The 56766-nt window shown below is 73.5% G+C and carries 48 protein-coding genes (1 of these 48 cut by a window edge); 21 read left to right on the top strand and 27 right to left on the bottom strand.

Annotated elements, in window-relative coordinates; translation table 11 throughout:
* Positions 1-573: 573 nt before the first annotated feature.
* Both ACQEVU_RS13300 and ACQEVU_RS13295 read right to left on the bottom strand, forming a co-directional pair.
* Positions 574-867, bottom strand: a complete 294-nt coding sequence (locus ACQEVU_RS13300; RefSeq protein ID WP_433323140.1) for a hypothetical protein — start codon at positions 865-867, stop codon at positions 574-576.
* 146 nt (positions 868-1013) lie between these two features.
* A complete protein-coding gene (locus ACQEVU_RS13295) occupies positions 1014-1169 on the bottom strand; it encodes a hypothetical protein (RefSeq protein ID WP_433323138.1) in 156 nt (51 codons plus the stop codon).
* Between the two features lie 161 nt (positions 1170-1330).
* Here ACQEVU_RS13295 and ACQEVU_RS13290 point away from each other — a divergent pair, with 161 nt between their 5' ends.
* The 3 genes from ACQEVU_RS13290 to ACQEVU_RS13280 all read left to right on the top strand — a co-directional run bounded on the left by ACQEVU_RS13290 (position 1331) and on the right by ACQEVU_RS13280 (position 3696).
* Positions 1331-1714, top strand: a complete 384-nt coding sequence (locus ACQEVU_RS13290) for a VOC family protein (RefSeq protein ID WP_433323136.1) — start codon at positions 1331-1333, stop codon at positions 1712-1714.
* Positions 1715-1964: 250 nt separating this feature from the next.
* On the top strand, positions 1965-3083 hold the full coding sequence (locus tag ACQEVU_RS13285; RefSeq protein WP_433323134.1) for a GDSL-type esterase/lipase family protein: 1119 nt from the start codon (positions 1965-1967) through the stop codon (positions 3081-3083).
* 37 nt (positions 3084-3120) lie between these two features.
* On the top strand, positions 3121-3696 hold the full coding sequence (locus ACQEVU_RS13280) for a DUF899 family protein (protein ID WP_433323132.1): 576 nt from the start codon (positions 3121-3123) through the stop codon (positions 3694-3696).
* A 15-nt stretch (positions 3697-3711) separates the two neighbouring features.
* Here the strand turns inward: ACQEVU_RS13280 and zwf are convergent, their stop codons facing one another.
* Positions 3712-5214, bottom strand: a complete 1503-nt coding sequence (gene zwf, locus ACQEVU_RS13275; RefSeq protein ID WP_433323130.1) for a glucose-6-phosphate dehydrogenase — start codon at positions 5212-5214, stop codon at positions 3712-3714.
* 128 nt (positions 5215-5342) lie between these two features.
* Between zwf and ACQEVU_RS13270 the strand changes: the two genes are divergently transcribed.
* From ACQEVU_RS13270 to ACQEVU_RS13245, 6 genes are all read left to right on the top strand, one after another.
* Positions 5343-5894, top strand: a complete 552-nt coding sequence (locus tag ACQEVU_RS13270; protein WP_433323128.1) for a TetR/AcrR family transcriptional regulator — start codon at positions 5343-5345, stop codon at positions 5892-5894.
* Complete coding sequence (locus ACQEVU_RS13265; RefSeq protein WP_433323126.1) at positions 5885-6403, top strand: hypothetical protein; 519 nt, start codon at positions 5885-5887, stop codon at positions 6401-6403. The genes ACQEVU_RS13270 and ACQEVU_RS13265 overlap by 10 nt, the downstream gene beginning before the upstream one ends.
* A gap of 139 nt (positions 6404-6542) precedes the next feature.
* Entirely contained in the window at positions 6543-7016 is a 474-nt protein-coding gene (locus tag ACQEVU_RS13260; protein WP_433323124.1) for a hypothetical protein, read from the top strand.
* Positions 7017-7084: 68 nt separating this feature from the next.
* Entirely contained in the window at positions 7085-11275 is a 4191-nt protein-coding gene (locus tag ACQEVU_RS13255) for a BTAD domain-containing putative transcriptional regulator (RefSeq protein ID WP_433323122.1), read from the top strand.
* A gap of 97 nt (positions 11276-11372) precedes the next feature.
* Entirely contained in the window at positions 11373-12719 is a 1347-nt protein-coding gene (locus ACQEVU_RS13250; RefSeq protein WP_433323120.1) for an FAD-binding oxidoreductase, read from the top strand.
* Positions 12720-12782: 63 nt separating this feature from the next.
* A complete protein-coding gene (locus ACQEVU_RS13245; RefSeq protein WP_433323118.1) occupies positions 12783-13703 on the top strand; it encodes an acyl-CoA desaturase in 921 nt (306 codons plus the stop codon).
* A gap of 109 nt (positions 13704-13812) precedes the next feature.
* Here the strand turns inward: ACQEVU_RS13245 and ACQEVU_RS13240 are convergent, their stop codons facing one another.
* A complete protein-coding gene (locus ACQEVU_RS13240) occupies positions 13813-14001 on the bottom strand; it encodes a DUF1918 domain-containing protein (RefSeq protein ID WP_433323116.1) in 189 nt (62 codons plus the stop codon).
* A gap of 53 nt (positions 14002-14054) precedes the next feature.
* Between ACQEVU_RS13240 and ACQEVU_RS13235 the strand changes: the two genes are divergently transcribed.
* Positions 14055-15434, top strand: coding sequence for a hypothetical protein (locus ACQEVU_RS13235; RefSeq protein WP_433323114.1), 1380 nt, complete (start codon positions 14055-14057; stop codon positions 15432-15434).
* 24 nt (positions 15435-15458) lie between these two features.
* Here ACQEVU_RS13235 and ACQEVU_RS13230 read toward each other — a convergent pair whose 3' ends face one another.
* Together ACQEVU_RS13230 and ACQEVU_RS13225 are read right to left on the bottom strand one after the other, a co-directional pair.
* On the bottom strand, positions 15459-15833 hold the full coding sequence (locus ACQEVU_RS13230; protein WP_433323112.1) for a hypothetical protein: 375 nt from the start codon (positions 15831-15833) through the stop codon (positions 15459-15461).
* On the bottom strand, positions 15830-16861 hold the full coding sequence (locus tag ACQEVU_RS13225) for a LacI family DNA-binding transcriptional regulator (protein ID WP_433323110.1): 1032 nt from the start codon (positions 16859-16861) through the stop codon (positions 15830-15832). The genes ACQEVU_RS13230 and ACQEVU_RS13225 overlap by 4 nt, the downstream gene beginning before the upstream one ends.
* 131 nt (positions 16862-16992) lie before the next feature.
* Here ACQEVU_RS13225 and ACQEVU_RS13220 point away from each other — a divergent pair, with 131 nt between their 5' ends.
* Entirely contained in the window at positions 16993-19239 is a 2247-nt protein-coding gene (locus tag ACQEVU_RS13220; RefSeq protein WP_433323108.1) for a glycoside hydrolase family 3 N-terminal domain-containing protein, read from the top strand.
* Positions 19240-19278: 39 nt separating this feature from the next.
* Here the strand turns inward: ACQEVU_RS13220 and ACQEVU_RS13215 are convergent, their stop codons facing one another.
* Genes ACQEVU_RS13215 through ACQEVU_RS13205 form a run of 3 tightly spaced genes read right to left on the bottom strand, consistent with a single transcriptional unit; the run spans position 19279 to position 22999 of the window.
* Positions 19279-20898, bottom strand: a complete 1620-nt coding sequence (locus tag ACQEVU_RS13215; protein ID WP_433323106.1) for a N,N-dimethylformamidase beta subunit family domain-containing protein — start codon at positions 20896-20898, stop codon at positions 19279-19281.
* A gap of 14 nt (positions 20899-20912) precedes the next feature.
* The gene (locus ACQEVU_RS13210) at positions 20913-21995 is read right to left on the bottom strand and encodes an ABC transporter ATP-binding protein (protein ID WP_433323104.1); all 1083 of its coding nucleotides are present in this window, start codon (positions 21993-21995) and stop codon (positions 20913-20915) included.
* Entirely contained in the window at positions 21992-22999 is a 1008-nt protein-coding gene (locus ACQEVU_RS13205; RefSeq protein ID WP_433323102.1) for an ABC transporter ATP-binding protein, read from the bottom strand. Before ACQEVU_RS13205 ends, ACQEVU_RS13210 begins: the two co-directional genes overlap by 4 nt.
* Before the next feature lie 155 nt (positions 23000-23154).
* Here ACQEVU_RS13205 and ACQEVU_RS13200 point away from each other — a divergent pair, with 155 nt between their 5' ends.
* Entirely contained in the window at positions 23155-24372 is a 1218-nt protein-coding gene (locus ACQEVU_RS13200; protein ID WP_433323100.1) for an RNA-guided endonuclease InsQ/TnpB family protein, read from the top strand.
* Positions 24373-24386: 14 nt separating this feature from the next.
* Here the strand turns inward: ACQEVU_RS13200 and ACQEVU_RS13195 are convergent, their stop codons facing one another.
* Genes ACQEVU_RS13195 through ACQEVU_RS13175 form a run of 5 tightly spaced genes read right to left on the bottom strand, consistent with a single transcriptional unit; the run spans position 24387 to position 30072 of the window.
* Entirely contained in the window at positions 24387-25298 is a 912-nt protein-coding gene (locus ACQEVU_RS13195) for an ABC transporter permease (RefSeq protein WP_433323098.1), read from the bottom strand.
* Positions 25291-26250: an ABC transporter permease gene (locus tag ACQEVU_RS13190; protein ID WP_433323096.1), complete on the bottom strand. Its 960-nt coding sequence runs from the start codon at positions 26248-26250 to the stop codon at positions 25291-25293. Before ACQEVU_RS13190 ends, ACQEVU_RS13195 begins: the two co-directional genes overlap by 8 nt.
* A 44-nt stretch (positions 26251-26294) precedes the next feature.
* A complete protein-coding gene (locus ACQEVU_RS13185; RefSeq protein WP_433323094.1) occupies positions 26295-27920 on the bottom strand; it encodes an ABC transporter substrate-binding protein in 1626 nt (541 codons plus the stop codon).
* A 47-nt stretch (positions 27921-27967) separates the two neighbouring features.
* Positions 27968-29149 carry a mandelate racemase/muconate lactonizing enzyme family protein gene (locus tag ACQEVU_RS13180; RefSeq protein ID WP_433323092.1) on the bottom strand — a complete coding sequence of 394 codons (1182 nt, stop codon included), beginning with the start codon at positions 29147-29149 and terminating at the stop codon, positions 27968-27970.
* Positions 29146-30072 (bottom strand): dihydrodipicolinate synthase family protein, encoded by a 927-nt coding sequence (locus ACQEVU_RS13175; RefSeq protein WP_433323090.1) that lies wholly within the window; start codon positions 30070-30072, stop codon positions 29146-29148. The genes ACQEVU_RS13180 and ACQEVU_RS13175 overlap by 4 nt, the downstream gene beginning before the upstream one ends.
* Positions 30073-30481: 409 nt before the next feature.
* Between ACQEVU_RS13175 and ACQEVU_RS13170 the strand changes: the two genes are divergently transcribed.
* Positions 30482-31402, top strand: a complete 921-nt coding sequence (locus tag ACQEVU_RS13170) for an IclR family transcriptional regulator (protein ID WP_433323088.1) — start codon at positions 30482-30484, stop codon at positions 31400-31402.
* Here the strand turns inward: ACQEVU_RS13170 and ACQEVU_RS13165 are convergent.
* Both ACQEVU_RS13165 and ACQEVU_RS13160 read right to left on the bottom strand, forming a co-directional pair.
* Positions 31365-31973 (bottom strand): bifunctional 4-hydroxy-2-oxoglutarate aldolase/2-dehydro-3-deoxy-phosphogluconate aldolase, encoded by a 609-nt coding sequence (locus ACQEVU_RS13165; RefSeq protein WP_433323086.1) that lies wholly within the window; start codon positions 31971-31973, stop codon positions 31365-31367. The two genes, ACQEVU_RS13170 and ACQEVU_RS13165, sit on opposite strands and share 38 nt — an antisense overlap.
* Before the next feature lie 25 nt (positions 31974-31998).
* Entirely contained in the window at positions 31999-32961 is a 963-nt protein-coding gene (locus tag ACQEVU_RS13160; protein WP_433323084.1) for a sugar kinase, read from the bottom strand.
* Between the two features lie 170 nt (positions 32962-33131).
* Between ACQEVU_RS13160 and ACQEVU_RS13155 the strand changes: the two genes are divergently transcribed.
* Together ACQEVU_RS13155 and ACQEVU_RS13150 are read left to right on the top strand one after the other, a co-directional pair.
* Entirely contained in the window at positions 33132-33911 is a 780-nt protein-coding gene (locus ACQEVU_RS13155) for a creatininase family protein (protein ID WP_433323082.1), read from the top strand.
* A 10-nt stretch (positions 33912-33921) separates the two neighbouring features.
* Complete coding sequence (locus ACQEVU_RS13150) at positions 33922-34794, top strand: amidohydrolase family protein (RefSeq protein ID WP_433323080.1); 873 nt, start codon at positions 33922-33924, stop codon at positions 34792-34794.
* A gap of 59 nt (positions 34795-34853) precedes the next feature.
* Here ACQEVU_RS13150 and ACQEVU_RS13145 read toward each other — a convergent pair whose 3' ends face one another.
* From ACQEVU_RS13145 to ACQEVU_RS13130, 4 genes are all read right to left on the bottom strand, one after another.
* Positions 34854-35330 (bottom strand): RidA family protein, encoded by a 477-nt coding sequence (locus ACQEVU_RS13145; protein ID WP_433323078.1) that lies wholly within the window; start codon positions 35328-35330, stop codon positions 34854-34856.
* A gap of 7 nt (positions 35331-35337) precedes the next feature.
* Positions 35338-36426 (bottom strand): LacI family DNA-binding transcriptional regulator, encoded by a 1089-nt coding sequence (locus ACQEVU_RS13140; protein WP_433323076.1) that lies wholly within the window; start codon positions 36424-36426, stop codon positions 35338-35340.
* 153 nt (positions 36427-36579) lie between these two features.
* Complete coding sequence (hisD, locus tag ACQEVU_RS13135; protein WP_433323074.1) at positions 36580-37896, bottom strand: histidinol dehydrogenase; 1317 nt, start codon at positions 37894-37896, stop codon at positions 36580-36582.
* Between the two features lie 216 nt (positions 37897-38112).
* Complete coding sequence (locus ACQEVU_RS13130; RefSeq protein WP_433323072.1) at positions 38113-41034, bottom strand: BTAD domain-containing putative transcriptional regulator; 2922 nt, start codon at positions 41032-41034, stop codon at positions 38113-38115.
* Between the two features lie 150 nt (positions 41035-41184).
* Here ACQEVU_RS13130 and ACQEVU_RS13125 point away from each other — a divergent pair, with 150 nt between their 5' ends.
* On the top strand, positions 41185-42186 hold the full coding sequence (locus ACQEVU_RS13125) for a hypothetical protein (protein WP_433323070.1): 1002 nt from the start codon (positions 41185-41187) through the stop codon (positions 42184-42186).
* Here ACQEVU_RS13125 and ACQEVU_RS13120 read toward each other — a convergent pair.
* Positions 42117-43364 (bottom strand): NYN domain-containing protein, encoded by a 1248-nt coding sequence (locus ACQEVU_RS13120; RefSeq protein WP_433323068.1) that lies wholly within the window; start codon positions 43362-43364, stop codon positions 42117-42119. The genes ACQEVU_RS13125 and ACQEVU_RS13120 overlap by 70 nt on opposite strands.
* Positions 43365-43554: 190 nt before the next feature.
* Here ACQEVU_RS13120 and ACQEVU_RS13115 point away from each other — a divergent pair, with 190 nt between their 5' ends.
* Positions 43555-43713 carry a hypothetical protein gene (locus tag ACQEVU_RS13115; protein WP_433323066.1) on the top strand — a complete coding sequence of 53 codons (159 nt, stop codon included), beginning with the start codon at positions 43555-43557 and terminating at the stop codon, positions 43711-43713.
* A 284-nt stretch (positions 43714-43997) separates the two neighbouring features.
* Here the strand turns inward: ACQEVU_RS13115 and ACQEVU_RS13110 are convergent, their stop codons facing one another.
* Positions 43998-45176, bottom strand: a complete 1179-nt coding sequence (locus tag ACQEVU_RS13110) for an FAD-dependent monooxygenase (RefSeq protein WP_433323064.1) — start codon at positions 45174-45176, stop codon at positions 43998-44000.
* Between the two features lie 66 nt (positions 45177-45242).
* Between ACQEVU_RS13110 and ACQEVU_RS13105 the strand changes: the two genes are divergently transcribed.
* Positions 45243-45992 (top strand): TetR/AcrR family transcriptional regulator, encoded by a 750-nt coding sequence (locus tag ACQEVU_RS13105; protein ID WP_433323062.1) that lies wholly within the window; start codon positions 45243-45245, stop codon positions 45990-45992.
* A 10-nt stretch (positions 45993-46002) separates the two neighbouring features.
* Positions 46003-47730 (top strand): glycoside hydrolase family 3 protein, encoded by a 1728-nt coding sequence (locus ACQEVU_RS13100; protein WP_433323060.1) that lies wholly within the window; start codon positions 46003-46005, stop codon positions 47728-47730.
* Here the strand turns inward: ACQEVU_RS13100 and ACQEVU_RS13095 are convergent.
* Both ACQEVU_RS13095 and ACQEVU_RS13090 read right to left on the bottom strand, forming a co-directional pair.
* The gene (locus tag ACQEVU_RS13095; RefSeq protein ID WP_433323058.1) at positions 47727-50477 is read right to left on the bottom strand and encodes a carbohydrate-binding protein; all 2751 of its coding nucleotides are present in this window, start codon (positions 50475-50477) and stop codon (positions 47727-47729) included. The genes ACQEVU_RS13100 and ACQEVU_RS13095 overlap by 4 nt on opposite strands.
* A 261-nt stretch (positions 50478-50738) precedes the next feature.
* Positions 50739-51227 carry a hypothetical protein gene (locus ACQEVU_RS13090; protein ID WP_433323056.1) on the bottom strand — a complete coding sequence of 163 codons (489 nt, stop codon included), beginning with the start codon at positions 51225-51227 and terminating at the stop codon, positions 50739-50741.
* Positions 51228-51313: 86 nt separating this feature from the next.
* On the opposite strand from ACQEVU_RS13090, the gene ACQEVU_RS13085 reads away from it, so the two are divergent.
* Both ACQEVU_RS13085 and ACQEVU_RS13080 read left to right on the top strand, forming a co-directional pair.
* Positions 51314-52885, top strand: a complete 1572-nt coding sequence (locus tag ACQEVU_RS13085; protein ID WP_433323054.1) for a HAMP domain-containing sensor histidine kinase — start codon at positions 51314-51316, stop codon at positions 52883-52885.
* A gap of 1 nt (position 52886) precedes the next feature.
* Complete coding sequence (locus tag ACQEVU_RS13080; RefSeq protein WP_433323051.1) at positions 52887-53549, top strand: response regulator; 663 nt, start codon at positions 52887-52889, stop codon at positions 53547-53549.
* A 115-nt stretch (positions 53550-53664) separates the two neighbouring features.
* Here the strand turns inward: ACQEVU_RS13080 and ACQEVU_RS13075 are convergent, their stop codons facing one another.
* The 3 genes in view from ACQEVU_RS13075 to ACQEVU_RS13065 are tightly spaced (at most 57 nt apart) and all read right to left on the bottom strand, a layout consistent with a single transcriptional unit that may run on beyond the window.
* Positions 53665-55521, bottom strand: coding sequence for a copper resistance protein CopC (locus ACQEVU_RS13075; RefSeq protein ID WP_433323049.1), 1857 nt, complete (start codon positions 55519-55521; stop codon positions 53665-53667).
* 2 nt (positions 55522-55523) lie between these two features.
* Positions 55524-55991, bottom strand: a complete 468-nt coding sequence (locus tag ACQEVU_RS13070; protein WP_433323047.1) for a hypothetical protein — start codon at positions 55989-55991, stop codon at positions 55524-55526.
* A 57-nt stretch (positions 55992-56048) separates the two neighbouring features.
* Positions 56049-56766, bottom strand: partial view of a multicopper oxidase domain-containing protein gene (locus ACQEVU_RS13065; protein WP_433323045.1) — the 3' portion only. It continues 2342 nt past the right edge of the window; 718 of the gene's 3060 nt are visible here — the last part of the coding sequence; its start codon lies beyond the right edge, outside the window; it ends in the stop codon at positions 56049-56051.

The raw sequence follows: 56766 nt of genomic DNA, 5'->3' as shown, positions 1-56766 counted from the left end.
GTTCGGGCAAGCCTGTTCGGGCAGCACAGCCGCTACTCCCCAGTAGCCGAGCGGCGCGACACAACGTCACCCAGGCGTCATCCAGGGCCCGGCCCCAGCAACGACGCCGGGCCCGATCGGACGCCTGAAGCGCAGGGCCGGCAACGACGCGCACGCTTCGGGGCAAGCGACGGCGTCGGAACCCAGGCCCGGAAACCGGTCCGGGCCCGAGCGTGCGCCCCGAAGCGCAGGGCCGGCAACGCGCGCACGCCTCGCGCGCAAGCGACACCCTGAAGCGCCCTGGCCAGCGACGGCGCGACGTCCGCGCAACGGCACTCACGCCTCACACGAGGGACGCCCCGCCGCCGCCGTTCCGGGCCGGGTCCAATCGGGGCCCAGCCGGCGCCGGATGTGCGGATCCCGCCGCGAGCACCCGAGGGCGCCGTCGGTCGGCATCTCGCTCGCGACGCCGCCGGAAGGGCACTCGCCAGCATTCCGACCACGACCATCGTGCCGGCGTGGTGCCCGGCAGGCGGGCGGGACGGGTCTGGGGTTGCCGTATGCGCGATGGCGCGCGACCCGAGCAAGCGGCGCTCAGGCGCCCCGCAGCGGACGCCCCTCCAGCGCCGGGTCCGCGTCCGCGCTCAGCCCCAGCAGAGGCGCCGTCGTCGGGCACGCCGTCGACGCGCACTCGCCCGCGTGCGCCCGACAGGCGGCCCGGCCGATCGGCACCACCGTGACCGCGAGCGGCCGCAACGGCCCCATGGCCCAGAACCGCCTGGTGCTGCCCGCCCGCCGCTCGGCCCGCCGCCGGCTGGTCGTGAACTGCGTGAACTCATGCCGCAGGCCCGGCCAGTCCAAGCGCACGGCGTAGCCCTCGATATCCATGCCCCTCACCCTCGGCCCAACGACTCGCGCACCGACCACGTTACTCGAACACCAGTTCGAACGCACGGGCCGTTTGGGTCAGAACGAGATGGTGCGGTCGGGCGCGCCGAGGGCGGCCGCGAACGTCGGCGATCGCGAAAAAAGGGCTACAGCGACACGTCCCGGGAAAGCTCGGAACCGGCCTCCTCGGCGAGGTCGTCCTCGAGCTCGTCGTCGAGGGCGTTGCCGAGTGCCTCCTCGATCGCTCCGAAGTCATTGCCGTCGGGGCCGACGGCGGGCGGGGTCGCCTCGTCGGTACTCATCCAACGATCCTCCGTGATCGATCCGTCACGCACAACCCAACAGCCGGTGAACCGACAGCTTGACGGGTGGAAAAGTTTCGATGATTTCACTCTCCAAAGAGCTGGGACCTGGGCGCGGCGCAGCGGGCCGGCAGCCGGGCGAATGCACCATACTGCTGGGCGTGGCTCACTTCAGCAGGCTCTTCGCGATCGTCATCGACGCCCCGCGCCCGGCCCACGAGGCCACGGTGGCCTTCTGGTCGGGCGCGGCCGGCGTCGAGCTCCCGGTGGTCGAGAAGTACCCGGAGTTCAACGGCGCCCGGCTGCCCAACCACGACATGCTGCTGCTGACCCAGCAGCTGGGCGACGGCCCGGCACGGATCCACCTGGACTTCCACACCGACGACCTGGAGGCCGAGGTCGCGCGGTTGGAGGCCCTCGGCGCAACGCGCGAGACCCGCGCCGAGAACTGGCAGGTCATGCGCGACCCGGCCGGCCTGATCTTCTGCGTGGTGCAGGACCGCCCCGGCACGTTGCACGAGTCCAACGCCACCCGCTGGGAGTAGGACCGCTCGGCGCACCGGTACGGGCTTTCGTCGCGTCCGGGCGGCCGCCGGGCTGGCGACCGGCCCCTCCATCGTCGACACTCGATGTCGCGTCATCGGACCCGCCCCGGGCGCACGCAAGCGACACGCTGCGTGCTCGGCACCCGGCCGGGATCTGTACCGGTGCGCGCATTACGCCGCCACGGCGGGCGGTGCTGTCGAGACGGATCGGGTGCCGCCCCGCCAGGCGGCGACAGGAGGAATCCCAACCATGCGACGCACCATGCGCCGGCTCGCTGCCGGCTGTCTCAGCCTCGCCCTGGCCGCGGGCGCGACGGTCGCGCTCACCGCCGGCGCCACACCCGCCATGGCCGAGTCCAACGGGGGCGTGCGGGTCATGCCGCTCGGCGACTCCATCACCGACGGGTTCAACGTGCCCGGCGGTTACCGCATCAACCTGTGGCAGCGCCTCGCGGCCGGCGGCTACACCGTCGACTTCGTCGGCTCGGGCTTCAACGGCCCGGCGAGCCTCGGCGATCACGACCACGAGGGCCACTCCGGCTGGCGCATCGACCAGATCGACGCGAACATCGTCGGCTGGCTACAGGCGTCGAGCCCGCGCACCATCCTGCTGCACATCGGCACGAACGACGTCAACCAGAACTTCGACGTGGCCAACGCGCCGGCCCGGCTCTCGGCGCTCATCGACAAGATCCGGGCGAACGCGCCCACCGTCGAACTGTTCGTCGCGCAGATCACCCCCGAGAGCGACCCGACGCTGGAGTCGCGCGTGCAGGCGTACAACGCGGCGCTCCCGGGAATCGTCGCGCAGAAGGGGACGCGGACCCACCTGGTGGACATGCACTCGGCGATCACCACGGCCGACCTGGCCGACGGCGTGCACCCCAACGCGGGCGGCTACGACAAGATGGGCGCCCGCTGGTACTCGGCGCTGCAGGCGGTGCCGGGCAGCCTCGCCGGCAACGGACCGCCGAGCGCCACGGTGATCAGCCTGCGGGCCAGGGTCAACGGCCGGTACGTCACCGCGGACAACGGCGGCGCCGCACCCCTCATCGCGAACCGGACCGCGATCGGCCCCTGGGAGCAGTTCGACCAGATCGACGCCGGCGGCGGCACCATCGCGCTGCGGGCCCACGCCAACGGCCGCTACGTGTGCGCCGAGAACGCCGGCGCGCAACCCCTGATCGCCAACCGGGACGCGGTCGGTTCGTGGGAGAAGTTCCAGCTGATCCGCAACACCGACGGCAGCGTGTCGTTGCGGGCCACCGTCAACGGCAAGTACGTCACCGCGGAGAACTCCGGGAACAGCCCGCTGATCGCCAACCGGGACGCGATCGGCTCGTGGGAACGGTTCGACCTCATCGGCTGAGCACCGCCACCGGGCCGCCGCGGCGGGCGGCCCGCGGATGCCGGACTACACGCTGACGGGGGCCGACGGGCCGGTCCGGCTGGTCGATGTCTTTGCCGGGAAGTCGCAGCTGATCGTGTACAACCACATGTGGAACCCCGACGCGGACGCCGAGTGGCAGTGCGGCGGCTGCACCAGCTTCACCTCGTCGTTCACCCGGCTGGACTTCCTCGACAACTACGACGCGCGGTTCGTGATCGTCACGCAGGGGCCGATCGACGCGGCGCTGGCCTACGCCGAGCGGGTCGGGAACACGATGACGTGGTACTCCACCGCGGACAGCCCGTTCGGCGCCGACGTCGACGCGCCGCCCGGCGGCGGGTTCGGCCTGAACGTCTTCCTGCGCGACGGCGACACCGTGTACCGGACCTGGCACACCAGCGGGCGCGGCGTCGAACAGCTGACGTTCACGTTCGCGCTCGCTGATGTGCTGCCGTACGGGCGTCAGGAGGAGTGGCAGGACTCGCCGGAGGGGTGGCCGCAGGCGCCGACGTACGCCAACTGGCTCGACTCGCCGGACATCGCGCGGCTGTACGGCCGGCCGGGGGCCGCCAGGGCAGCGGGCGCGCCCTGACGGCCGCAACGGTCGTCAGGCCACCGTGTTGCGCCAGGCGCGCCCGCTGCGCTCGATCAGGCGGTTGGCGTCGGTCGGGCCCCAGGACGCGGCCTCGTACGTCGGGATGGGGCTGGTGTCGCCGGCCCAGCGCTCGATGATCGGGTCGACGATCCGCCAGCACTGCTCCACCTCGTCGGAGCGGATGAACAGCGTGGTGTCGCCGATCAGCGCGTCGAGCAGCAGGCGCTCGTAGGCCTCCGGGGACTCCTCGCGGAAGGTCTTGTCGTAGGAGAAGTCCATGCTGGCCGAGCGGACCCGGAACGAGTGGCCGGGCACCTTCGCGCCGAAGCGCAGCGCGATGCCCTCGTCGGGCTGGATGCGCAGGATGAGGGCATCGGGCTGCAGCTCGGTGAGCTGCGAGTCGGGGATCGGCAGGTGCGGCGGGCGCTGGAACTGCAGCGCCACCTCGGTCACCCGGCTGGGCAGGCGCTTGCCGGTGCGCACGTAGAACGGCACGCCGGCCCAGCGCCAGTTGTCCACGTCGAGGCGCAGCGCGGCGTAGGTCTCGGTGCGCGAGAGCGGATCGACGCCGGGCTCCTCGCGGTAGCCGGGCATGAGCTCCTCGCGGGTGCCGCCGCGGGTGTACTGGCCGCGCACCGCGATGTCGTCGATGTCGCGGCCGCGCGGCAGGCGGATCGCCTGCAGCAGCTTCACCTTCTCGTTGCGCACCGCCTCGGCCGCGAATGACGCCGGGGGCTCCATGAGCGCCAGCGCGAGGACCTGCAGCACGTGGTTCTGCACGATGTCGCGCATCGCGCCGGCGTGCTCGTAGAAGCTGCCGCGGGTGCCCACGCCGAGCGTCTCGGCCACGGTGATCTGCACGTGGTCGACCCAGGTGCGGTTCCAGATCGGCTGGAAGATCGAGTTGGCGAAGCGCAGGGCCAGGACGTTCTGGACGGTGTCCTTGCCCAGGTAGTGGTCGATGCGGAAGACCTGCGTCTCGTCGAAGGAGGCGTGCACGGTCTGGTCCAGCTGCTTGGCGCTCTGCTCGTCGTGCCCGTACGGCTTCTCGATGACCAGGCGGGCGAAGGAGCCGTCCCGGGCCTGGTTCAGCCCGGCGCCGGCGAGGCCGTTGATCACCAGCGGGAACGCCTCGGCCGGGGTGGAGAGGTAGAAGACCCGGTTGCCGGCGGTGCCGCGCTGCTCGTCGAGCTCGTCGAGGACCTGGGCCAGGTTCTTGTACGTCTCGGGGTCGTCGTAGCCGCCGTGGATGTACCGCACCCCGCCGCCCAGCTGCGGCATGCGCGACAGCCCGCGCTCGCCCAGCACGTTGTGGATGAACTGCTCGTCGTCCATCGGCGTGCGGGCCACGCCCACGACGGCGAACCGCTCGGTCAGCCGGTTGTGACGGGCGAGGCTCTCGATCGCCGGGATCAGCTTGCGGCGGGTCAGGTCGCCGGAGGCGCCGAAGATGACCACCGTCGCCGGTGGGGCGTGCCGGTTGTCGGACTCCTGGATGACCGTGTCGCTGGACATTGGTGTGCCTCTCCGTCGGACTGCCGCCGTGACACTACGAGTCAACTGAAGCGGGCAGCAACGATTCCGGAACGTGACCGGCGTCTCTGCCAGGCCCGCGTCAAGCCTAGGCCGTAGGTTTGGCGGCTATGGGACGACCCGCGCGCCACGACACCGTCAGCCTGCTCGACGCCGCGGTCCGGCTGGTCGAGGCGGGCGGGCCGCGGGCGCTGAGCGTCGCGGCCGTCGCGCGGGAGGCCGGCGGGCCGAGCGGCTCGGTGTACCACCGCTTCTCCGGGCGGCCGGCGCTGGCCGCGGCGCTGTGGCTGCGCACGGTGGAACGCTTCCAGGCCGGGTTCCTCGACGCGCTGGCGCGCGGGGAGCCGGCGCGCGCCGCCCGCCACGTCGTCGCCTGGTGCCGGGCGCATCCCGGGGAGGCGCGGATCCTGTTGTACGGCGCCGCCGACTTCGACCACGACCGCTGGAGCGACGGCGACCGGGCCGCGCTCGACGGGCTGAACGCCCGCGTGATCGCCGCCGTGCGCGCGCTCGGCGGCGATGCCGACAAGGTGACGCTCGCCCTGGTCGACCTGCCGGCCGCGCTGGTGCGCCGGCACCTGCGCGCCGGCGGCCGCATCCCGGCCCGGGCCGAGGACCTCGCGGAGGAGACGGCGGTGCTAATTTTAGAGACATGTCTCTAAAAGTGTGGGGCACCCTGCCCGGCGAGGACGGCCTGGCGTTCGACGGCGACCGCATCGCGCCCGGGCGCGAGGGCTGGCTCCGGGCGGTCGACGTGCGCGCGGGCGCCGCGACCGCGTTCCGCTGGCTGTGCCAGCTGCGCATCGCGCCGTACAGCTACGACTGGATCGACAACGCCGGCCGCCGCAGCCCGCGCGCGCTGACCCCCGGCGTCGACGACCTCGCCGAGGGCCAGCGCTGGATGACGATCTTCGACCTGGTCGCGTTCGAGCCGGGCGAACAGCTCACCCTGCGGATGGCCACCCGCACCGGCCGGCGGCTCTTCGGCGACATCCTGGTGACGTACCTCGTTCGCGACCTCGGCCCGGGCCGCTCCCGCCTGGTGGCCAAGCTGCACGTGCCCGCGCCGCGCGGCCGGCTCGAGCGCCTCACCCGCCCCCTGCTGGCCGGCGGTGACCTGCTCATGATGCGCAAGCAGCTGCGCACCCTGGCCGGGCTGGCCGAGGGCTGAGCCCACCGCCCGGGGGATCGTCGCCTGGCCGACCAGGCGACCCCGGGCGGACCGCACGCGGTTGGCGACCTGACGCTCCGCCCCCTACCGTGGTAACGTTTCGTAGTCAGGTGCATACGAGGAGTAAGCGGGGTACGCGATGTCGATTACACCCATCGGGCCGGCCACGCAGACCACGGTGACATCGGCGACGAACACCAGCGCGGCGGCGGCCAACGCGGCCGGCACGCCGACCTCGCGGGACATGCAGCAGCGGACGGAGCAGGAGCGGCTCGACCAGCAGCGCCTCGACCAGCAACGGCTCGACCAGCAACGGCTCGACCGGCAGCGCACCGACGATCTGCAGCGCACCGACCAGCAGGCCTACGTCCAGCGCCAGGACCAGCAGCAGCGCGACGAGCAGCAGTACGTGCAGCAGCAGCGCCGGCTCGAGGACCAGCGGCTGCAGGACCAGCAGCGCCTCGCCGACCAGCAGCGCATCCAGCAGCAGCTCGACCTCGAAAACCAGCTCCGCCAGCGGGCCGAGGACGCCCGGGCGAACTTCGACGCCATTCAGCAGCAGCGACTGCAGACCTCGAGCCTCTTCACCGGCCGTTTGGACGTCTACTTGTAGGCCTTCTTCGCGGTACCTTGTCTGCTCAAGGCGGCGCGGGCCGCCGCGAGCAGGGAGGGTAAGCCCGGGTGGAGCTGTCGATCAGCGTGCTCGGCAACATGACCGCCACCCTGCGCGACGAGCCGGTCGACCTCGGCGGCCGCCGCCAGCGGGCGGTCCTTGCGGTGCTCGTGCTCAACCGCGGCGACATCGTCCCGACCGACCGCCTCATCGACTGCGTGTGGGCCGACCGACCGCCGGCCAACGCCGCCGGCGCCCTGCAGGCGTACGTCTCCCACCTGCGCCGCCGCCTCGAGCCCGGCGGCACCGCCCGCGCCCGCGGCAACGTCATCGCCAGCCGCCCGCCCGGCTACGCCGTGTCCCTGGACCCCGAGGCCGTCGACGCCTGGCGCTTCGACGCGATCGTGCAACGGGCGCTGCGGCAGGGGTACGCGGAACAACGCGACCTGCTCACCGGCGCCCTGCAGCTGTGGCAGGGCCCGGCGTACGCGGAGTACGCCGACGAGCCCTGGGCGCAGCCCGAGACCGCCCGCCTGAGCGAGCTGCGCGAGGTGGCCCGCGAGGAGGTGCTGGCCGCGCGCCTGGCCCTGGGCGAGAGCGCGGTGCTCGTGCCGGAGCTCGAGGCGCTGGTGGCCGACCAGCCGCTGCGCGAGAAGCGGTGGCGCCTGCTGGTGGTGGCGCTGTACCGGGCACACCGTCAGGGGGACGCCCTGGGCGCGCTGCGGCGGGCCCGCCAGACGTTGTCGGAGCAGCTGGGTGTGGACCCGGGACCGGCGTTGCGTGCCCTCGAGGCCGAGGTGCTGGCGCAGGCGCCGTCCCTGAACGCGCAGGTCGAATCGGACCAGGTCACGAAAAATCCGGCGCAAGCGCCAGATTTTTCGGACATATCATCATTTAGCCGGGCGCCGGGATCGTCCCGATTTGGGGCGAATCCAAGCCCCGCCGGGACCACGGATCGCGCCGCGCGGGAAGACGACCCTGCAAACACGGCGGGCGGCAAGGCAGGCGCGGCGCAAGGCGCGGTGGCCCAGGGCCCGGGCGCGGCGGGCGCGGGCACCCTCGGCGCGGCAGGCGTGGACGCGGCGGGCGTGGGCACGGCAGGCGCGGCGGGTGCGGGCGCGGGTGTGCCGGCCGCGGGCGCGGTGGGCCAAGGTGCGAGCACGGGCGTGCCGGGCGCGGGAGCGGGTGTGCCGGGCGCGGGCGCGGTGGGCCAGGGTGCGAGTGCGGGCGTGCCGGGCGCGGGCGTGCCGGGCGCGGGCGTGCCGGGCGCGGGCGTGCCGGGCGCGGGAGCGGGCGCAGCGGGCGCGATGGGCGCGGGCGCAGCGGGCGCGGATGTGCCGGCCGCGCGCGCGGTGGGCCAGGGTGCGAGTGCGGGCGCGACCGGCGCGGGCGCGACGCCCGCGGGCGCGAGTGCGGGTGTGCCCGGTGCGGGCCTACCGGGTGCGGGGCTACTGGGTGCGGGTGCGGCGCGTGTGGGCGACGGAGGTGCCGCCGCGCCCCGGGTTGAGCGTGGGTTGGCGAGCGGCGGGGAGTCTCGCGGTACCGAATCCGGATCCCGGGGGCGAGACCACCTCGTCGATCGTGAACGGGAGGTCGCCGCCCTTCGCGAAGCCGCCGCCGACGCGTTCGCGGGGCTGGCGCGGCTCGTGATGATCGAGGGGCCGGCGGGGATCGGGAAGAGCCGGCTGCTCACCGAGGCGCGGCGCATCGCCGACGGGCACGGGGCGCTCACGCTTACGGCGCGCGGCAGCCAGCTGGAGAAGGAGTTCGGGTTCGGCGCGGCGCGGCAGCTGTTCGAGGCGCTGCTGACCGATTCCGCGGCCCGCGACCGGCTGCTGTCCGGGGCGGCGGCGTCCGCGACCGCGGTGTTCGACCTGACGCACGACCCGCAGACCCGAGGCGATCATACGTTCGCGGCGCTGCACGGGCTGTACTGGCTCACGGCCAACGCCGCGGCCGCGCGGCCGCTCGCGATCGTCGTGGACGACCTGCAGTGGTGCGACACCGGGTCGCTGCGGTTCCTGGCGTATCTCGTGCGGCGGCTGGAAGGGCTGCCGGTGCTGGTGGTGGCGACGCTGCGGACCGGGGAGCAGTACGACGACGAGGCGCTGCTCGCCGAGCTCCAGCTCGACCCGGCGACCACGGCGGTGCGGCCGGGGCCGCTGAGCGCCGGCGGGGTGGCCGAGCTGGTCCGCGAGGGGCTCGGCGACGCGGCCGAGGACGTGTTCGTCGCCGCCTGCCACCGCACCACCTCCGGCAACCCGCTGCTGCTGCGGCAGCTGCTGCGGGCGCTCGAGGCGTCCGGCGTGCGGCCGACCGGGGCGCACGCGGGCACGGTGACGGCGATCGGGTCGCGGGCCGTGTCGAGCATGGTGCTGTTCCGGCTGCGGCGCATGCCGGCCGCGAGCACCGCCGTCGCGCGGGCCATCGCGGTGCTCGGCGACGGGGCGGGGCTGCCGACCGTGGCCGCCCTCGCCGGGGTCGACGAGCCGGCCGCCGCGCTGGCCGTGGCGGCGCTCGCGCGGGCCGAGGTGGTCCGCCACGAGTACCCGATCGGGTTCGTCCACCCGCTGGTGCGCGACGCGGTGTACCAGGACCTCCCGCCCGGCGAACGGCAGCTGCAGCACGAGCGGGCGGCCCGGGTGCTCGCGGGCGCCGCGCCCGAGCAGATCGCGGCGCACCTGCTGCAGATTCCCGAGCGCGGGGACCCGTGGGTGGTCGAGGTGCTGCGCGCGGCGGCGGACACGGCCATGCGCCGGGGCGCGCCCGAGGGCGCCGCCACGTACCTGCGCCGGGCCCTGGTCGAGCCGCCGGACCCGGCCGTGCGCCCGGCGGTGCTGCTGGCGCTCGGGCAGGTCGAGACGCTCAACGACGGGCCGGCCGCGATCGCCCACCTGCGCGCCGCCTACGACGACCCGCAGACCGACCCGGCGACGTTCGCGCTGGTCGCGCGGATGCTCATCCACACGCTGATCTTCGCCGGGCCGGAGGGCAACGCGCCCGCGGTCGCCCGGCAGGCCCTGGCCCGCCTCGCGCCCGAGTTCGCCGACGAGCGGCAGGCGATGATCGCGCTGGAGCGGATCGCGGCGTACATGCACAGCGGCGACGCGTTCATCGCCGGCGACTTCACCGCCGAGATCGCGGGCGAGCGCCTCGGCGCCCGGATGCTCGCCGCGCTGCGGGCCTGGGAGCTCGTCGCGCGGGGCGAGCAGCGCGAGGAGTCGGTCCGGCTGGCCCGGTTCGCGCTCGACGGCGGCCTGCTGCTCGACGGCGACCCGGGCCTGTTCTGGGTGATCTCCGGCGTCGTGCTGGAGAACGCCGACACCGACGCGGGCACGCTGTGGGAGGACTCGATCGCGCTGGGGCACACCCGCGGGTCGCTGTTCACCGTGCTGGCCGGGCAGCTGTGGTCGGGCTGGCGGGACTGGCAGCGCGGCGACCTGCCCGAGGCGGCGCACCGGCTCAGCTCGGCCAACGAGCAGAGCCTCGCCTGGGGCGGGGTGCCGGCGCTGGGCATCTCGTACGGCGAGGCCTGCCTCATCCGCGTCCTCGTCGACCAGGGCCTGCTCGCCGACGCGCGCGCGTTCCTCGACGAGCACCTGGACCGGCCCCGGGTCGGCGACGGGATCCGGCTGGTCACGCAGGCCCACGCGTACCTGCTCATCGCCGAGGGGCGGGCCGCCGAGGCGCTGGCGGTGCTGCCCGCCGAGGCGGTGCCGGGCAACCCGCAGTGGTACGAGGAGCGCTCGATGCGGGCCCAGGCGTACGCCGCGCTGGGCCGCACCGCGGAGGCGATCGAGCTCGCCGAGGCCGACCTGGCCGACATGCGCCGGTGGGGCAGCCCGCGGGGCGTCGGGCGCGCCCTGCGCCTGGCCGGGGAGATCGCCGGCGACGCGGACCGGCTGCGCGAGGCCGTCGACATGCTGAGCGGGACGCAGGCGCGGTTGGAGTACACCCGCGCGCTCTTCGCTCTTGGCCAGGTCGTCGAGGATCCCGTGGATCTGCTGCGGGAGGCGCTGAAGCTCGCCGAGGAGTGCGGGGCGCTCGCGCTGCGCTCCGGCATCGCCGCGGCCCTGACCGCCCGCGGCGAGGACGTGCCGGCCGAGCCGCCGGTGCAGCTGACCACCGGCGAGCGGCGGATGCTCGCCATGGCCGAGGGCGGGGCCGACGAGCGGGAGATCGCCCAGGCGCTGTTCCTCACCCCGCACACGGTCCGTGACACCCTGGCGGCCGTGCGCCGCAAACAGGCAAGCAGCTGACAGCCCGGCTCACGTTGCGCTCAGGTCGGGCGCAAGTCCGGCCCAACCGCCGCCCGGCACGGTGTTCCCCGAAGCGATCGAGACTTTGGAGAGCACCGTGACGACCATTGCCAACTCCCTGCGCGGCCTGTGCGGCGGCGCCGTCCACCTGCCCGGCGACCCCGGCTACGACACCGCGCGCATGCCCTGGAACGTGGCGTTCGACCAACGGCCCGCGGCCGTGGCGTACCCGGCCGACCCCGCCGAGGCCGCCGAGGTCATCCGCGCCGCGGCCGCCTCCGGTCTGCGGGTCGCCCCGCAGGGCACCGGCCACAACGCCGGCCCGCTCGGGCGGCTCGACGACGTGGTGCTGCTGCGCACCTCGGCCATGACCGCCGTGTCCATCGACCCGGCGCGGCGCACCGCCCGGGCCGAGGCCGGCGCGCTGTGGATCGACGTCGTCGAGGCGACCGCGCCGCACGGGCTCGCCGCCCTGCACGGCTCCTCGCCGGACGTCGGCGTCGTGGGCTACTCGCTCGGCGGGGGCATCGGGTGGTACGCCCGCCAGCACGGCCTGCAGACCAACAGCCTCACCGCGATCGAGCTGGTGACCGCCGGCGGCGAGCTGGTGCGGGCCGACGCCGAGCACAACGCCGAGCTGTTCTGGGCGCTGCGGGGCGGCGGCGGCAACTTCGGCGTCGTCACCGCGGTCGAGTTCGACCTCTTCCCCATCACGACCGCGCACGCCGGCTGGCTGGTCTGGGACTGGCGCGAGGCCGCCCGGGTGATCCCGGCGTGGGCCGAGTGGGCCGCGGACGCCCCCGACCACGTGACCACCGCCCTGCGGCTGCTGCAGCTGCCGCCGATGCCCCAGATCCCCGAGGCGTTCCGGGGCCGGCAGCTGCTGGTCATCGACGGCGCGACGCTCGGCGACCCGGGCGTGCTCGCGCCGCTGCGGGCGCTCAAGCCGGAGATGGACACGTTCGCCGACCTGCCCGCCGCGGCCCTGTCGCGCCTGCACATGGACCCCGAGGGCCCCACGCCCGGCATCAGCACCTCGGCGATGCTCGACCGCCTCGACGGCGCCGCGATCGACGCGATGCTCGAGGCGAGCGGCCCCGGCTCCGGCACGTCGCTGCTCGTCGCCGCGGAGCTGCGCCAGCTCGGCGGGGCGCTGGGCCGCCCGGCGCCGCGCCACGGCGCGCTGCCGCGCCTCGACGCGTCGTTCGTGTTCTTCGCGTGCGGCATCGCGGCCGGCCCGGAGCTCGCCGCGGCCGCGGAGGCCGACACCGCCCGCGCGGCCGCGGCCATGGCGCCGTTCGCCAACGGGCGGCAGTACCTCAACTTCGCCGAGAACCCGGTCGACACCTCGACCGCGTACGAGGCGGCCACCTGGCAGCGGCTGCGCCAGATCCGCGCCGCCGTCGACCCGGGCGGGCTGTTCGTCGCCAATCACGTCATCTGACGGCTATGGGCTGGCATCCTTCTCGCGGGGTGCCAGCCATGCCCGCCGTCTATGGTCCGGCCCATGACCACGGCGGTGAAGCCCCTCCTTGGCCGCAAGCGCCCCATACCGGCGCACGTCGCGGTCTACGCGTTCGTCATCATCCCGTTCCTGGCCCTGCTGGCCGCCGTGCCGCTCGCCTGGGGATGGGGGCTGGCCTGGCTGGACGTCATCCTGGCCGCGGCCTTCTACACCGTGACGTGCCTCGGTGCGACGGTGGGTTTCCATCGGTACTTCACCCACGGCGCCTTCAAGGCCAAGCGCTCGCTGCGCATCGCCCTGGCCGTCGTCGGCAGCATGGCGGTCCAGGGCCCGATCCTGCACTGGGTCGCCGACCACCGCCGCCACCACGCCTTCTCCGACAGGGAGGGCGACCCGCACTCCCCGTGGCTGTTCGGCACCAGCCCGGTCGCGCTGGCCCGCGGCTTCTGGCACGCCCACCTCGGCTGGGTCCTGGAGCGCGACCTGACCAACCAGGAGCGCTTCGCCCCCGACCTGCTCGAGGATCGCGACATGCGGATCATCCACCGGCTCTTCGGCCCGCTCACGATCGTCACGCTCGCGCTGCCCGCGGTCCTCGGCGGCCTCATCAGCTGGACCTGGGAGGGCGCGATCACGGCGTTCTTCTGGGCCGGCCTGGTCCGGGTCACCGCCCTGCACCACGTCACCTGGTCGGTGAACTCGGTCTGCCACATGATCGGTGAGCGCCCGTTCGCCGCCCGCGACCGCTCGGCGAACTTCTGGCCGCTGGCGATCCTGAGCATGGGCGAGTCGTGGCACAACCTGCACCACGCCGACCCCACGTCGGCCCGCCACGGCGTCCTGCGCGGCCAGATCGACATCTCGGCCCGGACCATCTGGATCTTCGAGAAGCTCGGCTGGGCGTGGGACGTGCGCTGGCCCACCCCGCAGCGCCTGGCCCGCATCGCGGCCACGCCGGCCTGAGGACGCGCGCTCTTCCCCGAACCGGCGTCCGCCTGTCGGCCGCCGGCCTCATGGAACGTCGTTCTGGCCCGCTGTGCCTGGTCAGGTCACACGCGCGGCAACGTCGTGGTCACCTTGCCGGCGGCACGATCCGCGCATCCGGCCCCGGGAAGATGAGTCCTTCGTGCCCGTCCTGCCACCGCACCGTGTACGGCGGCGTGCGGTCGTCCCGCTTCACCTGCGTGATGACGCCCTCGCGCCGTCCGTCGCCGACGTGCGCGCCCTCCACGATCAGCCGGTCTCCAACGTTCGCGTGCATGTGCGTTGCCTCCTCGCGGTTGCTTCGGTCCGATATGAGGTACACCTGAGTATGTGAGCGAAACATTCCGGATGGGTGTGGTTCGCGGAGTTAGTTATGGCCTCTTCGGCCCGCCGGGCGAGTTCGTCCCGCAGGCCCGCACGCTGGGCGCCGGCCTGGTGCGGGCCTATCTGTACTGGTCGCAGATCGAGCCGGCCCGCGGCGAGTTCACCTGGGACGCCGCGGACGCCCTGCTGGACCAGCTCGACGACGACGTCGAGGCCTGGCTGACGGTCTGCTCGAGCTCGCCGTGGGCCACGAGGCAGACCGCCACGTTCCTGCCGCCGTCGCCGGCGAAGGACCCGGAGGACTACGCGAGGTTCGTGCGGGCCCTGGTGGATCACTGCCAGGGCCGCATCCGGTACTTCCAGTGTGACAACGAGCCGAGCAACGCGGGCCTGTTATGGTCGGGAACGGCGGCGGAGTACGTCCGGCAGCTTCGCTCGCTGTATGCCGCCGTCGACGGCCGGTCCCTCGTGGTCCTGGGCGGCTGCGGCTACGACGTGCTGAGCAGCCCGCCCGGCTCGCCGCCCCGCCGCTTCTTCGCCGAGGTCCTGGCCGAGGCCCGCGACGCCTTCGACCTCTTCGACGTCCACCTGTACGGCCCGCCGTCGAAGGTCCCCGACTACGTGGGGCAGGCCCGCGCGATGATGCGCGAGCACGGCTACGAGCGCCCGGTGGTCGCGGGCGAGCACGCCGGCCCGGTCCTGTTCGAGTTCCCGGAGCTGGACCCGGTCGTGGCCGAGGCGTTCGCGTCCCTCCCGCCGGACGCCGCCGACCTGGTGGAGCTGGCCGGCCAGGACACCCCGGAGCGCCGCGCGATGGCCGGGCTGTACGCCCGCATCGAGGAGCTGCCGCCGCGGCTGCAGATGCTGATGCAGGGCTGCGCGGGCCACCTGTCGGCGAAGCGCGACCGGATCGCCTGCCGCCAGCTCGTGATGCGCACGGTGCAGGCGCTGGCGTGCGGCGTGACGAGGACGGCGTACTGGAGCCTGGCCCCGGAGGTCCCCGGGTACTCCGACCGCTACCAGATGATGGACCTGCTCTTCGGCCGCCTCCCGCTCCTGGACTACGACGCCGCCGGGACGCTGAGCCACCGCTACCCCGCGGCCGAGACCTTCGCCCTGCTGTCGAGCGAACTGCGCGGCGCCACGGCGGTCACCGCGCGCGACGGCGCCTACCTCGTGGAACGGGCGTCCCGCGGCCCGCTGTGGATCGCGTGGGGGGAGGGCGACACGTTCGAGGGCGAGGACGACGCCCCGACGCCGCTGGCCCTGCCGTGGAACTCGGGGACGGCCGCGGCCGTCGACGCGTTCGGCGCCCCCGTCCCGACGTCCGTCCACGACGGCGTGGTCCACGCGGACCTCACCGTGACACCGATCTTCATCAGCTGACGCGCGGCGCCGACCGGGCGCCGGTCAGCCCAGGCGGCTGCGGCGGTCGCGCTTGTCCAGCGGCCAGCGGGCGTCGACCACCTGGGCGAACGCCGCGCAGTCGGGGCAGGCCCGCGCGGCGGCGGGGCTCCACGAGTGGCCCGCCGGTTCCATGCCGTCCAGGGCGGCGCCGCACAGGCAGCGCGCGCCGGTGACGATGGCGTGTGCGCGGCCGGACGGGTCGGTGGCCAGGGCCCAGCGGCTGTCCGTCGGCTCGTACCGCGGCCGGCCCAGCGGCTCGTCCTCCCACTCGACGGCCGTGGCGAAGCACCACTCGCAGACCCACCAGACCATCCGCCACGCGGGCGACGGGCCCGGGTCGTCGGTGGCCATCCGGTGGCCGCAGATGTCGCAGGTCATCGCGGCGGCGGGGCGGTGGACTCGCGGACGACCAGGTGGGTGGCGAGCTGGATGTGCGGCGAGTCGGGGGTGCCGCCGCGGGCCAGGGTGTGCAGCGTGCGCAGCGCCACGCGGCCCATGTCGGCGATCGGCTGGTGGACGGTGGTCAGCGGCGGGGAGGACAGCTTGGCCGGCTCGATGTCGTCGAAGCCGACGATCGACAGGTCCTGCGGCACGCGGCGGCCGAGCTGGCGAGCGGCCTCGAACACGCCGAACGCGGCGCCGTCGCAGGCGGCGAAGATGGCCGTCGGCGGGTCGGGGCGGGCCAGCAGCTCCAGGGCCATCCGGCAGCCGGCGGCGGCCGTGAAGCCGCCGTGGACCACCAGCGAAGGGTCGGCGTCGATGCCCGCCAGTTCGAGGGCGTTGCGGTACCCGTGCAGGCGCTCCCGCGACGCGGCGATCTGGGCGGGCAGGCCCGCAAAGCCGATGCGGCGGTGACCCAGCGCCACGAGGTGCTCGGTGGCCTGTGTGCCGCCGGCGAAGTTGGTGGACGCGACGCTCGCCAGGCCGGCGCCCATCGGGCCGGTCAGGTCGACGGAGACCAGCGACAGGCCGAGGTCCTCCACCGTGCGGACCTGGCGGGCGGTCAGGGCCAGGGAGACGACGATCACGCCCAGCCGGCGGCGGGCCGCGGCCCGGGCCAGCCAGGCGTCGCTCAGCGGGGTCTCGGCGCCGCCCTCGCGGTCCAGGACGTCGACGACGACCTCCACGCCCAGCTCGCGGGCCGCGGTCAGGATGCCGCCGAGGACCTGCAGGGAGTACATGCTCACCATGGAGTCGAACACCACGTCGACCGCGGGCTCGGGGTGCGGCTCGCGCGGGCCGGTGGTGGGGACGTAGCCGAGGGCGTTGATCGTCTCCTCGACCCTGCGGCGGGTGCGGGGGTCCACGTTGGGGCGCTTGTTCAGCACCTTCGACGCCGTGGCCTTGGACACGCCGGCGGCGAGCGCGACGTCCTCAAGAGTCACACGCGCGTGCGGGTCGCCCATGCTTCCTCCCGAAACAGTTTCGCGCGTTGACAGCACAGTAGGATACCCATAACGTCGATATCAACAGGAAACACGCGGAAAAAGTTTCTGGTACGCCGCCATCAGAACAGGACTAACGGATCGTGACGACTATGACCGAGAGACTCCCGTATCAGGATTCGGCGCTGCCGATCGGGGAGCGGGTCGACGATCTCGTTGGCCGCATGACGCTGGCCGAGAAGGTCGGGCAGATGCTGCAGCTCGACGCCCGGCTCGACCTCGCCGACGCGGTGATCACCCGCACGGCCGGCTCGATGCTGCACGCCTCCCCCGCGCGCATCCGCGAGGCGATGGCGATGGTCGAGCAGACCCGGCTGCGCATCCCGCTGCTGATGGCCGACGACTGCATCCACGGGCACGCGTTCTGGCCCGGCGCCACGGTGTTCCCGACCCAGCTCGGCATGGCCTGCACGTGGGACCCGGAGCTGGTCGAGCGGGCCGCGCGGGTCGCCGCGACCGAGATCTCCACCACGGGGCTGCACTGGACGTTCTCGCCGGTGCTGTGCATCGCCCGCGACCTGCGGTGGGGGCGCGTCGACGAGACGTTCGGCGAGGACCCCTACCTGATCGGGGAGCTCGGGGCGGCCATGATCCGGGGGTACCAGGGCGGGGGCCTGAGCGACACCACCGCGGTGCTCGCCACCGCCAAGCACTTCGCCGGCTACTCCGAGACCCAGGGCGGCCGCGACGCCAGCGAGGCCGACCTCACCCCGCGCAAGCTGCGCGCGTGGTTCCTGCCGCCGTTCGAGCGGGCCGTGCAGGCCGGCTGCGCGACGTTCATGCTCGGGTATCAGGCGATCGACGGCGTGCCGGTCACCGCCAACCGCTGGATGCTCGACGGCGTGCTCAAGCAGGAGTGGGGCTTCCCGGGCACCCTCGTCACCGACTGGGACAACGTCGGGCGGATGGTGTGGGAGCAGCAGGTCGCGGCCGACTACGTGCAGGCCGCCGTCGTCGCGGTCGAGTCGGGCAACGACCTCATCATGACCACCCCGAAGTTCTTCGAGGCCGCCCAGCAGGCCGTCGCCGAGGGCCGGCTCGAAGAGGCGAAGATCGATGCTGCGGTACGCCGCATCCTCCGCCTGAAGTTCGAGCTCGGCCTGTTCGAAAACCCGCGCGCCGCCGACCCGCAGCGCCAGGCCGCGGTCATCGGCTGCGGCCCGCACGCCGCCCTCAACCTCGAGGTGACCCGCCGCTCGCTGGTCCTGCTGCGCAACGACGGCACGCTGCCGCTCACCGGCGCGGCCCGGCGCATCGCGGTCGTCGGCCCCAACGCCGACGACGTGCACGCGCAGCTCGGCGACTGGGCCGGCGCGTCCGGGCAGGTCGACTGGATGCCCGACGGGCACCCGCGCGACACGATCACGACCGTGCTCGACGGCCTGCGCGCCCTGGCCCCGCAGGGCTGGGAGGTCACCTACGCGCAGGGCGCCGAGATCGGCCGCCTCCAGCCCGACCCGGCCGGCACCCACTTCCCCGACGGCCAGCCCCGCCCGCCGCTGTTCCGCGCCGCGCCGGCCGACCCCGCCGCGATCGCCGAGGCCGTGGCGCTGGCCGAGGCAGCCGACGCCGTCGTATGCGTGCTCGGCGACAACGTCGCGCTGACCGGCGAGGGCAAGTCGACCGCCACGCTCGACCTGCAGGGCGGCCAGGCCGCGCTGCTCGACGCGCTGGTCGCCACCGGCCGCCCGGTGATCATCGTGCTGGTGCAGGGCAAGCCGTCGACGCTGCCGGCCTCGGCCGAGCGCGCCGCGGCGATCGTGGAGGCGTTCAACCCGGGCATGCAGGGCGGCCGCGCGGTCGCCGAGCTGCTCCTGGGCCTCATCGAGCCGGCCGGCCGCCTCCCGATCTCCTTCGCCCGCCACGCCGGGCAGCTTCCGGTGTACTACAACCAGCTCCGCGGCCAGCACGGCAACCGCTACGCCGACCTCACGCAGGACCCGCTGTTCGCGTTCGGCGAGGGCCTGTCCTACTCGACCGTCGAGTACTCGGACCTGCGCCTGGAGCGCGACCGCCTGACCGCCGACGGCGTCGTGCGGGCCCGCGTGGCGATCACCAACACCGGCGAGCGCCCTTCGATCGAGACCGTGCAGGTGTACGTCAGCGACGTCGTCACCAGCGTCACCTGGGCGGTGCGCGAGCTCAAGGCGTTCCACCAGGTCACGGTGGCGCCGGGCGAGCGGGTGGAGGTGGCGCTCGAGCTGCCGGCGTCGGCGTGCTCGATCGTGGCCGCCGACGCCCGGCGCGTGGTCGAGCCGGGCCGCTTCGAGCTGCTCGTCGGCCGCAGCTCAAGGGCCGCCGACCTGCTGAGCGCCCCCTTCGAGATCGTCGCCGCCTGACGCCCGCCGCGGGTGGTGGCCCGGCGCCGCCACCCGCACTCAGCCGGCCGCCCGGGGAGCCCGTCCGACGAAGCCGTTGAGCACGTTGCGCGTCAGCGCCGAGACGCCCTCGTCGACCAGGAGCGAGGCGATGTACGTCATGGAGCCGACGGAGTAGACCTCGCCGCCGCTGCCGGGCAGGTTCCGGTAGACCAGTTCGGCTCCGCCGTTGCCGGGATTGGTCCCCTGCGCCAGTACGACGAAGCCGGGCGGGGTGCTGGGCGTGCGCTTGTCGGTTTCGTGGCCCGAGGCGCCGCCCGGCACGCGCTCGTGCATGCTGTGCGTCCCGAACAGGTCGCCGTTGCGCAGACCCGTACCGGCGAACGCCCAGTGGTCGGCGTCGAGCACGCGGTACGGGGCGGCGGTGCCCTCGCCGGCGTGGGTGAACGTCACCCCCAGCAGCCGCGCCTGCGGTTCGTGGGTGCGGTGGAAGCGGCTCTCCAGGTGTGCCTCCTGCGGCCGGTCGCGATCGGGCTGGCGGGTCAGATAGCGGCCCCGGCCCGCGTCGACGTGTTCGACCTCGCAGTCGGCGCCGTTCCCGCCGAGGTACATCAACCGGCCGCCGCGCCGCTGCACCCAGTCGCGGACCGCGTCGTACTCCTCGGCGTACCAGTACTCGGGGTGCATCTCGGTCAGCAGCACCCGGTAGGCGTCCAGGTCGAGCTCTCCGTTACGCACTTGGGCATCGGAGTACAGGTCGTAGCCGAATCCCTCGCGTTCGAGCCAGGCCAGCAGCCGCCACAGCCCGGGGGCGAGGCTGGAGGCCAGCCGGCCGGTCATCGGGTCGGCCGCCTCGACGTCAAGGCCGACGAAGCAGTCAGGTTCGGGCCGTTCGAACGACAGCGGCGGGTAGACGTCGTTGTCGGCGGTCTGCGTGGCGCTGTTGCCGATGCGGTACCGGGCGAGGTCCTGTCGCGCGTTCACGGTCGGGGTGGGTGGCAGACCCGATTCGTTGATGTAGTTGCTGCGCCCGCCGAAACGGTTGTAGGCGTTCCAGTTGTTGGTGGCGGCGAGCACCGCGATCGGTTCCCGGGCGGCGGCGGGGGCGACCACCCACGGGAATGAGAAGAACTCGCCGCGCTCGTTGTGAATGTGCATGTAGTAGAGACCGGAGCGCTGCGGCCCGGCCAGCCGGCGGACGTGGCCCGGGCTGGTGAAGCCGACGGTGTTGAAGCGCACGCCGGTCTGCGAGAAGTCCTCGTCGGGAAGGATCTGCGCCATCGCCCGCGGGCCGTGCTCGTCGAACCATCCGAGCAGTTCGACCGGCTCCTTGCGCAGCCCGTAGCGGAACAGCTCGGCGCGGTACGGTGCGACGGAGTGCACGCGCAGTTCCGCCGTCTCGCCGGAGCGCACCCACTTGGGCCACATGAATCCGGTCAGGGCGTCCGACAGCAGCCGTACCTGCAGCGGTTCCTGGGCCGGCAACGTCGCGGTGAGATGCTTGGCGCCGAAGCCGGGCATGGCGAGCGTGAGCCGGTACTCCCCCGGTTGCAGGTCGGCGACGATGGCGCCGCTGGCGGTCGAGGCGGCCTGGGCGACGATGGCGCCGTCGCGGGCGAACTCGACCAGGACGCCGGCCAGCGCCAGATAGTTCTCGTCGCTGACATACCCGATCAACATAGCGCTGCTGTCTCCTATCGTGGCTGGTCTGCGGTCAGTGAGCCGGCCACGTCGGCGGCGGTCCGCCTCGCTCGGGGATCGTCGGCGAAATGGCAGGCGACTTGGTGCGTGGTGCGCTGCTGGCCGGGGGCCAGCGCCCGCAACGGGGGCCGCTGGGTGGAGCACACCTCAGGCGAGCCGAGCATGTCGCGCAGCGGGCAGCGGGTGTGGAACAGGCACCCGGCCGGCGGGTCTTCCGGGCTGGGGATGTCACCGCGCAGGATGGTGCGGCGCCGGGTCTTCTCGACCAGGGCGTCGGGCACGGGCACCGCGGACAGCAGCGCGGCGGTGTACGGGTGCCGAGGGTCGCCGTACACGGCCTCGGACGGACCGGTCTCGACGATGCTGCCCAGATACATCACCGCCACCCGGTGGGCCAGGTGGTGCACCACCGCCAGGTCGTGGGCGATGAACAGGTACGCGATGCCCAGTCGGCGCTGCAGGCCGGCCAGCAGGTTGACGACCTGGGCCTGGATCGACACGTCCAGGGCGCTGACGGGCTCGTCGCAGACGATGACGTCGGGCTCCACCGCCAGCGCCCGGGCGATGCCGATGCGCTGCCGCTGGCCGCCGGAGAACTGGTGCGGATAGCGGGCGGCGAAGGACGGGTCCAGGCCGACCAGCTCCAGCAGCTCGGACACCCGGGCCGCGCGGCGGCCGGCCGCCAGGCCGTGTACCCGCAGCGGTTCGGTCAGGGCGTCGCCGACCGACTGGCGCGGATCGAGGCTGGCGTACGGGTCCTGGAAGACCATCTGCACCCGCCGGCGGTACGGCCGCAGCCGCGTGCCGTGCAGCCCGAGCAGGTCCTGACCGTCGAGCCGGATCGTGCCCTTGCTGGGCTCGTTCACGCGCACGATGGCGCGGCCCACGGTCGACTTGCCCGAGCCGGACTCCCCCACCAGCCCGAGGGTCTCGCCCCGGTACAGGTCGAGGGAGACGTCGTTGACCGCATGCACCCAGGAGGCCGGGCGGCCCAGGAGACCGCGGCGCACCGGGAAGCGGACCTCGAGGTCGCGGACCTCCAGGACGGCGGCCTCGTCACGGTGCTGCGCGGTCATGGGTTCCCACCTGATGTCGTGTCCTGCAGGGGCGTGAGCCGGGGGCTCCAGCAGGCGACGCGGTGGCCCGGACGCAGCTCGCGCAGTGCCGGCTCCTGCGACTGCGCCTGTGGTGCCGGGTGCGGGCAACGCGGCCGGAACGCACAGCCGGGCAGTTCGGTCCCGAGATCCGGCGGGGCGCCGGGAATCGTGTGCAGCGCCGCGCCGCGGGGGGCGTCCAGCCGGGGTACCGATTCCACCAGCCCGGCGGTGTAGGGGTGCTCCGGCCGGGCGAGGACCTCGGCGGTGGCGCCGTCCTCGACGATCCGCCCGGCGTACATGACCGCCAGCCGGTCGGTGCTGCCGGCGACGACGCCGAGGTCGTGCGTGATCAGCAGCATGCTCATCTCGGTGGTGGCCCGCAGTTCGGCGAGCAGTTCGAGCACCTGTGCCTGGATGGTCACGTCCAGCGCGGTGGTGGGCTCGTCGGCGATGAGCAGGGACGGCCCGCAGGACAGCGCCATGGCCACCATGGCCCGCTGGCGCATGCCGCCGGAGAGCTGGTGCGGGTACTGCCCGATGCGCCGGGCGGCGTCCGCGATGCCTACCCGCTCGAGCAGTTCGACGGCCCGGTCGCGGGCGGCCCGGCCGGTGGCGATGTGGTGCGCCCGCAGCTGCTCGGTGATCTGCCGGCCGATGGTGAGCACCGGGTTGAGGCTCGACAACGGGTCCTGGAAGATCAGCGCCATGGAGCGGCCGCGGATCGCGCGCAGCTGCCGCTCGGGCAGCCCGACCAGGTCGCGACCCTGGAAGCGGATGCGTCCGGCGGTGACGCTCGCCGAGCGCGGCAGGAGTCCCAGCACGGCCAGGGCGCTGACGCTCTTGCCGGAGCCGGACTCGCCCACCAGGCCGAGGGATTCGCCCCGGTCGACCTGGTAGCTGAGTCCCCGCACCGCCCGGACTCGGCCCTGCCGGGTGCGGAACTCGACGTGGAGGTCCTCGACCTCCAGCAGCCGGGTGTTCATCGGAAGCCTCCGTGGTAACCCCCGGCTTTAACCGTGGGAAGGAAACAGAACCCCTGCGGAGCAGGGCAGGGAACGCCGATCCGCCGCCACGGCGGATCGGCGCCTACCCGCGCGTCACCGCAGGGTCCACTCGACAGACCACTATCGTGTGGGCCGTGACCAGGACGGTGAAGCGGGCGTTCAAGTACCGCTTCTACCCGAGCCCGGGGCAGGCTGCTGAGCTTGCCCGGACGTTCGGGTGTGTCCGGCTGGTCTACAACATGGCGTTGCGGGCCCGCACCGAGGCGTGGACCCTGCGCCAGGAGCGGGTCGGCTACAATTCCACCTCGGCCCTGTTGACCGGTTGGAAGAAGACCGAGGAGCTGGCGTTCCTCAACGAGGTGTCCTGCGTGTCGTTGCAGCAGGCGCTGCGCCACCTCCAGGTCGCGTTCACGAACTTCTTCGCCAAGCGGGCCAGGTACCCGACGTTCAAGAGCAAGAAACGGTCGCGGCGCTCGGCGGAGTACACCACCAGCGGATTCCGGTGGCGGGACGGCCGACTCACCCTGGCGAAGATGACCGAGCCCCTCGACATCGTGTGGTCCCGGCCGCTGCCAGACGGCGCGTCGCCGTCCACGGTGACCGTGTCTCAGGACAGCGCGGGCCGCTGGTTCGTGTCCCTGCTCTGCCACGACGTGATCGAGCAGGCCCCGGCTGCGGCCACCGGCGCGGGCGGGGTCGGTGTCGATGCCGGGCTGGACAGCCTGCTCACCCTGTCCACCGGGGAGAGGATCACCAACCCGAAGCATGAGCGCCGCGACCGGGCCGCGCTCGCCCGCGCCCAGAGGAACCTTGCCAGGAAAGAACAGGGCTCCGCGAACCGGGTCAAGGCCCGGCTCACGGTGGCCCGCATCCACGCCCGGATCACCGACCGCAGACGGGATCACCTGCACAAGCTGACCACTCGGCTCGTTCGTGAGAACCAAACGATCGTGATCGAGGACCTGACCGTGCGCAACATGGTCACCAACCACCACCTGGCCCGCGCCATCTCCGACGCGGCCTGGCGGCAGTTGCGCACCATGCTGGATTACAAGTCCGAATGGTATGGCCGGAATCTGGTCGTCGTGGACCGCTGGCTCCCGTCGTCGAAGCTGTGCTCGGTCTGTGGTGCGCTTGCTGAGCGGATGCCGCTGCGCGTGCGGTCGTGGACGTGCCGGTGCGGCACCGTCCACGACCGTGACGTGAACGCGGCCCGCAACATCCTCGCGGAGGGGCTCTCCGTGCTCGCCTGTGGAGGCGGTGTAAGACCTCAACGAGAGTCCTCTCGGACGGGGCGGTCGTCGGCGAAGCAGGAAACCCAGCGGGCGACCGCTGGAGTCCCCGGCTTTTAGGCCTGGGGAGGATGTCAACGGCTCCCCTTCGGGTCCATCGCGTCGCGCAGGCCGTCGCCGACGAAGTTCACCGCGAGGACGGTCAGCACGATCGCGACGCTCGCCGGTACCCAGATCCACGGCCGGTTCATGAGCACGACCGGCGACTGCGCGGCGTTGACCATCTGACCCCAGCTGCTGGTCGGCGGCCGCACGCCGAGGCCGAGAAAGCTCAGCCCGGCCTCGACCAGGATGGCGTTGGCGACGCCGAAGGTGCCGACCACTGACAGCGGGCCGAGCAGGTTGGGCAGCAGGTGACGCAGCACGATGCCCCGCCGCGGTACGCCGATGACTTCGGCGGCGGTGATGAACTCGCGTTCGCGCAGGGCCAGCACCTGTCCGCGGACCAGGCGGGCCGCCGCCGGCCAGGTCGTCAGCGCGATCACCACGGTGACCGAGGCGAGGCTCGGCCCGGCGATGGCGACGAAGACGATGACCATCACCAGCGGTGGGACGCTCATGACCGCGTCGGTGACGCGCATGAGCAGCGCGCCGGTCCACCGCCCGTAGAAGCCGGCCAGCATGCCGACGGTGATGCCGATCATCAGCGAGATGGCCACGGCACCAAAGCCGACGATCAGCGACGTACGGGCGCCGAAGACCAGCCGGGACCAGATGTCGCGGCCGACGTTGTCGGCCCCGAGCAGGTGACCGCCGCCCGGCTTGTGGTTGACCGCGCTGAGGTCCACGTCGTTCGGTGCGTGGGTGGCGACCAGCGGCGCCAGCAGGGCCAGCAGGATCACCACGGCGAGGATGCCGACGCCGAGCACGGCGAGGCGGTGGGCGGCGAAGCGGCGCAGCGCGGGACGGCGTCCGGCATCCGTTGCGGATCCGGGCTCGGCCGGGTCGCCGGGCACGGCGCGCGATGTGGGGTCGAGGTCAGACAAGGCGCACCCTCGGATCGGCCCGCACGTAGGCGAGATCGGCAAGGAGGTTGGTGACCACGACCGAGACGGCGATGACGACGACGATGCCCATCATCAGCGACACGTCCCGGTTGCCCGCGGCCCGCACGGCGAGCTGGCCCATGCCGGGCCAGCCGAAGACCTGCTCCACGATGACCGCGCCGGCCACCATCTCCGGCAGCGTCAGGCCGATGACGGTGATGATGGGCAGCAGCGCGTTGCGGAACGCGTGGGCCAGCAGCACCCGGCCGGGCCGCAGGCCCTTGGCCCGGGCGGTCACGATGTACTCCGAGCTGAGCACGTCGAGCATGCTCGCCCGGGTGTACCGGATCAGCGGCGCGGCCACCCCGATGGCCAGCACACTGCCCGGAAGGGCCATGTGGCGCAGCAGGTCGCCGAACGACTCGTCGCCCAGGGTGTGCATGCCGTTGGTGGGGAACAGGCCGAACTGCACGCTGAACAGGTAGATGGCGGCGAGGGCGAGGACGAAGCCGGGGATGCCCACCAGCAGGATGGGTACCGAGCCGAGCAGGTAGTCGGTCGCCGTGCCGCTGCGCAGAGCGGCCGCCACGCCGGCCGCCAGCGCCAGGACGGTACCGACGACGAGCGCGGCGCCGACCAGCATCGCGGTCGGCCCCAGGTGTGCCCGGATGTCCTCGGCGACCGGCAGCCCGTCGGAGGACGAGGTCCCGAGGTCGCCGCTCAGCGTGTTCTTCAGCCAGGTGACGTAGCGCAGCGGCAGCGGGCGGTCCAGGCCGAGGGCGTGGCGTTTCTCCGCGATCTGGTCGGGCGTCAGCTGCGCGACGACCTCGGGGCTGAGCCGGACGGTCAGCTCGTCGCCGGGTGCCAGGGAGAGACCGAGGTAGACGATCACGGAGACCATCCACAGCACGACCGTGCCGATGAGCAGTCTTCGTAGCGCGTAGTTCCACATGCGGTCTCTCCCTGGTTGGTGCCTGCCCTGCTGGGGGTGGTGCGTCAGCCGGCCAGTGTCCAGCCGTTGACATTGAACGCGCTGTCCCGGTCGTTGGCGAAGACCTGGAAGGAGCCGCCGAGCTTGCCGGTCCAGGCGTTGTAGGTGGTGGTCTGCCACAGGGCCACCATCGGCACGTCACGGTTGAGGATCTGGGCGACCTGCTTGTAGTTGTCCGCGCGGGTCGACGCATCCGTGGTACCGCGGGCTTTTGCGTACAGGTCGTCCATCTGGCAGTTGGCGTAGAAGCTGCTCAGCGGGGCCTTGCAGTTGAAGTACCCGGAGCTGCGGTCGGGCGACAGGCCCATCGAGCCGCCGGCGTTGACGGTCATCGGGTACTTGGCGTCCTTGGACGCGTTCGCCGCCGACCAGGCCGCGGAGTCCAGCGGCTCCAGCACCGCATTGAGCCCGACGTCCTTGAGGTACTTCTGGATGGCCGGCATCATCTGGTCCCAGGCCGGGTCGACGCCCTGGGCGTAGGAGATCTTGAAGGGCTGGCCGAGGTCGAGGCCGGATGCCGCGAGCAGCTGCTTGGCCTTGTCCGGGCTGTACTCGTAGCGGTCCAGCGCCGGGTCGTTCTGGTCGAAGCCGGGCAGCACCCAGCGGATCTCGCCGTTGTCGCCGAACAGGTTCTTGAGCATGGCGCGGCGGTCGATCGCGTAGTAGATCGCCTGGCGCAGCCGGACATCCTTGGCCTGCGGGTGGTCGGTGCGGAACTGCAGGAACTGCGCGGCCGGTGAGACGACGAACTTGGTGGTCAGTCCCTTGACGGCCGACAGGGCCGGCGCGTCGCTGGCCGCGGCGTTGAGCACCATGCCCAGTTCGCCGGACTGCAGCTGAGCGGCCACCGATTCGGGCTTGACGTTGAGCTTGAAGAACAGCGTGGCGATCTTGGGGGCGTCGCCGAAGTATTTCGGGTTCGCCTTGAACTGCAGGTACTGGTCGGGCACCGCCTTCTCCAGCACGTACGGGCCGGTGCCGACCGGCTTGCTCTTGCTGAACTCGACGGTGCGCACGTTCTCGGCGGTGGCATCCTGCAGCAGGTGCTTCGGCACGATCGAGTAGACGGCGTCGGTGAGGTTGCGGATGAACTCCGCGTTCGGCGCGGCCAGCGTCATCTTCACCGTGTGGTCGTCGATCGCGGTCACCCCCGAGACCGGGTTCTTGGTGCCCTTCGCCTCGGTCGCGCCGACCACCTGGCGCCACTGGGTGGGCTGGTAGCCGACGTAGGCGGTGGGGCCGAGCTGGGCGGCCTGGGTGACCGTGAAGACCACGTCGTCGGCGGTGAAGGGCTGGCCGTCGGACCAGGTGACGCCCTGGCGCAGGTGGAAGGTGAACTCCTTGGCGTCCGGTGACTGGTCCCAGGTCTGCGCGAGGTCCGGGATGATGCTCTTCTCGTCCGGGGCGACCTTGACCAGGTTGGAGAACAGCAGGGAGTTGACGACCGCGTCGTTTCCGGTGCTCTGGTTGCTCGGCCCGAAGCCGGCGGTGTTGATGCCCAGGCGGGTGAAGGTCAGGCTCGTGCTCGACTGGGATGATGTGGCGGACGAGTCTCCACAGGCGGCGACCAGCGTCGCCGTTGCCGCGAGGAGCGTTAGGCAGGCGCTCAGTCGAGCTCTCCGAAGGACCATGCTCTCTCCATTCCAGTGGCGCCAGGTCGCGGCCGCGGCCGCAACCGTCAGGGGTTGGTGGTGTCGGTGCGGCGACCCTGGTCGTCGGTCACGCTGACGAAGCGGGCCTCGATGTCCTCGCGCAGCGATACCGCCAGGCCGGGCCCGTCCGGGAGCCGGGCCGTGCGGCCGTCGGCGGTCAACGGCTCGGCGAGCACGTCTTGCTGGTAGTAATGCGCGCCGATGATGTCGGAGGGGATGTGGGTGGACAGCCCGGCCGCCGCGGCGCCGGCCTGCAACTGGGCCGCGGCCCCGACGCCCAGCTCGCCGTTGGAGCCGATGACGACGGTCAGGCCGAAGGCGTCCGCGAGACGGGCCATCGACACCAACCGGCCCGGGCCACCGCTCTTGCCGATGTAGAGGCTGACCACATCGGCCGCCTCGGCGCGCAGCACCGAGACCAGATCGTCCGTGCCGAAGACGCTTTCGTCGGCGACGATCGGCAGCCCGAGGTCGCGCAGCTGCCGCATGCCCGCAAGGTCGCCCGGCTCCACCGGCTGTTCGAGGAAGGCCGGGGCCGACGGGCGCATCAGCTCGGCCGCGCGGCGCGCCGCGTCCCGCCGGTACCCGCCGTTGGCGTCCAGGCCGATGAAGGCGTCCGGTCCGCACAGCTGCCGGGCCAGCGCCACCCGTTGCGCGTCGGCGGCCGGGTCCAGCCCGATCTTCACCTTGAAGGCTGCGAACCCGGCGGCGACGGCCGCCCGATGGGTGGCCCGCAGCCGGTCGCCGTCCCCGCTCAGCGAGCACTTCACCGGTATCTCGGTCTGCAACGGGCCGCCGAGCGCGACGGCGAGCGGGACGTCGAGGGTACGGGCGTAGGCGTCCCACAGCGCGGTGGACAGGCCGGCCTTGGTGAACGGCGAACCCGCCAGGGCGCGGTCCATGCGCCGCTCCAGGTCGGCCACCGGCGCGATCGGCCGCCCGATGACGGCGCCCGCCAGGACGGTGCGGATCAGGTACTCGCCCGTGGCGCCGTCCTCACCGCTCCAGGTCAGCGTGGCGCTGACCTCGCCGATGCCGGTCACCCCGGCCGACGTGACGACCCGCACCAGCAGGAAGTCGGAACGGTCGTGGACACCCCGGGCGCCGGCCACCACCAGCTCCGGCTTGACCGTCGGGCTGACCCGCACGGTCTGGACGTCGACGACGGTCGCGTCGATCGCGCGCTGGCCGGTCGACGGGCCGCTCATCTGGCGCCCGCCGGTTCGGTGCTGGCGGTACCGGAGGCGGTGCGCGCGGCGGTTCGGTCGCGGCACAGGCGGTAGGCCTCGGCCAGCAGCTCGCGCCGCCGCTGGTCCACCCCGACGAGCGGCAGCCGTACCTCGTCGGAGGTGAACACGCCGATCTCGTGCAGCACCGCCTTGCTCGTGGCGATCTCGTCGCCGATGCCGAAGACGTGCACGAACGGCAGGATCTCGGCGGAGAAGATGGCGAACGCCTCGGCCAGCTGCCCGGCCCGGGCCAGCTGCCAGGTCTCCCGGAAGGTGTCGGGGAAGATCGCCGGGGCGATGACCATGACACCGTCCACGCCGGCGGCGAGGTATCGGAACAGGATCGGGTCGTCGCCGCCGAGCACCGTCAGCCCGGCCCGTTGCCAGGCCGGCACCTTGTCCAGCCCATGGTCGGTCAGCTTCACCGTGTTGAGCCGGGCGATCCCCGCGGCGTACTCGAGGACCTGCTCGATGGTGACGGCGGTCGCGGTGGGCGTGGGGTTGTCGTAGAACACCACCTCGATGTCCACGGACGCGGAGAGCTCGGCGAGGTAGCCGCGCAGGCCGTCGCGGGTGTTCGGGAAGTAGTAGGGCGACGCGCACAGCACGCCGGCGGCGCCGTGCTGCGCGGCGTGCCGGGCCAGCCGCACGCTCTCGTGCAGCGAGGTGTGGGTCACGCCGACCACGACGGTCTTGTCCCGCGGGACCATGGCGAGCGCCGCCTCGGTGATGTCCATCCGCTCCCGCGTCGACATCGACGGCGCCTCTCCCGTGCTGCCCAGCACGGTGTAGCCGTCGACCGACGCGAGCGTGTGGTCGAGCAGGCGGCGGAAGCTGATCGCGTCGAACCGGCCCCGGTCGAACGGTGTCGGAATCACGGGCAGGACCCCTGTGATCGTCATGGCGTCGTCCTGGCTCCTTCTGCTGACGGAGCAACGCCTGCGCTGCGCCGCGCGCTACACCGTCGGCCATCGTGTTAGTCATGCGAACACTGTGACTGCGTAGCGAACAGGCTAGGATCACCGTTCGAGGAACACAAGAGGCTCCACGGGAGAATGACGCCCTCCCACAGCGGGCATTTGTCCGCAGCCTGGGCGGATCGGGCGGCGCATTGGCGCCCACGGATCAGCGCAGGTACCTCGACCGATAGCCGGTACGGGGGGTCGGCCGCGCGACGAACGCGGTGTTCACTTCGGACCGCCGGGCGACCGGCGAGCACCGGAATGGCTCCATGAGCCGACTGTTCACCAAGCAGGACCCCGTGTACGGTGAGCGGACAGCCTTGGTCGAGCGCAGAGCGGGGTTTCACTGGTGGCAGGTGGCGGCGATCTGAGCAGCCTGGAGAAGGGGCTCGTCATCCTGCGTGAGCTGGCGGGCTCGGAGAGCGGCATGACCGCCGGGCAGCTGGCTCAGGCTGCGGGCCTCAACCGGACCACCACCTACCGATTGTGCGACGCACTCGAGCGGGGCGGCTGGGTCCGCCGCAGCGCCACCGGCGACACCACGGAGTTCGAGCTCGGCGTCTCCGCACTCGGTCTGGCCGTGCTCATCGGCGACAAGTACGACACCGAGGCCCGGCTCCGGCCGGTGATTTCCGAGCTGGCCCGGGCGATCGGCGAGACCGTGCACGTCGGGGTGCTGGCCGGCGCCGAGGTCGTGCACGTGGCGCGCGCGCTGCCGGCGTCCGGGTTCAGCGTCGCGGCGCGCATCGGCACCCGCGAGTACGCGCACTGCGCGGGCCTCGGCAAGGCGCTGCTGGCCACCCTGGCCCGCGAGGAGTTCGAGGAGCTCTACCCCGACGAGCGCCTGCGTACGCAGACGATCAACTCGCTGGCCACCCGCAGCGCGCTGCGCCAGGACCTGGACAGGGTGCGATCCCGCGGATACGCGCTGGACGAGGAGGAGGGCACGCTGGGGATCAAATGCGTGGCCACGCCCATCTTCGCCGCCGGCGCACAGCCCTACTTCGCGCTGAGCGTGACGAGCGTCCCGGCCCGGATGACCGAGGACCGCCTGCCGGACATCGTCAGCGCGGTGCGGGGCGCCGCGGCCCTGCTGACCGCCGCCTTCGGCGGGACCGTGCCGCGCGACTGGGGCAACGGTTCGCCCGCGGCGCCCGCCCCCGCCGCGCCGCCGGCGACCGACGCCGACGCGGGCGCCGCGACCCGTGCCGCGCGCCGCGGCCGGACCCCGGTCAGCGTGCCTCAGCCAGCCGCGCCAGGAGTCGACTGACGGCATCGCCGCCGTGCGCGGACAGGGCCGAACCGATGCCGCAGGCCACGGCCCCGGCGGCGATCCACTGCGGCGCCGCCTCGAGGCTGACCCCGCCCGTGGCCACCACCGGCACCTGCGGGAGCGCGGCCAGGACGTCGCGCAGGACCGCCGGGGACTGGGCCGAGGCGGGGAACAGCTTGACGGCGTCCGCACCCCATTCCAGCGCCCGGGTCCACTCCGTCGGCGTCGCCGCCCCGGGAATGACGGCCACGCCGTACCGGTGCGCGGTGCGCACCACCGCGCGTTGCAGGTTGGGCGACACGACCAGCCGCGCGCCCGCGGCGATCGCGGCCCGCGCCGCGGCCTCGTCGAGGACGGTGCCCGCGCCCACCACGCAGCCGGTGTGCCGCGCGGCCAGCCGCTCGATCGCGGGCAACGCGCCGGGCGTGGTCAGCGACACCTCGATGACGCGCAGGCCGGCGTCGATCAGCGTCTCGCCGGCGCGCACCGCGGCGTCGGCTCCGTCAACGCGAATGATGCCGAGCACCCGCTGCGCGGCGAGGGTCTGCATGACGTCCCAGCGGTACATCGGTTCTCCTGACGCTCAGGTGCGGTCAACGATTGACGGACTCGGTGTTGTCGGTGAAGCGGGACAGCGCCCGCGACCGCTCGGCGGCGGTCGGCAGACCATCGATGTCGGAGGCCGACGCGACGACCAGCGCCGCCACCGCGGCGGCCTCCGCAAGCATCCGCTCGGGCGGCAGGCCGCGCAGGATCGCGGAGAGCAGGCCGGCGGCGAACGCGTCGCCGGCACCGACCGGATCGGTGACCCGCACGGCGAAGGCCGGTTGGGCCCAGCGGCCGCCCTCGGTGGTCAGCACCGCCGACTTGTCCGGGTGCTTCACGACGACGGTCCTCACCCCGGCCGCCCGCAGGCGGGTCACCGACCGTTCGCCGCCTTCGCCGGTCAGCATCTCCAACTCCTCCGAGCCGGCCACGACCAGATCCGCCCGCTCGAGCAACGGGGCGACGACCGCACGCCACCGGTCGCGGCCGCCGAGCTTGTGCCGCACGTTGGGATCGAAGGACAGCAGGGCGCCGGCCTCACGCGCCGCGTCGATGAGCCGCAGCGTCGTGGCATACGCCGAATCGGAGAGCATGGCGGTGATGCCGGTGACGTGGACGATGCGCGTCCCGGCCGGCACCGCCACCCGGTCCGGCGACATCAGCGACGCGGCGGAGCCGGCGCGGTAGTACTGCACGTCGATCCCCCGCTCGGCGTGGCAGTCGCGCAGCAGCAGGCCGGTCGGCGCGTCCGGATCGACCCGTACCGCGGCGACGTCCACGCCCTCACCGCGCAGCACCTGCAGCACAACGTCGCCGGCCGGGTCGTCGCCGACCGCCCCGATGAAGCGGACCGGATGCCCGAGGCGGGCCAGACCGATCGCCACGTTGCTCTCCGCGCCGGCGACCGAACGGCGAAACTGCCACGACCGTGCGAGCGGTACGCCCGGCTCGGCCAGCAGCAGCATCATCGCCTCGCCACAGGTCACCACGTCCGGTGCTCCGGCTGTCACGGCGGCCCCCTCTCCCTCGCATTCAGACTACGTAGTCACAACTCGACGTCAACAGCCGAGAACCCTTGCGTGGCACCGAGAAACGCGCCTATGGTCGGGAGGCCGAGATCGTTTCGAGGCACCACAGGGCGCATCGCCGCTGCGGTTGAGCCACAGGTTGGGTGTTGAGCGTGGCGCTAGTGCACTGGGCGGACTGCGATCGGGAAACCCTGCGGCAGCGCCTGCCGTCGGCACTGGTGGTGCTGCCCGTCGGCGCCGTCGAGCAGCACGGTCCGCACCTGCCGACCGGCACCGACGCGTTCATCGTGGAGGCGGCCGTCGAGGCGGCGGTGCGGCAGGCCGCACCGAGCGCGCCGCGGGATCTGGTGCTCGCGCCCACGCTGCGGTTCGGCGCATCGGACCACCACTTCCCCTTCGGCGCCACACTCTCGCTGACCGTCGAGACGCTCACCCAGGTGCTGATCGACCTGTCCCGGTCGGTGGCCGCGGCCGGCGGCCGGCGGCTGCTCATCGTCAACGGGCACGGTGGCAACCGGGGCGCGTGCCACGCCGCGAGCGCCGCGGCGGCCAGCCGGCACGGGTTGTCGGTGGGTCACCTGGACTACTGGCAGCTGCTCACCGGACCGGATGACCGCCGGGCGGGCGAGGACCCGCAGCCCGCCACCCCGATTCCGGGGCACGCCGGCGCCTTCGAGACCTCGATGATGGCGCACCTGCGTCCGGCACCGGCCGGCGCCGCCCCACACCGCCCGTCACCGCCGGCAGTGCCCGACGTCCCCGACGTGATGATGCACGACAACGAGATCTGGCGGCACCTCGACGGATACACCGATGACCCGTTCGGCGCCAGCGCCGAGGCCGGCGCATGGTGGTTCGCCCGATGCGTGGCGCGGCTGTCCGAGCGCATCATCGCCGTCGCGGCCGCCGAGGTCGCCGTCGTGAAGAATTGAGGACCGCAGCGTGATTGTCGACGTCCACGCGCACACGCCCACCCATCGCCACGCGGTGCCGGCCGAGGAGGTGCTCAGCTACGACGGCTGGCGCACGGACCGCACGGTGGTGACCACGAACTCGTGGGACGACTACGACCGCGCCATGGCCGGCTGTGACGTCTCGATCGTGTTCAACATCGCGGTCGACGACCCGTTGAGCGCGACCGGCATGAAGTACCGCCCCGAGGACACCAACGAAGCAACGGCCGCGTTCTGCGCGGACGCGCCGCACAAGCGGATCGGTTTCATGTCGGTCAGCCCGCTGTGGCCCGGCGTCATCGACGAGGTCGAGAAGTGGCGGGAACGGGGCCTGGTGGGCATCAAGCTCGGCCCCAACTACCAGAACTTCGACCCGCTGTGCGACGAGGCCGTCGCGTTGTACGCCCACGCCGAGCGCACCGGCCTGCCCATCCTGTTCCACCAGGGCGCGTCACCGATCCGCCAGGCCCCGCTCCGGTACACCTACCCGCTGGTCACCGACGAGGTGGCGCTGCGCTTCCCCGAACTGCGCATCGTCATGGCGCACATGGGCCACCCGTGGGGCCGCGAGACCGTGGCCACCATCCGCAAGCACCCCCACGTGTACGCCGACGTCTCCTCGATCTACCTGCGACCGTGGGTCTGCTACGAGTCGCTGCTGTACGCCACCGAGTGGGGCGCGGCCGGCAAGCTGCTCCTGGGATCCGACTACCCGATCGCCAACACCGACGAAGCGATCGCCGGCCTGCGCCGGGTCAACGACATCCTCGACGGCACCGCGCTGCCGCGCATCTCCACCGAGGTCATCGACCGCATCATCCACGCCGATGCGCTGGGCGCCCTGGGCCTGAGCCTGCCGTAGCGGCGCCCGGCGGGCCGGCCGGTCGGCCGGCCCGCCGGGTCCGGCCCGGCCGAGCCGGCCTACTCGGGCCGGACCCGGACGATCGCGTCCACCTCGGTGGGACTGCCGGTGGGCAGCGCCGCGACACCCAGCGCCGTCCGGGCGTGCGCACCCCGCTCTCCCAGCACCCGCAGGAAGGCCTCGGTCGCCGCGTCCGCGACCAGGTGCTGGTCGGTGAACCCGGGGACGCTGGCGACGTACACCGTGATGCGGTCGACCTGCTCGATCCGGTCCAGGCTGCCCAGCTCCCGTTGCAGCACGGCGAGCACGTTGAGCGCGCACTGCCACGCGCAGTCCCGGGCCTGCGCCAGGCTCAGTGCGCCGTCGCCCACGGCTCCGGTGTGGCGCAGCGACCCGTCGGAGCCGACCGCGGTCTGGCCGGAGACCGTCACCAGACCCGCGTCGTGCCGTAGTGGCAGGATGGCCGGGCGCGGCCCACCGACCGGCGGTGGCCCGTCGGTGACGAGCGTGGACAGAAGCGACGATGCTGTGTTCAAGGGTTCCTCATCGGGATCGGGCGAGCCGCGGCTCGCGGGTAGGGGTGGCCGGGCGCCTGGCCCGGGTGGCCGGCGGCTTGCCCGCCGATCGGGTCTCATCGCCACCGTGATGTGCGGTGGAGCCGCGCACGACGAGCTCGGCCGGCATCGTGACCCGGCGCGGCGCGGTGGCCGGCTCGGCCACCCGCGACAGCAGCAGCTGCACCGCGATGCGTGCCATCTCCCCGGTCGGCTGCCGAACCGTGGTCAGGTCGAAGGCGTCCCACGACGCCATCGCAATGTCGTCGTACCCGACGACCCACACGTCGTCGGGCACCGCCCGGCCGAGTGACCGGGCGCCGTCCAGCGCGCCGAGGGCGGTCAGGTCGTTGACGCAGAACACCGCCGTCGGCGGCCGGGTCAGGGACAGCAGTTCACGCATGGCTTCCCGCCCGCGCCGGTAGGTGAAGTCGCCGTCGCGGCGACAGGCCTCGGGCAGCGACAGCCCGACGGCCGCGAGGCCGCTGAGGAAGCCCTTCTCCCGGTCCGCGGACGTGCTCGGCGCCGCCGGCCCGCCGATGTAGCCCACCCGCCGATGCCCGGCGGCGGCAAAGTACCTCGCGATCCGCTGGCTGCCGGCCCGGTTGTCGCTCACCACCTGGTCGCACTGCCAGCCCGGGCTGGCCCGGTTGAGGGTGACGGCCGGGGCACCGGCCCGCATCGCCTCCCGCAGGGCCGCCGACTTCGCCGTCGCCGCCGTGAACAGCACACCGTCCAGCACACCCTGCCGGATCGCCTCCAGTGCCGCGTCCTGCCCCGGACCCGCGGACGTCCACAGCGCCATCCGGCATCCGGCCCGGCCCAGCTCCGCGCTCAGCTCCTCGATCAGTCCCGGGTAGAACGGGTTGGTCAGGTCCGAGACCACCACGCCGACCGTGCCGCTGCGCCGGGTCCGCATCGCCCGCGCCAGCGCATTGGGCTGGTACCCGATCTGCGCCGCGGCCGCCAGCACCCGGGTGCGTGTCTCGGCGTTGACGGGACCGGCGTCGCGCAGCACCCGCGAGACCGTCGACTGCGAAACACCCGCCAGTTGTGCCACGTCCCTGCTGGTGACCATCGAATCTCTGCTCCCACGTCTACCGGGCGGTCCACCCGCCGTCGACCACCAGCGTATGACCGGTGATCAGGCCGGCCGTCGGCGATGGACCGGCCGAGGCCGCCGTCCAGCCGGAAGTCCAACCCCGCCCCGGCCCGCGCGACTGCTCGCGGGTCACGACGCGGCGGCCCTGTGCAGGTCGTGCTCGATCCAGCTCAGCGGGTCGCCGGCGTACTTCGCCGCACGCACGTCACCGGACCGGGCGTGGCCCTCGAACAGCTCCACCCGGCTGGCCCGGCCACAGATCCGGCCCAGCTCGGCGCTCGCCTGCGGGTCGAGCACCTCCTGGTAGGTCACCGTCTTGAGGTACTTGCCGACCCACAGCCCGCCGGTGTACCTGGCCGCGCCCCGGGTGGGCAGCACGTGGTTCGTCCCGATCACCTTGTCCCCGTACGAGACGCAGGTGCCTTCGCCCAGGAACAGCGCGCCGTAGTTGCGCATCCGATCCAGCGCGTCGCGCGGCGAGGCGGTGAGCACCTCCACGTGCTCACTGGCGAACTCGTCCGCCAACGCGAACATCTCGTCCGGGCCGGGCACGACGTGCACCTGCCCGTGGTCGCGCCAGGCGGGCCCGGCCATGTCCCGCGTCGGCATGCCGGGCAGGATCTCGTCGATGTGCCGCAGCACCCGCTCGGCCAGCGGCCGCGACGTCGTGATCAGCACCGCCGGCGAATCGGGACCGTGCTCCGCCTGGCTCAGCAGATCCACCGCGACCACGAACGGATCCGCCGTGTCGTCGGCGAGCACCAGGATCTCCGTCGGCCCGGCGAACAGGTCGATGCCGACCTCGCCGAACAGCTGGCGCTTCGCCTCCGCCACGTAGGCGTTGCCCGGCCCGGCGAGCATGTCCACCCGGGGGATCGACTCGGTTCCGAGCGCGAGCGCGGCAATGGCCTGCACGCCGCCCAGAAGGTAGATCTCGTCGGCGCCGGCGAGGTGCAGGGCGGCGACGGTGGCGTCCGGCACCACGCCGCGAATCGGCGGGGTGCAGGCCGCCACCCGGGACACGCCGGCGACCTTCGCGGTGACCACGGTCATGTGCGCGGAGGCCACCAGCGGGTATCGGCCGCCGGGCACGTACGCCCCGGCCGCGGCGACCGGGATGTGCCGGTGCCCCAGCCGCACGCCCGGCAGCGTCTCCACCTCGATGTCGGTCATCGACGCCCGCTGACGCGCCGCGAACCCGCGCACCTGCGTCTGGACGAAACGGATGTCGTCGATCACGGTTGCCGGCACCCGCGCCACGATCCGCTCGATCTCATCGCCGCTCAACCGGAAGCTCGGCGGGCTCCAGCCGTCGAACTTCTCCGAACAGGCCCGCACCGCCTCGTCACCCCGCCGCCGGACATCGTCGATGATGCCCGCGACAACCTCGGCAACGGACTGCTGTTCCGGCCGGCCCGAACGCTGCGCCTGCTTCAGAACGGTCACCGGTCACCTCTGTGAAATCGTAGTCATGACTACGTAACCATAGCGACCGCCCAGTCGTCACGCCAGCGCCTGTTTCACCGGAGGACGTTGCCGCCGGCGGCCCGGCGGCACCCGCACGACGCGCCCGGCCCGCCGGGCGACCCGGCTCGCGATCGCCGATACGGAGCAGGGACATGCCGACCGGTGAACAGGAGGCGGGCGGTGACCTGCGCGGCGCTACGGGCACATCCGGCGGATCGCGGCCTCGTCCAGGCCCATCCCCGCGAACTCGGCGACCGCCAGCGCGCGGGCCAGACCGGCGCGCGCCGGGTCCGTGGTGCGCAGGGCGGCGGCCAGGCCCGCGTGGGCGCGGGCGCGCTCGTAGGGCATGCGCTGGCCGGCGTCGCGCAGGACGCGCTCGTGTTCCGTGACGGCCTCGGCGGTGCGGCCGAGCATCGTCAGGGTCTCGCCCAGGTGGTTGGCGACGATCGGGTCGAAGTAGCCGTCGCCGAAGCGGCGGGCCTCGTCGTAGGCCTGCCGCTGGTAGCGCAGTCCCGCCTCCGGGTCGCCCTGCAACGCCACCAACCGGCCGTACTCGGCCAGGGCCTCCGCGGCGCCGCCCAGGTTGCCGTGCAGGCGCTTCAGGCCGATCGTCCACATGAGCACGAGGCCCGCGGCGGCGGGGCGGTGCATCGCCACCAGGGCGCTGCCGAGCCAGCCGAGGGCGACCGCGTTGCTGGCCTGGACGCGGTCGCGGCGCACGGCCCAGGCGCGGGCGATCATCGAGGCGCCCTCCTCGGGGCGGCCCAGCAGGTGCAGGACGGTGCCGCCCTCGGCCAGGGCCGTGACCGCGGCCCGGGTGTCGCCGGTCGCCTCGGCCTCGGCGACGGTGCGCTGGGCCAGGTCCAGGGCGTCGCGCAGCAGGCCCTGGTGGCGCAGCACGATGACCTGCAGCGACTGCTGCATCAGCGCCTCGCGCGCAGCGCCGTGGCGGCGGAACACGCCCTGCGAGCGCTCCAGCAGGGCGTGGCAGTCGCCGTAGCGGCCGAGACGCAGGTAGATGCCGGCGACCGTGCGGCAGGTGCGGGCGGCCAGCAGGTCGTCGCCCAGCGCGTCGGCGGCCGCGACGGCGCGGTCGGCCAGGGCCAGCGCGGCGCCGCTGTAGCCCAGCGTCCGGGCCGGGTTGAAGGACAGGCGAGCCAGCAGCAGGGTGTACCGGTACTCGCCGCACCGGTGCGAAAGCTCGACGAGCGCCCGCAGGCACGGCCAGTGCTCGAGGATCCAGTCGGTGCCCTCGGCCGAGGTGGCGAAGACCCGCGTCCCGGCCGGCACCTCGGGCTCGGACTCGGGCTCCTCCAGGTACTCGCCGGCGGCGCCGAGCGCGCCCAGGTAGTACTCCAGCATGCGCACGATCGCGGGGTGGCGCTCCTCGTCGGCGACGAGCGTCTCGGCGTACGCGCGCAGGAGGTCGTGCAGGCGGTAGCGGCCGGGCACGTCGGCCTGCACCAGGTTGACCTCGACGAGGTCGTCGAGCAGGTAGCGGACCTCGGCGACGGGTACCTCGGCGAGCACCGCGGCCGCCTCGGCCTCCAGCGTGCCGGCCGGGTGCAGGCCGAGGCGGCGGAAGAGGCGCTGCTGGGGCTCGGGCAGCGCGCGGTACGACAGGTCGAACGCCGCCGCCGTGCTCCAGCCCTCGGCGGCGACCCGGATCGGCTCGTGGGAGGCGAAGCTGAGCTGCTCGGCGAGCATCCCGACCGTCCAGCGCGGACGGTGGCGGAGGCGGTGGCCGACGAGGCGCAGGGCGAGCGGGAGGCCGCCGCACAGGCCGGCGACGGCGGTGGCCGCGCCCGGGTCGTCGTCGACGCGCTCGTCGGCGGTGTCGCGCAGCAGCTCCACGGCGCCGTCGGGGCCTAGCGGCTCGAGCGACAGCGCGGCGGCGCCCTCGATGGGGCCCAGGCGGGTGCGGCTGGTCACCACGACGACGCTCGGGCCCTGGGGCGGCAGCAGCGGCTCGACCTGCGCGGCGCCGGCCGCGTTGTCGAGCACGACGACGCCGGCCAGCTCGCGCATGCGGCCGGCCCACAGCTCGGCCCGCTCGGCCCCGTCGGGCGGCGGGACCGCGCCGAGCTGGCGCAGCAGCACGCCGAGGGCCTCGTGCGGGTCGACCGGCTCGCGCTCGCTGTGGCCGTGCAGGTCGATGTACAGGCGGGCGCCGGGGCGGCCCTCGGCGAGGGCGTGCGCGGCGGTGAGTGCGAGCGCCGACTTGCCGACGCCGGCCATGCCGTCGACGACCACGACCCGCGGGCGGTCGCCGCGGCCGGCGCCGTCGCGGGCCGCGGCCAGCAGCCGGCGCAGCTCCGCGTCGCGGCCGACGAGCCGGCGCGGCGCCCGCGGCAGGCGGCCCGGCGCGGCGGCCGGCGGTGGCGCGCCGGCGCTGCGCAGGGTGTCGAGGTAGGCGTCGCGCAGGGCCGGGCCGGGCTCCACGCCGAGCTCGTCGCGCAGCGTGGCCACGACCCGGTGGTAGTGCGCGATCGCGTCGGCCTGCCGCCCGTCGCGGGTCAGCGCGGTGATGAGCAGGGCGGCGATCCGCTCGCGCAGCGGGTGCTCGGCGGCGTACGCCTGCAGCTCGCCGACCAGCTGCCGGTGCCGGCCGAGGCCCAGCTCGATCTCGGCGCACTCCTCCAGCGCGGCCAGGCGCTCCTCCTCCAGCCGCACGCCGTGCAGCCGCAGCCGCTCCCCCGGCAGGCCGGCCAGCGCCCGCCCGCGCCAGAGCTCCAGCGCCTCGCGCAGCGCGGCGGCCGCCCCGGGGGCGTCGGCGTTGGCGAGCAGGGTGCGTCCCCGCAGTACACCCCGCGCGAAATCGTCGGCGTCCAGCCGGGCGCCGTCGAGGTCGAGGCGGTAGCCGACCTCGACGGTCTGGACGCGCTCGCCGAGCAGGCGCCGCAGCCGGTACACCACCGTGTGGATCTGCTGCCGCGCCGTCGACGGCGGGTCGTCCCAGGCGTAGTCGACCAGCGTCGCGATGTCGACCGGGCGCCCGGCGTGCAGCAGCAGCGCCGCCAGCACCCGCTGCGCGCGGGACCCGCTGACGGGCACGGCCCGCCCGCCGGCCGACACCGCGAGCGGCCCGAGGACCTCGAACTGCGCCGCCGTGACCACGAGGCGTACGGTACTACGATCCGCGCTGGCAGCGACCATCGCCGATACCTGCGGGCCCCTCGCCGGCGGACGCCCGGTAGGGACAGCCTCACCATCGATCCGGGGGCGCGCGGGCCTGACGCGCGCGGCGCCCGGCGGCATCGTCGAGGCATGCCGAACTCCCTGTCCGCACCGCCGGCCGCCGGCCGCTGGCACCGCCCGCTGCTGTGGTTCGCCGCCGCGATGGGCGTGCTCACCCTCGTCGCGCTCGCCGGGCTCATCGTCGACGACCGCACCATCGGCGGCAGCCCCGCCTGGCTCAAGCCGTTCAAGTTCGCCGTGTCGCTCGGCGTGTACGCCGTCACGCTGGCCTGGCTGCTGCGCTTCGCCAAGCGGGCCCGGCGCACCGGCTGGTGGGCGGCCACGGTCGTGGCGGCCGCGTCCGCGGGCGAGATGGTCGCCATCGTGCTGCAGGCCGCGCGCGGCCGGGCCAGCCACTTCAACCACGCCACGCCGTTCGACGAGACCGTGTGGAGCCTCATGGGTACCACCGTGGTCGTGCTGTGGACGGCCAGCCTCGTCGTGGCCGTCGTGGTCGCCATCCAGCGCGACGCCGACCCGGTGGTGCGCTCGGCCGCCCGGCTGGGCTTCGCGCTCTCGCTGGCCGGCATGCTGCTGGGCTTCCTCATGACGGCGCCGACCGCCGCCCAGCGGGCCGAGCTCGGCCGCGGCGGCAGCCCGGCAATGCTCGGCGCGCACAGCGTCGGCGTGGCCGACGGCGGGCCGTCGATGCCGGTCACCGGCTGGTCGACGACCGGCGGCGACCTGCGCATCCCGCACTTCACGGGCATCCACGCGCTGCAGGCGCTGCCGCTGCTCGCGCTGCTGCTGGCGATGCTCGCCGCCCGCTACCCGGCCCGGTTCGGCGCGGTGCGCACGCGGGTGCGGCTGGTGCGGGTGGCCGCGGCCGGATACGCGGGGCTGCTCGCCCTGCTGACCTGGCAGGCCCTGCGCGGCCAGCCGCTGCTGGAGCCGGACGCCGCGACGCTGGCCGGCGCCGGGGTCCTGGTCGCGCTGACGGCGGCCCTGACCGCGGCCGTGCTTCAGTCGAGAGGGTCGGGGCTGAGCCAGGCCCGGATCGCCGTCTCCTCGTCCTCGGTGAACGGGATCTGAGCGGCCTCGGCGCGGCTCAGGACGTTGTTGACGAACGCGGTGCCGATCTCGGCCGCGGTCGGCGGGGGCTGGCGGTGCAGCGGGGAGCCGCCGAACGAGGTGCCGCGCACCACGAACGCCACCGCGCCGCGGCTGACCGGCACGCCGCCGTCGCGCAGCCGGTCGCGGGACCAGCTGGTGCACTGGGTGAGGTTGAAGCGGTGCTCCCGGGCGTACGCCGAGAGCGTCTCGTAGATCGAGGGCCACCACGCCTGCGGCAGCCGGGGCAGGCTGAGCTGATCGGCGAGGCGCTCGACGGGCTCGGGCAGCGCCGTGCGGGGCGCGCCGGGCGAGGACGGCTCCGGCGTGGGGTGCCGGCCTTCGTGCCACAGCAGGTGCTGGGACATGCGCAGGCCCGGCAGCTGCAGCGCCTCCACGGCGCGGGCGAAGCTGCCGAAGCCGAACCAGTTGCTGGTGCCGACGACCGGGCCGAGCTCGCCGCGCAGCCGGTACGCCAGTGCCGCCATGTTGAGCGGGTCCTGCGCCGCCTCGTAGTCGGCGGTGACGATGGCCCGGAACTGGGCGTAGGCCTCGTCGGTGTTCGCGGCGTCGGCGAAGGCCGCCTCGGCCTCGTCGTCGAGGTCGACCGGCTCGCCCTGCACCAGCGCCAGCAGCTGCTGGCTGTCGAGCAGCTGGTCGGCGATCGCGGTGAACGCCTCGGCGGCGTCGGCCGGCGACACGACCATCGTGCGCCGGTCGGCCCGGCGCAGGCGCTGCAGCAGCGGGGTCATGTCGGAGTCGCCGGAGGCGATGACGAACTCGTCGTAGCGGGTGTCGTCGGCCAGCGCGTCCACCGCGTCGACGACGATGCGGATGTCGGCGGCGTTCTTCGTGGCGTTGTACCGCGGGCAGTCGATCACCTCGAAGCCGGCGCGCACGAACGACGGGCGGAAGCGGGAGAAGTACAGCCGGGTGGGCTCGCCGGCGCCGTCGCGGTGGTTCACCCAGCCGGCCGGGTTGAGGTAGCAGCGCAGGATGAGCCAGCGGCGGGGGGCGTCGGCGGTCAGCGTGTTGGCCAGCCGCCCCAGCCACTGCCCCGGCTCGGTGGCGAACAGGACGGCGACCTCGGGGTCGAGCTTGAACAGCCCGCTGAACACGTTGTCGAAGTCGAGGAAGAACGCCGCCCGCACGTGCCCCATTGCCGAAACCTATCAACAAAGATCGGGCGGGCGCGCGTACGGGCTGGCCGGCGCAGCTGCTGAGTGAACCGCCCGTGAATGCCCCTCAATGTGTTGCGATCGACATTGCGGTACTCGCAGGCGCAGCTTCACGCAGCGTCATTCAACGGTTACCCTGAATGCCCGGCATCGATGGGGAGGAAGGCGAACAATGCCCAAGAAGATCCTCAGATGGGGCGGCCTGGCGTTCCTGGTGTTCTTCGTCGCCTATCGCCCCCAGTCCGCGGCCAATGTGGTGACCACGATCGGCGGCAGCCTCCTGGACATCGCCAACGGCTTCGGCGACTTCTTCGCGCAGCTCGGCGGCTGACCGCGCGGCCGTCCGGGCGCGTCAGGCCCGGGCCGGCGCCCGGCGGTGCCGCTCGATGCGGGCCGGGCACCCGGCGCAGCGCGTCGCTGACGGCCGCGGGCCCGTTGTCGTGCGCGGCCACCTCGAAGCCCGCGTCGTCCAGCACCGTCTGCGGCATCGCGCGCACGCCCTGGTCGTCGTCGACGGGCAGCACCGTGGCCGGGCAACGAACATAGCGGCGCGCCGGTGCGCCCGGTGGCGCTTTCGCCGGGGGCCGACGACGGCGGGGGCACCGCCGGGCCGGCTCACGCGTAGGCGGGCAGCGACACCGCCTCGGCCGTGCGGCGGGCGGCGTTCGCGATCATCTGCTTGCCCGGGAGGTACGGCACCAGCTTGATGTACTGGTTCAGGAACGCGGTCAGCAGCCTCCCCTGCGGCACCATCATCCTGCTGTTGCCCTCCGCGCCCTGCTGCGCGCCCTCGGCGTACGGGCGCATGACGCGCTCGTAGGCGGCGAACGCGGCGGCATGGCCGCCCTCGCCGGCCCGCAGCAGCTCGCCGGCGAGCACGTAGGCGCCGACCACGGCGAGGCCGGAGCCCATGCCGGACAGCAGGCACGGCGAGAACGCGGCGTCGCCGAGCAGCGCGACCCGCCCCGCCGACCAGCGCGGCATGCGGACCTGGGCGACGGAGTCGAGGTACAGCTCGGGCGTCCGGTGCATCGCCGCGAGCAGGCGGGGCGTGTGCCAGCCGATGCCGGCGAACGCATCGGCCACGACGCGGCGCCGGGCGTCGGGGTCGCGGCGGTCGTACGCCCCGGCCGGCGACGGGAAGAACAGCTGGGCCCGCGCCTCGGCGTTGTGGTTGGCGCTGGTGACGATGACGACCCGGCTGGCGGTGCGGTAGGCCTCGGCGGTGTGGTCCAGCCCGAGGAAGTTCTCCACCGGGAAGATCGCGCAGTGCAGCCCGAGGTGGTGCACGAACCGCTCCGGCGGCCCGAACGCGAGCGCCCGCACCGCCGAGTGCAGCCCGTCGGCGCCGATGACGAGGTCGTAGCGGCCCGCGGGCCCGCGCTCGAACTCGACGGCGACGCCGCCCGGCTCCTCGCGCAGCCCGGCGATCGCGTCCCCGAAGCGGTACTCCACGCCGGCGGGCGCGGTCACGCCGTACAACACCTTGGCCAGATCGCTGCGCAGGATCTCCACGTCGCCGGCGAACAGGTCGGCCGGCATCCGGCTGACCCGCTTCCCGGCCTCGTTGACGTAGTGCATCGCCCCCATGCCGGTGCGACGGCGCTCGATCTCCTCGAGGACCCCCATGCGGCGCAGCACCCCGAGGTGCGCCTCGCCGCGGAAGTCCACGGCGTGCCCGCCCTCCCGCAGCGCCGGCGCCCGCTCCACGACGGTGACGGCGGCCCCGCCGCGGTTGAGCCAGTAGGCCAGGGCCGGCCCGGCGACACCGGCACCAGAGATCAACACGTGCATTGAGGGTCTCCTCCCCCGCTCGACTGTTTAAGGATTAAACACTACTGCTTATGGTATAAACAAGCGGTGAGTGATCTGGACGACTACGGGGTCCCGGCGAGCATCGCGGCGGCCTGGGGCCGGCGCGACCGCCCCGGCTACGGCCCCCGCCCCGGCCTGAGCCTGGAGCGGATCGTGGCGACCGCCGTGCGCGTGGCGGCCGCCGAGGGCCTCGCGGCGGTGTCGATGGTCCGGCTGGGCAAGGAGCTCGGCACGTCGGCGATGGCGCTGTACCGCTACGTCGCCGCCAAGGACGAGCTGCTGGACCTGATGCTCGACGCGGGCGTCGGCCTCCCGCCCGAGCCGCCCGCCGGCCCCGAGGCGGGCTGGCGCCCCGGCCTGGAGCGCTGGTCCCGCGCCTACCTGGCCGCGCTCATGGCCGCGCCCTGGATGCTGCAGGTCCCGCCGGCCGCCCCGCCGATCACCCCGAACCAGATCGCCTGGCTCGAGGACTGCCTGGCCGCGCTGTCCGGCACCGCGCTGGGCGAGCGCGAGAAGCTCTCGGTCGTCATGCTGCTGTCCGGCTTCGTGCGCAGCTGGGCCGGCACCGCCGTCGCCGCGATGCAGCCGCCGGGCGAGCGGCCCCCGATCGACTACGGTCGCGCCCTGACGGTCCTCGCCACCCCGGACCGCTTCCCCGCCATCGCGGCCGCGATCGCCGGTGGCGCGATCGACGACGACGCGACGTACGACGCCGAGGCCGAGTTCGCGTTCGGCCTCACCCGGGTGCTGGACGGCATCGCCGCCCTGGTTGACGCGCGGCATCGATCGGTATAGAGATCGAAGCATGGTGAGACGTCGATCGATTCTGGCCGGGGCCGCGGGTGCGGCCGTCGCCGCGGGGATGCCCGCCGAGGCCTGGGCGGCGCCGCCCGGGGACACCGTCGAGCGGGTGCTCGCGGGGCTGACACTCGAGGAGAAGGTCGGCCAGCTGTTCGTCGGGTACGTCTACGGCGACAGCGCCACCGCGCCGGCCGCCGCCGACGTGGCCGCGAACACGGCCAAGTACGGGGTGGGAACCGGGGCGGAGGTCGTCGCGCGGTACCACCTCGGCGGCGTCATCTACTTCACGTGGAGCCACAACCTCGGCAGCCCCGCGCAGATCGTGGCGCTGTCCAACGGGCTGCAGGGCGCGGCCCGCGCGGACACCGGCGTGCCGCTGCAGATCAGCACCGACCAGGAGGGCGGGATCGTCAACCGCATCGGGGCGCCGCTGGCGGTGTCGCCGGGCAACATGGCGATCGGCGCCACGGCGGACCCCGGCGCGGCGCTGCGGGCGGCCCGGGTCAGCGGGGAGGAGCTGCGCGCGCTCGGCATCAACGTCGTCGACGCACCCGTCGTGGACGTCAACACCAACCCGCGCAACGCCGCCGACGGGGTCCGGGCGTTCGGGGACCGCACGGCGCAGGTGTCGCTGTTCGGGGCGGCCGCCGTGGCCGGCTACCGGGCCGCCGGCGTCGGGTCGCAGGCCAAGCACTTCCCGGGGCTCGGCGACACCACCGTCAACACCGACAACGGGGTCGCGGTCACCGACGAGACCAAGGCGCAGATCCTGGCCACGCACGTGCCGCCGTTCGCGGCGGCCATCGCGGCCGGGGTGCCGAGCATCATGGCCGCCCACATCGTCGCGCCGGCCCTCGACCCGTCGGGCGCCCCGGCCAGCCTGTCCCGGCCGATCGTCACCGGGCTGCTGCGCGAGAAGCTGCGCTTCGACGGCGTCGTCATCACCGACGCGCTCGACGCGGCCGCCCTGGCCGGCATCCCGGGCGAGCGGATCGTGCTCGACGCGATCGCCGCGGGCGTCGACCAGCTGCTGATGCCGGCCGACCCGCCGCTGGCGATCCGCGCGGTCCTGGACGCGGTCGCCGCCGGGTCGCTGTCCGAGGCCCGGATCAACCAGTCGGTGCGGCGAATCCTGCGCATGAAGCGCGCCCTGGGCCTCTTCGACGCGGCGGACACCCCGGCGCCGCCCGTCGTCGGCACCCCGGAGCACCTGCAGACGATGTCCGGCATCGCGGCCCGCTCGATCACGAAGCTGCGCGGCGCCGGGCTCCCGCTGCCGGCCGGCGGCACCGTGCTCGTCACCGGCTGGGGCGTGAGCACCACGCAGACGCTCACCGCCGCGCTCAACGATCGCGGCGTGGCCGCGACCCGGCTGTGGACGGGCTCCCCCTCCCCCGCCGTGATCGCCCAGGCCGTCGCCGCCGCGCAGGCCGCCGCCGCGACCGTGGTCACGACCAACAACGTGTGGGGCGACGCGACCCAGGTGTCCCTCGTGCAGGCGCTCATCGCCACGGGCCGGCCGGTGGTCGTGGCGGCGGTCGGCGGGCCGTACGACATCGCGTACTTCCCGCAGGCCCCGGCGTACCTCGCCGCCTACGACTACCAGCCGGTCTCGCTGCTCGCCCTCGCCGATGTCCTCACGGGCCGGGCGGGCACCCCCGGCCGCCTCCCGGTCACGATTTGGACCGCGGACGGCACGGGGGTGCTGTACAACTTCGGTTCAGGCAGCTAGGCGCTCCACACCTGGAACTCCGACAGCTGTCCCGCGGGCCAGCCGGTGTTGGCGGTGAACGTCGCGCGCCAGTAGCGCTGGCTCGTGGCCGGGAACGTGATGGTGACGGTGTTGTTCGCCGACGGGTTGAACGTGTACGGCGCCGACCCCGTCACCGTCGTGAACGTCGAGCCGTCCGTGGACGCGCTCAGCGTCAGCGTCTGGTTGCGGGCGCCCCACGACGCCGGCAGCTGCAGCACGACCTTGTTCACCGAGCGGGCCGAGCCCAGGTCGACCTGGACCCACTGCGGGAACGCGTTGTTGGCGCTCTCCCAGTAGCTGCCCTGGTTGTTGTCGGTCACGTTGCCCGAGCCGTACGTCTGCGTGTGCGACGACTCCGACGTCGGCCGGCCCGACGCGACGTTGCTGGGCGGCGGCGGGGTCGTGCCGCCGGAGCCGAACTGCAGCGAGTTGAGGTTCCAGCCGCCGTTGTCCTGCGCCAGGGTCAGCACCTGCACGCCCGCCGGCAGCGTGACGGTCGCGGTGACGTTCGCCCACGTCTGCCAGCTGCCGGTGGCCGGGAGGTTCACCGCACCGGTGAGGTTGGCGCCGGACGCACTCGCCAGGTGCAGCGCGCCGGTGACCGCGCTCGGGGCGGCGACCCGGGCCGTCACCGTGTACTGCCCGGCGGTGGCCACGTTCACCGTGTAGCGGAACCACTGGCCCGAGCCGGTCCAGCCCAGGTTGTACCCGCCGCCGGTGTCGGAGGTGGCCTCGAGGTCGACGCCGTCGCTGCGGTAGGAGTTGGCGGTGCCGTTGATCGAGGTCACGTTGTAGGCGAGGCCCTGGCCGCCGGTGTCGTAGTTCTCGGCCTGCACGGTGCCGGGGATCGCCGCCGGGGTGCCGCCGAACGGCGCCTCGACCGGGCCGGTCCCGCCCTGCCAGCTGTTGCCGCTCAGGGTCGCGGCGAAGCCGCCGGAGTTGTTGAGGTACGCCGACGAGCCCGCCCGCAGCCCGGAGACGGTGTTGCCGGTGATGGTCGCCGAGCCGCTCGGCGCCGGGTAGAACGGCGGCGCGATCACGATGCCGTTGCGCCACGGCGAGGAGACGGTGTTGTTCTGCAGCTGCGTATTCGTCGACTGGGAGAACCCGATGCCGTCGTAGAGCGAGTCCGCGACGGTGTTGTTCGCGGCCGTCACCCGGTCCACGACGCCGACGTTCTGGCCGTCGCCGCCGTTGCCGATCTGCAGCGCCGGCTGGCCCTGGCTGTAGCCGTTGCCGCCGGAGCGGCTCACGACGTTGTTGGACACGGTGGCGCCGAGCAGGTCGTTGCCGTTGACGCCGAACCGGCCGGCGCCCAGGCCGATGTACCGGGCCGTGTCGCTGATGGCGTTGTACTCCACGTCGTGCCCGGACCCGCCGTAGATCCCGATGCCCTTGCCGCCCCACGGGGCGACGATCGTGTTGTGGGTGAACGTCACGTTCGCCATAACCGTGTAGTACGTCTTGGTGCCGTTGCCGTCGGTGTTGTAGTTGACGGAGTTGATGGCCATGCCGTCGTCGCCGGTGCCGCGCACGAAGTTGTTGGTGGCCGACAGGTTGTTGCCGACCGAGTTGCCCATCGACACGTTGTTGAGGTTGATGCCGTCGGCCCAGATCGTGGTCAGCCGGCTGTTGCGCACCTGGCCGCCGGTCCCGGAGGCCCAGAAGCCCGACAGCGTGTGCTGGGTCCAGATGTCGTCGGCGACCCAGTTGGTGCCGGTGGTGTCCATCGCGCCGCCGGCCCCGTCGGAGGTGGCCCGGCTGAGCGCATTGGAGTCGACGTGGAAGTCCTTGACCGTGGTCGACGTCAGCTGGAACACCGCGCCCAGCGGCGTCGGGTTCGGCAGCGGTACGGCACGGTAGACCGTGCTGTACCAGGGCCCGGCGCCGGCGATGGTGATGCCCTGCGCGTGCAGCCCGTTCGTGCCCTTCAGGTAGAAGGTGCCCGTCGGGATCCACAGCACCTTGCCCTGCGACTGCGCCTGGTCGATGCAGCTCTGGATGGCGCCGGTGCTGTCGAAGCCGGCGTTGTCGGCCTGGGCGCCGCAGGACGTGATCGAGATCGAGTTGGCCGGCTGGGCGATCGGGGCCGGGTTCTCCACGTCGACGACGTCGATGTCGTAGTACGCCGCCGTGTTCGCCGCGTCCTTCTGCAGCGCGAACGTGGCGCCGGGGGCGATCGGCGTGCCGGTGACGAACGTGCGGACCTCGTCGTAGAAGACCCGGGGGTTGCCGTCGGCCGGGTTCTGGTCGCTGCTGTCGTTGTAGTGGTTGTTGCCCTCGTACACCCACGTCTGCTTCGACGTGAGGTTCAGCGCCTGGCGGTAGGCGCCGTCGACGTACAGGTTGAGGGTGGCGCTGATCCCGCCGCCGCCCGGGGCGTCGGGGATGCTCTCGCGCACGACGATGGCACTGATCGGGTGCCCGGTGGTGTTCGTCCACTGCACGCGCTGGCCGGTGCCGGCCAGGTGCACGTACGCGTGGCCCGACGCCTCCAGGGCCGGGCTGGAGTACTGGGTGGTGGGGGCGGCGGTCAGCGCGACCGTGCCGGCCCCGCCGGAGAGGGTGCCGGCCTCGGCCTCGTAGCTGGTGAACGGCGTGGTGGCGCCGGCGACGGTGGCGGCCGGCGCGGGCGGGGCGGTGTAGTAGAGCAGCGCGCCGACGAGCACGGCGGCGGCCGCGGGCGGGACCAGCCGGCGCGCGGCCCGCTTCGTGGAACGGTTCATGTGGAGTCCTCCTGGGACCTGCGGTACGTAGCGGCGTACCTCGCGGTCCGGGGAGCGCACCGCCGACGTGCGGTTCGGAACGCGACTGACGCAAGTATTTGCATCAAACGCTTGAAACATGCGTCAGTCAACCGTCACTTTCAACAGTACGGATGGCAAAATCCGAACTGACCGGCGTCACCACCGAAGTGGGGGCGCCGCCGGTTACCTTTGGGGGAGGCGAGGGACGGGCCGACCTGCGATCGTGTGGGGGTGCTGAGGTCACTTGGGGCGCTGCGGCGGGCGGTACTGCTTGCACGCGTCCGCGGCCGCCGGGTAGGCCGGGTCCGCCTCCAGCTGCGACACCACCGGCCCGTAGTTGCCGTCCTCGTCGGGGTCGGGGAACTGGGCGATGCCGTGGCCGCGCATGCAGGCGGCGTACTGGCGCAGCGTCGCCATCTCCGACGGCGAGATCCGGTCCTGGGTCCGGCTGCCGATCTTGGCCCGGCGCACCAGCGCGTCGCAGGCGGCCGGTCCGCCGCCCTGGATCGGGTAGTTCACGTTCCACACGCCGTGCTCGTCCGGGGTGGGGTCGGGGAAGTCCGGATACCCGTTGGCCCGCATGCACTCGGCGACGCGCAGCCAGGCGGCGCGCGCGTCCTGCTGGGAGACGCTCGCCGACGGGGCCGGAGCCGGGGCCGCCCCGGAGTCGCAGCCGGCCGGCGCGAGCAGGGCCGCGCCCAGCAGGGCGGCGAGTCGATGATTCGGCATGGCCTTCACGCTCGCCGATGCGGGCCCGGCGGCGCTGCCCCCAAAGGTGGCCGCGCGGCGCCCCCATTTCGGGGAGGGCGGCGCTGATGTGGTCGCGCTTGGGCCTGCGCACGCGGATGGCCGCCTCGTACGTGCTCGTCTCGGCGGCCGCGGTCCTGCTCGTCGAGGCCGTCGTGCTCGCACTGGCGGTGCCGCGGATCCTCGCCGCCGACCGGGCGGCCGAGCAGGCCCGGGAGGCGGTCGCCGCGGCGGCGAAGCAGGACAACGAGTCCAAGGCGGGCATCGCGGCCGTGGAGCTGGCCGCCGAGATCGGGCAGGGGGCCACCGTCGCCGCGTCGGACGAGCCGGGGCACACCGACGAGGACCTGCTCGCCCTGGCGCTCAAGGCCAGGCAGGCCACGAAGGACCCGTTCCGCGAGGAGCCCGCCGCGCTGCACCGCGCGGCGGCGACCACGGACGGGCGGGTGCTGGCCGGCGCGCCCGCAGGGGCGTTTCCGCCCGGTTACCGGCTGCCGGCCGCGGCGCTGCACGAGTCGGCCGGCACGTACGACGACGGCGGCACGCCGGGCGTGTGGGCCACCGCACCGATCACGATCACCGAGAGGGCCGGCACGCAGCGCCGGATCGGCCTGGTGTACGTGGCGTACTCCACGCCGCCGAAGGTCGCGCCGGCGGCGCCCGCCGGCACCGGCGGGCCCGAGGTGGTCGAACACGACCGGACCGAGCCCGAGAAGCCGGCGGCGGCCGGCAGCGACGCCGGGCTGGAGCCGCTCATCGCGCCGGCCGTGCTCGCGCTCGTGCTGCTGTTGCCGGTCGGGGCGCTGTTCGGGCTGCTGAGCACCGGGCGGCTCATTCGGCGCATCCGCCGGCTGGCCGCCGGCACCGCGGCCATGGCCGGCGGCGACCTCGACGTGCGCGTGCCGGCCTCCGGCGGCGACGAGGTCGGCCGGCTCGAGGCGGCGTTCAACACGATGGCCGCCCGCCTGGCCGCCGCCCAGGACGCGCAGCGGGTCGCCGCCGGCGCCCAGGCCCGCCAGGCCGAGCGGGGGCGCATCGCCCGGGAGCTGCACGACGCCATCTCGCAGGACCTGTTCTCCGCGAGCCTGCTCGCCGGCGGGCTGCGCAAGGCCCTGCCGGCCGGCGGCGAGCTGCAGCGGCAGGCCGCCTCCATGGAGGACTCGCTGGTGCGCACCATGCGCGAGATGCGGGCGATGCTGCTGGAGCTGCGCCCGATCGCGCTGGAGGACGCGGGGCTGGCCGAGGCGATCGGGGAGCTGTGCCGTGCCTACGAGACGCGCCTGGACGTGCGCATCGACGCGACCGTCGCCGTGGCCGGGCTGCCCGACGATCCGGCGCTGGAGCATGCGGTACTGCGGATGACCCAGGAGGCCCTCGCCAACGCCGTCCGCCACGGCAACCCCAGCGCCGTCGAGCTGCGGGTCGAGCTCGAGCCGCCCGGCGCGGACGGCGAGCGCGCGGTCGTCGTGACCGTGCGCGACGACGGGGTCGGCTTCGACCCCGCCGCCGTCGCCGAGCGCCACGGCATGGGGCTGCGGCTCATGCACGAACGCGCCGCCGAGCTGGGCGGCACCGCCACGGTGCGCAGCGCTCCGGGCGAGGGCACGACAGTACGCGTACGGCTGCCGATTGGGGTGTGACGTGGACGCCGTCGTCAGGGTGGTCATCGCCGACGACCACGCGGTGGTGCGCCAGGGGCTGCGCTTCGTGCTCGAGCAGGAGCCGGGCATCGAGATCGCCGCCGAGGCCGCCGACGGCGTGGCCGCGGTCGCCGAGACCCGCCGCCACCGCCCGCACGTGCTGCTGCTCGACATGCTGATGCCCGGGCTGGACGGCCTCGGCGTGCTGCTCGAACTGTCCACCCTGGAGGACCGGCCGGCGGTCGTGGTCCTCACCTCCTACGCCGACGAGGCCCGCGCGATGGACGCCGTGCGGGCCGGCGCCCTGTCCTACCTGCCGAAGACGGCGTCGACGGACCGGGTCGTCGAGGCCGTGCGGGCCGCCGCGGCCGGCGGCAGCGTCCTGGACCCGGGCGTGGCCGCGGCCCTCGTCCGCCGCGTGCGCGGCACCCCCGGCGAGAGCCCCCTGGACCGGCTCTCGGCCCGCGAGCGCGACGTGCTCGCCGAGCTGTCCCGCGGCCGCTCCAACCGCGAGATCGCCAAGGTCCTGTCGCTGGGCGAGCAGACGGTCAAGTCCTACGTCTCCAGCATCCTGACCAAGCTGGACCTGCAGGACCGCACCCAGGCCGCCATCTTCGGCCTCCAGCACGGCGTCGTGCCCCTCGGTGACGCGCTGGACCCCTGACCCGCCGGACACGAATGCTCACGGCGTATCCGTCGCGCCGCGGAGACGATGGGACACCGTGGCCGCCGTCTCGTCCGCGGCGGCCACGGGTCTGCGCACAACGCCCTCCGATCGATCAGGTCTGCGCTGCTCCGGCCAGTGGCTTCTCCTCCCGCTCGCCACTGCCGGTCGCCGGCTCGGCAGCGGTGCCCAGCACAGCCGCTGGCGCGGATGCGCGACGCCGCCGGCGCCAGAACTCCGCACCGGCCCCTGCGAGGCCGGCGAGGCCGGCCACGAGGGCGAGCCAGGTGGTCGCGGGCCGCATCGGTGCCGCTGAGAAGGTCGGTGGAGGGGGAGGTGTGTCGCTGCCGACGACCCAGGAGTGGACGTCGGTCACCGGGGCCAGCCCATCGCGTTGTACCGTCACCGCGACGCGCCACTCGCCCGACGCCGTGATGTCGTCAACCGTGACGGCCCAGCCGCCGTCTGCCGAACGCACCACCGGGTGGACCGTCTGCGCGCCCTCGGGCGAGCGGAGGATGACCGAGACCCCGGTGATCGGCGCGAGGGCCGGTCGCCGCGTGTCGGCGACGGTGATGGTGATGACGTTGCGTCCGGGGACGTTCGGCCGGACGGCCAGGGTGTCGACGAGGTCGGCGGTCTGGCCGGTGGACTGCGGAACGACCGCCAGGGCGGGGCTGGTCGCGAAGCGCGGCCCGCGCGCCGGGCCGGCGGAGCCGAGGGCACCGGCCAGGCCGAGGGCGAGCGCGAGCGCGGTGGCCTCGGCCGCGAGACGGCGCCACGACAGCCCGTCCTGGCCGCGCAGCCGTCGGGCGGTGCGCAGCCCCAGGAGCCCGGCGACGGCGACGGCGACGACCTTGGCCACCAGCAGCAACCCGTACGGCGTGGTCAGCAGCGCATCCACCGTCGCCACCTGAGCGCCGGTCATGAGCAGCCCGGTCACGGCGAGGGTGGTGACGCACGCGATGGCAAGCGCGGCGAAGCCGCGCAGCAGCCCGGCGATCGCGGGACCGCGGCCGGTGCCGGCCCTCAGCGCGGGCACGAACGCGACCGCCACGGCCAGGACGCCGCCCGCCCAGGCGCCGGCCGCGAGGATGTGCAGCGATCCGACGGCGAGGGAGAAGGCCGTCGTGCCGAAGGCATGGCCGAGCAGTTCGGTGCCCGTGGCCGCGGCAACGGCCGCCACGGCGACGGCGGCCGTCCCGGTGGGGGACATGGCGGCGCGGCGGCGCAGGGCCCGGCGGATCCAGACGATGCCGCCGGCCAGGCCGAGCAGACCCGCCTCGCGCAGCAGCCAACGGCCGCCGGTCACCTGCTGCCACAGCAGCCCGCCGGACACCCCGGAGAGCTGGCTCCACAGCTGCGCCGGCGCGGCGGTCGCGGCCAGGACGGCGCCCGACACCGCCACGTCGGCGAGCGCGACGCGCAGCGCGCCCGCGCCGCCCCGGGCGAGCAGGGCCATCGCCACTCCCCCGAGCGCGGTGCTCAGGCCGAGCAGGACCAGTCCGCGCAGCAGTGCCTCCAGCGGGGCGGGGCCGCCCGGCCCGGGCGGCCGGGCCGCCGCGGTCACCTGCCGCTGGATGCCGATGACGAGGTTGCCGGTGGTGGCGTGCAGGTCGTCGCTGGACAGCGTCCGCCACGTGACGTGGTAGGTGTTCGCCGGCAGCGACGGGAGACCCGCCACGACGTCCATCGGCGACTCGGCGTCGCCGCCGCCGGTGGACCGGGTGTTGATCGACGTCGGCGCGAAACGACGCCCGTCGCCGTCGACGATGTCGATGTGCGTCGCGCTGAGCTCCACCGACTCGGTGAAGCTCAGGGTCAGCACCTGCGGCGCGATGGTGAGCACGGCGCCGTCGCCCGGTGAGCTCGTCACCAGGTAGGCGTGGGCACCGGCCGGGACGGCCGGGACGAGCAGCGTCAGGGCCGACGCGGCCACGACGACGGCGAGGCGCGCGGCGAATCGCAGCATGGCTACCGCACCCGCACGTGCGCCAGCCGGTGCGGTCCGGCCTGGATCTCGATGTCGTCGCCGCGTTTGATCGCGTTGGCGTTGTTGAGGTACAGGATGTAGTAGCTCTGGCCCGGCCGCAGCTCGTGACCCTGCTTCATCAGGGCCGCCCGCCACGCCGTCTTGCCGCTGCGCTCGTTCGTCAGCAGCGGCGGATGCTTCGTGTCGTTCTGGAACGCCGAGCCCTTCTGGGTGTCGAGGACGACGTAGCGCAGCTCGACCAGGCCACCGTCGGCGACGACCGCCGCCTGGGTGAACCGGACGCCGAGCGCGTTCTCCATCTGCGGGTCGTGGGGGACGCGGTAGTTCGGGGCGGCGCCCGCGGCGTCGGCGTAGCGCCAGGCGACGACGCACAGCAGCGCCAGCGCCAGGACCATGGTCAGGACTCGGCGGGACACGCGCAACCGCCGCACGGAGATCGGGAGCTTCATCGGGTTCCTCCGGTCTGGGCGGGCCGGGCCGTCCCGCACGACGGCCCGGCCCGCGGTTCAGCGATTGACTGTGTAGCTGTCGACGGCGCCGGTGCCGGTGTTGGTGCCGGTGGTCGCGACGAGGCCGAGCGCGGCGGACTCCACGGTCGACCCTGACGTGTTGCCGGTGATACTGCCGATCCGGGTGCCGTTGACCGTCAGGGCGACCCCGCCGGCCGCCGCCGAGGTCCAGTCGAGCTTGACGGTGATCGCGCCGGTGCCGATCCCGGTCCATGCCGAGTACTGCCAACCCGCCGAGGTCAGCACGCCGGTGCGCAGCTGGCTGGCGCCGGCGTTGGTCCGCCGGTACTGCACGGTGGCCACGGCCTGACCGGCGGCGTTGCGCAGCTGGTACAGGTCGACCGTGCCGCCCCTGGTGTTGAAGGTGCCCACCGCGAGCGTGAACTGTGCGTGCATCGCGCGCTCGGCGGCCGGGCTCTGGTCGACCACGTAGGCCGGTGTCGACCCGGTGAGCGTGAGTGCGTAGGAGTTGCCCATCGCGGCGGAGCGCGCCACGGCGACCGGCCCGACCCGCGACGACCAGGCGTTGGCGGTACCGCTGTCGAAGCCGTCGGCGAAGATCAGCGTCGATACGTTCACTGTGACCGCGACGGTCACCGCGGAGCCCCAGTTGCCGGCCGCGTCTTTGGCGCGTACCCGCAGGGTGTGTGCGCCGTTGGCGAGACCGGTCACCGTGGCGGCGAGCGCCGCCGTCGTCGCACCGGTGCCGGTGACC

The organism is Dactylosporangium sp. CA-139066 (assembly GCF_050936175.1).
Taxonomy (GTDB): domain Bacteria; phylum Actinomycetota; class Actinomycetes; order Mycobacteriales; family Micromonosporaceae; genus Dactylosporangium.
This window is presented reverse-complemented; position numbering and strand designations above follow the sequence as displayed.

What these genes read in the sequence shown, in the direction of transcription:
- ACQEVU_RS13300 (WP_433323140.1), bottom strand. Translation starts at nt 867, where the DNA reads ATGGATATCGAGGGCTACGCCGTGCGCTTGGACTGGCCGGGCCTGCGG.
- ACQEVU_RS13295 (WP_433323138.1), bottom strand. Translation starts at nt 1,169, where the DNA reads ATGAGTACCGACGAGGCGACCCCGCCCGCCGTCGGCCCCGACGGCAAT.
- ACQEVU_RS13285 (WP_433323134.1), top strand. Translation starts at nt 1,965, where the DNA reads ATGCGACGCACCATGCGCCGGCTCGCTGCCGGCTGTCTCAGCCTCGCC.
- ACQEVU_RS13280 (WP_433323132.1), top strand. Translation starts at nt 3,121, where the DNA reads ATGCCGGACTACACGCTGACGGGGGCCGACGGGCCGGTCCGGCTGGTC.
- zwf (WP_433323130.1), bottom strand. Translation starts at nt 5,214, where the DNA reads ATGTCCAGCGACACGGTCATCCAGGAGTCCGACAACCGGCACGCCCCA.
- ACQEVU_RS13270 (WP_433323128.1), top strand. Translation starts at nt 5,343, where the DNA reads ATGGGACGACCCGCGCGCCACGACACCGTCAGCCTGCTCGACGCCGCG.
- ACQEVU_RS13265 (WP_433323126.1), top strand. Translation starts at nt 5,885, where the DNA reads ATGTCTCTAAAAGTGTGGGGCACCCTGCCCGGCGAGGACGGCCTGGCG.
- ACQEVU_RS13260 (WP_433323124.1), top strand. Translation starts at nt 6,543, where the DNA reads ATGTCGATTACACCCATCGGGCCGGCCACGCAGACCACGGTGACATCG.
- ACQEVU_RS13245 (WP_433323118.1), top strand. Translation starts at nt 12,783, where the DNA reads ATGACCACGGCGGTGAAGCCCCTCCTTGGCCGCAAGCGCCCCATACCG.
- ACQEVU_RS13240 (WP_433323116.1), bottom strand. Translation starts at nt 14,001, where the DNA reads ATGCACGCGAACGTTGGAGACCGGCTGATCGTGGAGGGCGCGCACGTC.
- ACQEVU_RS13230 (WP_433323112.1), bottom strand. Translation starts at nt 15,833, where the DNA reads ATGACCTGCGACATCTGCGGCCACCGGATGGCCACCGACGACCCGGGC.
- ACQEVU_RS13225 (WP_433323110.1), bottom strand. Translation starts at nt 16,861, where the DNA reads ATGGGCGACCCGCACGCGCGTGTGACTCTTGAGGACGTCGCGCTCGCC.
- ACQEVU_RS13220 (WP_433323108.1), top strand. Translation starts at nt 16,993, where the DNA reads ATGACCGAGAGACTCCCGTATCAGGATTCGGCGCTGCCGATCGGGGAG.
- ACQEVU_RS13215 (WP_433323106.1), bottom strand. Translation starts at nt 20,898, where the DNA reads ATGTTGATCGGGTATGTCAGCGACGAGAACTATCTGGCGCTGGCCGGC.
- ACQEVU_RS13210 (WP_433323104.1), bottom strand. Translation starts at nt 21,995, where the DNA reads ATGACCGCGCAGCACCGTGACGAGGCCGCCGTCCTGGAGGTCCGCGAC.
- ACQEVU_RS13205 (WP_433323102.1), bottom strand. Translation starts at nt 22,999, where the DNA reads ATGAACACCCGGCTGCTGGAGGTCGAGGACCTCCACGTCGAGTTCCGC.
- ACQEVU_RS13190 (WP_433323096.1), bottom strand. Translation starts at nt 26,250, where the DNA reads ATGTGGAACTACGCGCTACGAAGACTGCTCATCGGCACGGTCGTGCTG.
- ACQEVU_RS13185 (WP_433323094.1), bottom strand. Translation starts at nt 27,920, where the DNA reads ATGGTCCTTCGGAGAGCTCGACTGAGCGCCTGCCTAACGCTCCTCGCG.
- ACQEVU_RS13180 (WP_433323092.1), bottom strand. Translation starts at nt 29,149, where the DNA reads ATGAGCGGCCCGTCGACCGGCCAGCGCGCGATCGACGCGACCGTCGTC.
- ACQEVU_RS13175 (WP_433323090.1), bottom strand. Translation starts at nt 30,072, where the DNA reads ATGACGATCACAGGGGTCCTGCCCGTGATTCCGACACCGTTCGACCGG.
- ACQEVU_RS13165 (WP_433323086.1), bottom strand. Translation starts at nt 31,973, where the DNA reads ATGTACCGCTGGGACGTCATGCAGACCCTCGCCGCGCAGCGGGTGCTC.
- ACQEVU_RS13140 (WP_433323076.1), bottom strand. Translation starts at nt 36,426, where the DNA reads ATGGTCACCAGCAGGGACGTGGCACAACTGGCGGGTGTTTCGCAGTCG.
- ACQEVU_RS13125 (WP_433323070.1), top strand. Translation starts at nt 41,185, where the DNA reads ATGCCGAACTCCCTGTCCGCACCGCCGGCCGCCGGCCGCTGGCACCGC.
- ACQEVU_RS13120 (WP_433323068.1), bottom strand. Translation starts at nt 43,364, where the DNA reads ATGGGGCACGTGCGGGCGGCGTTCTTCCTCGACTTCGACAACGTGTTC.
- ACQEVU_RS13115 (WP_433323066.1), top strand. Translation starts at nt 43,555, where the DNA reads ATGCCCAAGAAGATCCTCAGATGGGGCGGCCTGGCGTTCCTGGTGTTC.
- ACQEVU_RS13110 (WP_433323064.1), bottom strand. Translation starts at nt 45,176, where the DNA reads ATGCACGTGTTGATCTCTGGTGCCGGTGTCGCCGGGCCGGCCCTGGCC.
- ACQEVU_RS13100 (WP_433323060.1), top strand. Translation starts at nt 46,003, where the DNA reads ATGGTGAGACGTCGATCGATTCTGGCCGGGGCCGCGGGTGCGGCCGTC.
- ACQEVU_RS13095 (WP_433323058.1), bottom strand. Translation starts at nt 50,477, where the DNA reads ATGAACCGTTCCACGAAGCGGGCCGCGCGCCGGCTGGTCCCGCCCGCG.
- ACQEVU_RS13090 (WP_433323056.1), bottom strand. Translation starts at nt 51,227, where the DNA reads ATGCCGAATCATCGACTCGCCGCCCTGCTGGGCGCGGCCCTGCTCGCG.
- ACQEVU_RS13085 (WP_433323054.1), top strand. Translation starts at nt 51,314, where the DNA reads ATGTGGTCGCGCTTGGGCCTGCGCACGCGGATGGCCGCCTCGTACGTG.
- ACQEVU_RS13075 (WP_433323049.1), bottom strand. Translation starts at nt 55,521, where the DNA reads ATGCTGCGATTCGCCGCGCGCCTCGCCGTCGTCGTGGCCGCGTCGGCC.
- ACQEVU_RS13070 (WP_433323047.1), bottom strand. Translation starts at nt 55,991, where the DNA reads ATGAAGCTCCCGATCTCCGTGCGGCGGTTGCGCGTGTCCCGCCGAGTC.